Here is a 55,109-nt window from a genome sequence, read left to right as displayed (position 1 = left end):
CACGCAGCGCCTCGCAGGTGACGCGGTCGGTCTCCTCGACCACGATCAGGATGTCCATCAACTCGCGCGGGTAGTCCAGCCGCGACAGCCGGCCGATCAGCTTTTCGGCGATATCGGCCTCGGCGAACAGCGGCACCATGACCGAGATCACCGGCAGCGGCGCCGTCATCTCGGGCTGCGGCCGGGCGCCGCGCGCCGGCTTTTGCAGGCGGTCCTGCCGGTGCCGGCGCAGGATGGCGGCAAAGGAGAACAGCTTCAGCGTGGCCGAGGCGACCAGCGTCAGCACCGCCCAGGCCGTCAGCAGCGCGATCACCGCAGCAGGCGCCAGCACCAGCCCCAGCGCCGCCGCCGCCATCAGGCCCAGGGCGATGCGGCCCAGGCGGCGCTCGTTGCGGGTGCGGCAACTTTCCTGGGCGGGCACGCGGGTTTCGGCCTGGCGGATCAGCGCGGTGCGGCGCAGGGCCAGGATCGCCTCGCGCGCGTCGTTTTCCGAACACAGCAGCATGCGCACCGCGCCGAAGCCCCTGGGCAGGCGGTCCTGCAATGCTTCGAAGCCTTCGGGCCGGGCGGTGGCGATGAAGGTGACACCGCCGACCCGGCGCCAGGGCACCGCGCCCTCGGCCAGGCAAAGCTGGGCGCCCATCGCGTCGACCAGCCGCGGATCGGGCGGCAGCGCCTTGAGGTCCAGCACGCTGGCGCGCCATTGCCGGGACAGGGCGCGCAGCAGCGCCTCTTCCCGCACCCAGCCGTTCGCCAGGAGGATCTCGCCCAGCCGCGCGGATTGGCGCTGGCGCATGACCAGGGCCTTGAGCAGGTCGCGCGGCTCGACCGCGCCGTCCTCGATCAGTATCTGGCCCAGCGGGCGCAGGTCGCGGGTCGCGATTACCGTGCCGGTCGTGGCGGGCGCGGCGTCCTCGGCCGGGGCGCCGGCAAGGGGCCAGATGAGGGCGGTGCGGGCCATAGGCGATTCCCGGTCTGGGTCGTTCCGACCCCCTCTCTGGCATGCAGAGGGTTAAGAACCGGTTAACCGCGGTCTGGCCCGTCCTTAGCCGGCGTTTCGATCAGCCGCGCCGGCTGCGCATCGCCTCGGTGAAACGCTCGAACAGATAGGCGCTGTCTTGGGGACCGGGGCTGGCCTCGGGATGGTATTGCACCGAGAAGACCGGCTTGTCGGCCACGCGCAGCCCGCAGTTCGAGCCGTCGAACAGGCTGACATGGGTCTCGATCACGCCTGCGGGCAGGGTCTGGGCATCGACGGCGAAGCCGTGGTTCATCGAGGTGATCTCGACCTTGCCGGTTTCCACGTCCTTGACCGGGTGGTTCGCGCCGTGATGGCCGTGGTTCATCTTCACGGTATGGGCGCCAAGCGCCAGCGCCAGCATCTGGTGGCCCAGGCAGATACCAAAGATCGGCAGGTCGCGGTCCAGCAGTTCCCGGATCATCGGCACGGCATATTCGCCGGTTGCGGCCGGGTCGCCCGGACCGTTGGACAGGAACACGCCCTCGGGGTCATGCGCCAGCACCTCCTCGGCGGTGGCGGTGGCGGGCAGCACCGTCACCTCGGCGCCGCTTTGCGCCAGCGAGCGCAGGATATTGCGTTTCGCACCGTAATCGACGGCAACGACGCGGAAGGGCTTCTTTTCCTCGGACTGGCCGAAGCTGCCGGGCCAGGACCACAGCCCCTCGCTCCAGCGATAGCTTTGCCGGCAGCTGACCTCCTTGGCGAGGTCCAGGCCGACGATGCCCTTCCAGCCGCGCGCCTTGGCGACCATGGCGGCGATGTCGAAATTGCCCTCGGGGTCATGGGCCAGCACGACATGGGGCGAGCCCTGCTGGCGGATCGCGCGGGTCAGGCGGCGGGTATCGACGCCGCCGATACCGATGCGGCCGCGCCGGGTCATCCAGTCGATCAGGTCGGCGCTGGCGCGCCAGTTCGAGGGCTCGGTCGGATCCCATTTCACCACGATGCCCGAGGCAACGGGCTCGGGCGCCTCGTCGTCCTGTTCGGTCACGCCGGTATTGCCGATATGGGGGAAGGTGAAGGTCACGACCTGGCTGGCATAGGAGGGATCGGTCATGATCTCCTGATAGCCGGTCATCGCGGTATTGAAGACCAGTTCGGCCACCACTTCCCCGACCGCGCCGAAGCCCTGGCCGTGGAACACGGTGCCGTCGGCAAGCGCAAGACATGCGGTCGGTTTCTGGGGCATCGTCACTCTCCGGGTAAATCGGCGGGAACCTAGGTAAAGGGCGCAGGCGCGTCAAGGCGGGAACGGGCGGCATGCGGAACTTTGCGGCCGGGGCGGGGTTGAGCGCACGGCTTGACGGCGGGGGCGAAGCCGGGCACCACCCGGCGGAATACATTCAGCGAGGATCACATGGGACTGCGCGAACGCATTCTGGCCGATACGAAAGAGGCGATGAAAGCCAAGGACTCGGCGCGGCTCTCGACGCTGCGGCTGATCTCGGCCGCGATCAAGGACCGCGAGATCGCCGCCCGCGGCGAAGGCGGCGACGAGGCCGGGCTGGCCGAGGCCGACCTGACCGCCATCCTGTCCAAGATGGTCAAGCAGCGCCAGGAATCGGCCAAGGCCTATGAGGAGGGCGGCCGGCTGGAACTGGCCGAGCGCGAGCTGGAGGAGATCAAGGTGATCCAGTCCTACCTGCCGCGCCAGCTGGACGCCGAGGAAACCCGCGCCGCCATCGACAAGGCCATCGCCGAGCTGGGGGCCGAGTCGATCCGCGACATGGGCCGGGTCATGGCCGAGCTGCGCGCCCGCCATGCCGGCCAGATGGATTTCGGCGCCGTCGGGCCGATGGTCAAGGACCGGCTGATGAAGTGAGCTGATTCTCGGGCCTCACCGGGTCCGAGCATCGCCGCAGCTCCGCCGCGCATAGCTTTCGCGGCTCAAGGCTGATACAATTATTCTTCTGATGGGCAAAAGCTCGCGCGGCGCGCGGGTTTTTGTTTACAGTGGCCCCGACTCGCCGCCAAAGACGCGAGTCGAGGGCGCCCGAAGCGCGGCGCGGCCATCAGGAGGACGGGCGATGAAGGCATTGGTGCTGGAAGAAAAGGGCAAGCTGTCGCTGCGGGATTTCGACATCCCCGCCACGCTGGGGCCCAGGGACGTGCGGATCAGGACGCATACGGTCGGGATCTGCGGCTCGGACGTGCATTATTACACCCATGGCAAGATCGGGCATTTCGTGGTCCGCGACCCGATGGTGCTGGGGCATGAGGCTTCCGGCACGGTGATCGAGGCCGGGGCCGAGGTCACGAACCTGAAGCCCGGCGACCGCGTCTGCATGGAGCCGGGGATTCCCGACCCGACCTCGCGCGCCGCGAAGCTGGGGATCTACAACGTCGATCCCGCCGTGACCTTCTGGGCGACGCCGCCGGTGCATGGCTGCCTGACGCCCGAGGTGATCCATCCCGCCGCCTTCACCTACAAGCTGCCCGACAACGTGAGCTTTGCCGAGGGCGCGATGGTCGAGCCCTTTGCCATCGGCATGCAGGCCGCGCTGCGGGCGCGCATCCAGCCGGGCGACGTGGCGGTGGTGACGGGCGCCGGCCCTATCGGCATGATGGTGGCGCTGGCGGCGCTGGCCGGTGGCTGCGCGCGGGTGATCGTGGCCGATCTCGCCCAGCCCAAGCTGGACATCATCGGCGCCTATGACGGCATCGAGACCGTCAACATCCGCAACCGCCCGCTGGCCGAGGCGGTGGCCGAGGCGACCGAGGGCTGGGGCGCGGACCTGGTCTTCGAATGCTCGGGCGCCGCGCCGGCGATCCTGTCGATGCACCAGCTTGCGCGGCCGGGGGGCGCCATCGTGCTGGTCGGCATGCCGGTCGATCCGGTGCCGGTGGACATCGTCGGGCTGCAGGCCAAGGAACTGCGGGTCGAGACCGTATTCCGCTATGCCAATGTCTACGACCGCGCCATCGCGCTGATCGCCTCGGGCAAGGTGGACCTGAAGCCGCTGATCTCGGCCTCGATTCCCTTTGCGGACAGCATCGCCGGTTTCGACCGCGCCGTCGAGGCGCGCGAGACCGATGTGAAATTGCAGATCGTCATGCCGGAGTGAACGCCATGTATCTGGGGATCGACCTTGGCACCTCGGGCATCAAGGCGATGCTGGTGGACGAGACCTTCGCGACCGTCGGTGTCGCCCATGCGGGCCTGACCGTCAGCCGCCCGCATCCCGGCTGGTCCGAACAGGCGCCGGCCGACTGGATCGCCGGGGCCGAGGCCGCCATCGCCACGCTGCTGCGCGAGCATCCCGAGGCCATGGCGCGGCTGCAGGCCATCGGCCTGTCGGGGCACATGCACGGGGCGACGCTGCTGGACGCTTCGGACCGGGTGCTGCGGCCCTGCATCCTGTGGAACGACGGCCGTTCGGGGCCGCAATGCGCCGAGCTGACGGCGCGGGCGGATTTCCACGGCATCGCCGGCAACCTGGTGATGGCCGGGTTCACCGCGCCGAAGCTGCTGTGGGTGGCGCAGAACGAGCCCAAGAACTTCGAGCGGACCGCCAAGGTGCTGCTGCCCAAGGATTACCTGCGGCTGTGGCTGACCGGCGAGCATGTGGCCGAGATGTCGGATGCCGCGGGGACGCTGTGGCTGGACGTGGGCCGCCGCGACTGGTCGGATGTGCTGCTGGCCGCGACCGGGCTGACGCGCGCCCAGATGCCGCATCTGGTCGAGGGCAGCGACGTGTCCGGCCATCTGCGCGCCGATCTGGCGGACCGCTGGGGCATCCCGCGCGTGCCGGTGGCGGGCGGCGGCGGCGACAATGCCGCCACGGCCTGCGGCATGGGGGTGATGGTGCCGGGCACCGGCTTCCTGTCGCTGGGCACCTCGGGCGTGCTGTTTGCCGCGACCGAATCCTACGCGCCGAATACCGGAGACGCGGTACATACCTTCTGCCATGCCGTGCCGGACACCTGGCACCAGATGGGGGTGATCCTGTCTGCGACCGACAGCCTGACCTGGCTGTCCGAGATCACCGGCAAGGCGGTGCCCGACCTTGCCGCGCTGGTCGGCGAGGTGACGGCGCCCTCGCCGGTGCTGTTCCTGCCTTACCTGTCGGGCGAGCGCACGCCGCTGAACGATCCGGGCGCCACCGGCGCCTTTCTGGGCCTGCGCCGCGCCACCGGGCTGGCCGACCTGGCGCAGGCGGCGATGGAGGGCGTGGCCATGGCCTTTGCCGATTGCGTCCATGCGCTGCGCAAGGCCGGCACCCCGATCGAGGCCGCCTATGCGGTCGGCGGCGGTGCGCGCTCGCGCGCCTGGCTGCGGATCATGGCCTCGGCCACCGGGCTGACGCTGCTGGAGCCCGAGGATGGCGATTTCGGTGCCGCCTTCGGGGCGGCCAAGCTGGCGGCGGCCTGCGCCACCGGCGACAGGTCCGAGCGCGTCTTCGCCAAGCCGGCTGTTCGCGCCGAGGTTGTGCCAGATGCCGGATTGGCGGATGCCTATGCGAAAAAGTATGAGGCCCATCACGCGGCTTATCCGCGGCTGCGGGATCTGGCTGCGCCACACGCGCGATAGCGTTAACAGCGGGTTTTTCCGAAAAAGCAGGCCCATGACGCTGCGGTGCGGCATAAATTTTCTGCCGTGCAGAAAGATCTTGCCGCGCCGATTTCCTTGGGCCTCTTCAATTCCCGCGCGATTTTGGTCAAAAAAGTATCGGTATTTTTTTCGCCCTGATGTGGATCGCCGCCGGGCATGAAGCCTATGGTTCCTGAACGTCCGCGGCAGGTCCGGCAGGGCCCGCGACGTGCAGGGAGGAAGGCGAATGCAACCCGATCTGGAACTGGTCCACATCCGCAAGGGCGAATCCTTCGCCGCGTGGATGCACGGCTATCCGTTCCGCACGGTGCGCTGGCACTACCATCCCGAATACGAAATCCACCTGGTCGTCGCCACCTCGGGCACATTCTACATCGGCGACCATGTCGGCAGCTTCCAGCCCGGCCAGCTGATCATGACCGGGCCGAACCTGCCGCAGAACTGGATCAGCGACATCCCGCCCGGCGAGGCGGTGCCGCTGCGCTCGCTGGTGATCCAGTTCCCCGAAGCCTTCATCGAGGAGGCCAGCGCCGCCATGCCCGAGATGGAGGCGCTGCGCCCGCTGCTGGACCGCTCGCGCCGCGGCTTGCTGTTCGACGGCGCGACCAGCGCCCGCGTCCGCCCGCTGATGGAACGGCTGGTCGAGGCGCAGGGCCTGCGCCGCCTGGCGCTGTTCTGGGAGATCCTGGACCTGCTGGCCCATGCGCCGGAATACGAGGTGCTGGCCAGTCTCAGCTTCGAGCTGGACCTGACGCGCACCCATGACGGCGGCATCAACCGCGCGCTGGCCTATCTGCGCGAACACCTGACCGAGCAGGTCGAGGAGGGCGAGCTGGCCGAGATGGTCGGGCAAAGCCAAAGCGCCTTTTCCCGCGCCTTCAAGCGCCATACCGGCACGACGCTGGTGCGCTATCGCAACCAGCTGCGCGTCGACCTGGCCTGCCAGATGCTGCTGACTGATCCCGACATCAAGGTAGCCGAGATCTGCTATGAGGTCGGATTCTCGAACCTGTCGAACTTCAACCGGCATTTCCTGAAGCTCAAGGGAATGTCCCCCTCGCAGTTCCGCGCGACATTCGCGGCCCAGAAGGCGCTGGTCATGGCGGACTGACAAGAACCGACATTGCGAATTTCACCAATTCGGGCGGCGCGGCGCCGCCCGGAGACGCGCAGGCTTTGCCTGCTTTCATCCAGATGGGAGGGAACCCAGATGAAATCGAAACTGCTTACCGCCTCGGCCGCGCTGGCGCTCATGGCGGCCCCGACGCTCGCGCAGGACAAGCTGAAAATCGGCATGACCTTCCAGGAGCTGAACAACCCCTATTTCGTGTCCATGCAGGAGGCGCTGAACGAGGCCGCCGCCAGCCTGGGCGCGGATGTGGTCGTCACCGATGCCGGTCATGACGTGGCCAAGCAGATCTCGGATGTCGAGGACATGCTGCAGCAGAACATCGACATCCTGCTGCTGAACCCGACCGACAGCGCCGGGATCGAGGCCGCCGTCCACGCCGCCAAGGCCGCGGGCGTCACCGTGGTCGCGGTCGATGCGAACGCGAACGGCCCGGTCGATACCTTCGTCGGCTCGAAGAACCGCGATGCCGGCTACATGTCCTGCAAGTATCTGGGTGAGGCGCTGGAGGGCAAGGGCGAGGTCGCGATCCTCGACGGCATCCCGGTGGTGCCGATCCTGCAGCGCGTCGAGGGCTGCAAGGCCGCGCTGGAAGAGTTCCCGGATATCACCCTGGTCACCACTCAGAACGGCCGCCAGGACCGCTCGGTCGCCCTGGGCGTGGTCGAGAACATGATCCAGTCGCATCCGAACCTGGCCGGCATCTTCTCGGTCAATGACGGCGGCGCCATGGGGGCGCTGGCGGCGATCCAGGGCGCGGGCAAGGACATCAAGCTGACCTCGGTGGACGGCGCGCCCGAGGCGGTCCAGGCCATCGCCGCGGGCGGCCCCTTCATCGAGACCACCGCGCAATTCCCGCGCGACCAGGTCCGCGTCGGCCTGGCCATGGCGCTGGCGCAGAAATGGGGCGCCCGCGTGGTGCCGAAGGAAGTGCCGATCGACGTGATGATCGTCGACGCCGAGAACGCTGCCGAGTTCAGCTGGTAAGGGTTCCTCCCCGCTCCCGTCCCCGCATGTCGCGGGGGCGGGACATTTCCCAGCCATTCAGGAGGGCATCATGCTGGAACTGAAGGGAATCCGAAAAAGCTTCGGCAAGATCGAGGTGCTGCACGGCGTCGACATGCAGGTCCGCGCCGGCGAGGTCCATGCGCTTCTGGGCGAGAACGGCGCGGGCAAGTCCACGCTGATGAAGATCCTCTGCGGCATCGTCCAGCCCAGCGAGGGCACGATCCGCATCGAGGGGACCGAGCGCCATTTCGCCGATTACGACCAGGCCATCGCGGCGGGCGTCGGCATCGTGTTCCAGGAGTTCAGCCTGATCCCCTATCTCGACGCGGTCGAGAACATGTTCCTGGCGCGCGAGATGCGCGGACCGCTGGGCATGCTGGACCGCAAGGCGATGCGCGCCCGCGCCGCCCAGATCATGCGCCAGCTTGCGGTGGACGTGGCCCTGGACGTGCCGGTGCATCGCCTGTCGGTGGCCGAGCAGCAATTCGTCGAGATCGCCAAGGCGCTGTCGCTGAATGCCCGCATCCTGGTGCTGGACGAACCGACCGCGACCCTGACCCCCTCCGAGGTCGAGCACCTGTTCAAGGTCATGCGCGAGCTGCGCAAGCAGGGCGTGGCGATCATCTTCATCTCGCATCACCTCGAAGAGATCTTCGAGATCTGCGACCGCATCACAGTCCTGCGCGACGGCGAGTTCATCGGCTCTTGCGCGGTTTCCGAGGTCGATAACGACCGGCTGGTCGAGATGATGGTCGGCCGCCGGATCGAGAGCAACTTTCCGCCCAAGCCCGCCACCGCCCCCGCCGCCCCGCTGGCGGTCGAGGTCGAGGAGGTGCAGTTGAAGAAGGGCGGCCCCGTCTCGCGCTTTGCCCTGCGCAAGGGCGAGATCCTGGGCTTTGCCGGGCTTGTCGGCTCGGGCCGCACGGAAACCGTGCTGGCCATGCTGGGCGCATACCCGGCCCAACGCTGCAAGGTCAGGGTGGACGGGGTCGAGACGCGCTTTTCCGGCCCCGATCAGGGGCTGGCGCATGGCATCGGCCTTCTGCCCGAAAGCCGCAAGGAACAGGGGCTGATCACCAGCTTCTCGATCCTGCAGAACGTGTCGCTGAACAATTACGGCAAGTATCGCAAGAACCGCTGGTTCATCGACCTCAAGAAGGAACTGGCCGCGACCGAAACCGCCATGGCGCAGGTCCGCGTCAAGGCGCAGGGGCCGCATGCCCGCGTCGACACGCTGTCGGGCGGCAACCAGCAAAAGGTCGTCATCGCCCGCTGGCTGAACCACGACATGAATGTGCTGATCTTCGACGAGCCGACGCGCGGCATCGATGTCGGCGCCAAGGCGGAAATCTATGCGCTGATGCGCGCCTTCACCGAGAAGGGCGGCGCCATCATCATGATCTCGTCCGAACTGCCCGAGGTGATCGGCATGTCCGACCGGGTCTGCGTGTTCCGCTCGGGCGGGATCGTGGCCACGGTCGAGGGCGCCGAGATCGATTCCGAAACCATCATGACCCATGCCACGACCGGGAGAGTTGAACATGTCGCATGACGCAAACACCGGCGCGGCCGGGAAAACCGGCGGCTTCTCGTTTGGCCGCCTGCTGCATTCGCCCCTGGCGCTGCCGTTGATCGGGCTGATCGTCGTCTCGATCCTGATGGGGCTGGCCAGCGAAAATTTCTTCAGCCTGAACAACATCATGAATGTGCTGCGGCAGGTGTCGGTCGTCGGCATCCTCGCGGTCGGCATGACCTTCGTGATCCTGACCGGCGGCATCGACCTGTCGGTCGGCGCGGTCATGGCGCTGGTCGGCACGCTAAGCGCAGGGTTGATGGTCAACATGGGCCTGCCCGCGCCGGTGGCGCTGCTTGTCGGGCTGCTGATCGGGCTGGGCATCGGGCTGGCGAACGGCGTGCTGGTCGCCTGGGGCCGGATGCCGGCGATCATCGTGACGCTGGCCACCATGGGCATGGCGCGCGGCCTGGGCCTGATCTATTCCGGCGGCTATCCGATCAGCGGCATCCCCAGCTGGATTTCCTGGTTCGGGGTGGGGCGCATCGGCGTGGTGCCGGTGCCGGTCATCATCATGGTGGTGATCTATGCCCTGGCCTGGGTGCTCTTGCAGCGCACCGCCTTCGGCCGCCATGTCTATGCGCTGGGCGGCAACGAGACCGCGGCGCGGCTTTCCGGCGTCAAGACCCAGCGCGTCAAGCTGGTTGTCTACGGCATCTCGGGCCTGACCTCGGCGCTTGCCGCGGTGATCCTGACCGGGCGGCTGATGAGCGGCCAGCCCAATGCCGGCGTGGGCTTCGAGCTTGACGCCATCGCCGCCGTGGTTCTGGGCGGCACCGCCATATCGGGCGGGCGCGGGCTGATCCTGGGCACGCTGATCGGCGCGGTGCTGCTGGGCATCCTGAACAACGGCCTGAACCTGATGGGCATCAACCCCTATCTGCAGGACGTCATCAAGGGCGCGATCATCCTGCTGGCCATCTATATCGGGCGCGAATGGCGCTGAGCCCCGCCCAACCCATTAGAAAGACAGGAGAACGGAATGTCTGAATCGCTGGACGGCAAGGTCGCCGTCATCACCGGCGCGGCCTCGGGGATCGGGCTGGCCACCACCGAGCGGCTGCTCGCGCGCGGCGCCACCGTGGTCATGGTGGACTGGAACGAGGCGGCGCTGGCCGAGCTGGCCGGCAAGCTGGGCGACAAGGCGATCCCGCAGGTGACGAACCTGCTCGACCCCGAAAGCTGCAACGCCATGATCCCCGAGATCCTGGCCAAGGTCGATCATATCGACATCCTCTATTGCAACGCCGGCACCTATATCGGCGGCGAGCTGACCGAGACGACGCCCGAGGCCATCGACCGGATGCTGAACCTCAACGTCAACGCGGTGATGAAGAACGTCCGCGCCGTGGTGCCACACATGAGCGAGCGCAAGACCGGCGACATCGTCGTCACCTGCTCGATCGCCGGCCATTTCCCGACCTATTGGGAGCCGGTCTATTCCGGCTCGAAATGGGCGATCACCAGCTTTGTCCAGGGCATGCGCCGGCAGATGATCCCGCATGGCGTGCGGGTGATGCAGGTCTCGCCCGGCCCGGTCGTCTCGGCGCTTCTGGCCGACTGGCCCGAGGAGAACCTGCGCAAGGCCAGGGAATCCGGCAGCCTGATCGACGCGGAGGAGGTCGCGGATGCGGTCGAATACATGCTGACCCGCAAGCGCACCGTCACCATCCGCGACATGCTGGTGCTGCCGACCAATTTCGACCGCGTCTGACGCCCGGCACCCGGAACGGAGTAGCGCCATGGACCAGTATCTGATCGGCATCGACGTGGGCACCGGCTCGGCGCGGGCCGGGGTCTTCGACCGCGCAGGCCGCCTGCTTGCCACCGCCAAGCGCCCCATCGAGATGCATCGCGAGCGCGGCGTGATCGCCGAGCAGTCGAGCGAGCAGGTCTGGCGCGCGGTCTGCGACTCCGTCCGGGACAGCGTGGCCCGCGCCGGGATCGACCCGGCGCAGGTCGCGGGCATCGGCTTCGACGCCACCTGCTCGCTGGTCGTGCGCGGGGCGGGGGATGCGACGCTGCCGGTGGGCGATCCCGCCCATCCCGAGCGCGACATCATCGTCTGGATGGACCATCGCGCCGTCGAGCAGGCCGAGCGCATCAATGCGCAGGGCCATGACGTGCTGAACTATGTCGGTACCCGCATCTCGCCCGAGATGGAGACGCCGAAGCTCTTGTGGCTCAGCGAGAACCGGCCCGAGGTCTATGCCGCGGCGGCGCATTTCTTCGACCTGACCGATTTCCTGACCTGGAAGGCAACCGGCGCGCTGGAGCGGTCCGCCTGCACCGTCACCTGCAAATGGACCTATCTGGCGCATGAAGGGCGCTGGGACGCGGATTATTTCCGCCAGATCGGGCTGGGCGATCTGGCCGATGACGGTTTCGCCCGCATCGGCGCCCGCGTCGTCGATCCCGGCACGCCGCTGGGGCAGGGGCTGACCAAGGCCGCGGCCGGGGCCATGGGGCTGCGCCCCGGCATCGCCGTGGCGGCGGGGCTGATCGACGCCCATGCCGGCGGCGTCGGCACGGTCGCGGCCGGCGGCGATGCGACGAAATGCCTGGGCTATGTCTTCGGCACCTCCTCCTGCACCATGACCACGACGCGCGAGCCGGCCTTCGTGCCGGGCGTCTGGGGGCCCTATTACTCGGCCATGGTGCCCGGCATGTGGCTGAACGAGGGCGGCCAGTCTGCCGCCGGCGCCGCCATCGACCAACTGGTGCAGCTGCATCCCGCCACGGCCGAGGCGACGGCGCTGGCCGTGGCGGCGGGCAAGTCCCTGCCGCAATGGCTGGCCGACCGGGCGCTGGAACTGGCGGGCGAGGCCAGCGCCGCCGTGCGGCTGGCGGATGAGCTGCATGTGGTGCCCGAATTCCTGGGCAACCGCGCGCCCTTTGCCGATCCCCATGCCCGCGCCGTCATCATGGGGCAGGGGATGGAGACCGGGCCGGATTCGCTGGTCGCGCTTTACGTCGCCGGGATCTGCGGCCTCGGCTACGGGCTGCGGCAGATCATCGAGACCCAGGCCCAGAACGGCGCCCCGGTCGAGACGATCAGCGTCAGCGGTGGCGCCGGCGCGCATCCGCTGACCCGGCAGCTGCTGGCGGATGCCACCGGGCTGCCGGTCGAGGTGACGGAATGCCCCGAGCCGGTGCTGCTCGGCTCGGCCATGCTGGGCGCGGTGGCGGCGGGGCTGTTTCCCGACCTGCACAGCGCCATGCCCGCCATGTCGCGCATCGCCACGCGCTGCGCCCCCGATCCTGCCAGCCGCGCGCGGCAGGACGCGCGCCATGCCGCCTTCCTGGCGCTGCAATCCACGGCGCGGCAGATCCGCACCGCCATGGCGGCGCTGTCGCCGAACTGAACATGGCGGCGCTGCCGCCGAACCGAACATGCGAGGAACCATGCAATTCTCGGGCAAGACCGTCATCATCACCGGCGCGGGCAAAGGGATCGGCCGCGCCTGCGCGCGCCTGATGGCCGAGCGCGGCGCGAAGGTCGTGGCGCTGTCGCGCACGCAATCCGACCTCGACAGCCTCGCGGTCGAGATCGGCGCGCGCGGCATCCGTGTCGACCTGGCCGACCCGGCCGCCACCCGCGCCGCCATGGCCGAGGCGGGGGCCGCCGACTACCTGATCAACAGCGCCGGCATCAACGTGCTGGAAAGCGTGCTCGACATGACCGAGGCCGGCTATGAGGCGGTGCTGGGCATCAACCTGCGCGCGGCGCTGATCTGCTGCCAGGCATTCGCCCGCGCCCGCGTGGCGGCGGGCGGCGGCGGCGCCATCGTCAACATCACCTCGATCGCCGGCCATCGCGGCTTCCAGGATCACCTGTGCTATGCCGCCTCCAAGGCGGGTCTGGAGGGCGCGACCCGCGTGCTGGCCAAAGAGCTTGGCCCGCACGGCATCCGCGTCAACGCGGTCGCGCCCACCATCACCCTGACCGAACTGGCGGCCGAGGCCTGGTCGAACCCGGCGAAAAGCCAGCCGATGATGGTGCGCCACCCGCTCAATCGCTTCGCCGAGGCCGAGGAGGTCGCGCAAGGCATCGCGCTGCTGCTCTCGGACGACAGCCGCATGGTCACGGGCGCGGTGCTGCCGCTGGATGGCGGTTTCCTGGCCGTCTGACCGCTTCAGGCCGGGGCGTGGAACCGGCGCCGCACGTCGCGGCTTGTCTCTCGGCGCCAGAACCGGCGCGGGCCGGGGGGACAGCCATGCTCGAAGACCTTCACCGCATCTTCCTGGGCGATCAGCAGCTGGGCTTCGCCTGGGAGGTCTTTTTCCGCACCGTCATCATTTATTTCTACACGCTGGCCCTGATGCGCTGGCTGGGCGGGCGCACGGTGGCGCAGCTTTCCATCGTCGAGTTCCTGCTGGTCATCGCCATCGGCTCGGCGGTGGGCGATTCGCTGTTCTATCCCGACGTGCCCCTGCTGCCGGCGATGTTCGCGATCTTTCTGGTCGCGGCCTTCAACAAGCTGGTGGACGAGGCGATCCTGTCCTCGGACCGGCTGTCGCGGATCTTCGAGGGCCGGCCGCGCATCGTCGTCACCGAGGGCCGCGTCCACCACGACCGCCTGCGCCGGCAGGGCATCGGCATCGGCGAGCTTCACGCCAAGCTGCGCGAGAAGGGCGTGGCCGACCTTGCCGATGTCAAGTTCGCCATTCTCGAGGCGGACGGCACGCTTTCGGTGCTGAAGCGGGACCGGGACGGCGCGGCCGGGCTTTACCAGCCCCCTGCCATCCCGCAGCACGAAATGGCCTGGTCAGGCAAGGCATGACCGCGCCGCGCCGTACCCGCCGGCGCCAGTTGCGCACCGCGCAACCCTTCTGGGCCGAGACGCCGCATATCGCCGTCGCGCATCGGGCGGCGCCCTCGCAGCGGCGCTGGGACGTGGTGATCATCGGCACCGGCATTTCCGCGGCGCTGCTGGCCGAGCGGCTGACGCGGCGCAAGCGGCGGGTGCTGCTGGTGGATCGCCGCCAGCCGGTGCGGGGCTCGTCGCTCGCCTCGACGGCAATGATCCAGCACGAGATCGACGTGCCGCTCAGCCGGCTCATGCGCCAGATCGGCCCCGACAAGGCAGCGCGGGCCTGGCGACGCTCGGTCAAGGCGGTCGAGGAACTGCTGCGCCTGTCGCGTCGCCTGGGCCTCGATTGCCAGATGCAGCGCAAGCGGGCGCTCTATCTTGCCGGGGACGAGATGGGCTTTCGCGCGCTGCGGGCCGAGGCGGCGCTGCGCCGCGAGACCGGCATCGCCGCCGAGTTCATCCCCCGCCAGCGCCTGCTTGCGGAATACGGCATCGACCGCACCGGGGCCATCCTGTCCACCGATTCGGCCTCGGCCAATCCGGCGCAGCTGACGGCCGGGCTGCTGCGGCTGGCGCAGGAGCGCGGGGCCGAGATCGTCTCGCCCTTCGAGGTCACGGATTTCGCGGAACTGGCGGACGGGGTGGCGCTGGCCTCGGCCGGCGGGCGCGTGGTGGCGGCGGGGCATGCGGTGTTCTGCACCGGTTACGAATTCCTGCCGCAGCTTGCCTCGGCGCATCACCGGATCATCTCGACCTGGGCCATCGCCTCGGCCGAGGGGGTGCGCCGGCCGGACTGGCTGGCCGAGCTGCTGGTCTGGGAGGCGGCCGATCCCTACCTGTATTTCCGCGCCACGCCCACCGGCCGGATCATCGCCGGCGGCGAGGACGAGGCCGGCGCCCATGCCCATGAGGATGCCGGCAAGCTGCGCCGCAATGCCGCCGGGATCGCGCGCAAGCTGGCCGAGACCGCCGGCATCCGCATCGGCCGGCCCGCCTATGCCTGGGCGGCCGCCTTTGGCGACAGCGACGACGGGCTGCCCATCATCGACCTGGTGCCGGGCTGCCGGCGCTGCCATGCGGTGATGGGCTTTGGCGGCAACGGCATCACCTATTCCGCCATCGCCGCCGAACTGACCGCGCGGCGCATCGACGGGCGCAGCGATCCCGACGCCGACCTCTATCGCTTTCGCTGAGCGGGGCGGCATCCCTGGCCTGCGCAGCCGGAATTTGCCGGGCGAAAGGGCAATGACGCAAGGCCGCACCGGCTTCGTCGTCTGCGTCTTGGCCGGCGCTCTACAAGTGAGTTGCATTCCCTGACGGGCGCTGCTTACTGTTGGCGGGCGGAACGAAGAACCAATAGAAACAGGGAGCCCGCATCGTGACAGCAGACCCCGGCAACGACGCTTTCGTTGTCTTCGATCACGTCCAAAAAAGCTATGACGGGCAAACGCTTGTCGTCAAAGACCTGAACCTGACCATAGGCAAGGGCGAGTTCCTGACCATGCTTGGCCCGTCCGGTTCGGGCAAGACCACCTGCCTGATGATGCTGGCCGGATTCGAGACGGCCACGCATGGCGAGATCAGGCTGGACGGGCGCAACATCAACGACGTGCCGCCCCATCGGCGCGGCATCGGCATGGTGTTCCAGAACTACGCGCTTTTCCCGCATATGAGCGTGGGCGAGAACCTGTCCTTTCCGCTGGAAGTGCGCGGCATGGGCAAGGACGAGCGCGAAAGCCGCATCGCCCGCGCGCTCGACATGGTGCAGATGGGCCAGTTCAAGAACCGCCGCCCGGCCCAGCTGTCGGGCGGCCAGCAGCAGCGCATCGCGCTGGCCCGCGCGCTGGTCTTCGACCCCAAGCTGGTCCTGATGGACGAGCCGCTGGGCGCGCTCGACAAGCAGCTGCGCGAACACATGCAGTTCGAGATCAAGGCGCTGCACGACCGGCTGGGCATCACCGTGGTCTATGTCACCCACGACCAGGGCGAGGCGCTGACCATGTCCGACCGCATCGCCGTGTTCAACGACGGCCGCATCCAGCAGCTTGCGCCGCCGCCGGTGCTGTACGAGCAGCCCGAGAACAGCTTCGTCGCCGGCTTCATCGGCGAGAACAACGCCCTGCGCGGCACCATCGAGCAGCTCCAGGGCGACAAGGCGCTGGTCCGGCTGGGCAATGGCGAGCTGATCGACGCCACCGCCGTCAATATCCGCGAGACGGGCCAGGTCACCACGGTCTCGATCCGGCCCGAGCGGGTCGAGTTCAAGCCCGAGCTGATGCCGGCCGGCGCCCATACCATCGAGGCGCAGGTGCGCGACGTGATCTACATGGGCGACATCCTGCGGGCGCGGCTGCATGTCGCCGGCCAGGACGATTTCGTGATGAAATACCGCAATACGCTGGGCCAGGTGAAGCTGTCGCCCGGCCAGACGATACGGATCGGCTGGCATCCCGAGGATGCCCGCGCCCTCGATCCGGTGTGACCGTGCATTATCCAAGGAACCAGGGAGTTATGATGAAACGCACGCTGATACTGTCCTCTGCGCTGGTCGTCGTCGCGGCTGCGGCCCAGGCGCAGGACAAGCAGGTGAACCTGCTGTCCTGGGGCGGCGCTTATGGCATGAGCCATGTCGAGGCCTATGCCAAGCCCTTCGAGGCCCAGACCGGCATCAAGGTCGTGGTCTCGGATGCCGACAACCCGGCGACCCCGGTCAAGGCCCAGGTCGAGGCGGGCAATGTCTCGATCGACCTGGCTTCGGTCGAATATGCCGATGCCGTGCGGCTTTGCGACGAGGGGCTGCTGGAGGAAATCGACCCGGCGATCCTGACCCCCGCCGCCGACGGCACCGCCGCCGCCGATGACTTCATCGAGGGCGCGATCACCGAATGCTTCGTGGGCACGGATGTCTATTCGATGATCCTGGCCTATGACGACAGCAAGTTCCCCGATGCCAAGCCCGCCGGTGCGGCCGATTTCTTCGACACGGCCAAGTTCCCCGGCAAGCGCACCATGCGCAAGGGCGCCAAGTTCAACCTGGAATTCGCGCTGATGGCCGATGGCGTGGCGCCCGACCAGGTCTACGAGGTGCTGGGCACCCCCGAGGGCGTGGACCGGGCCTTCGCCAAGCTCGACACCATCAAGAACGACGTGATCTGGTGGGAAGCCGGCGCGCAGCCGCCGCAGCTGCTGGCCGATGGCGAGGTCTCGATGGCCTTTGCCTTCAATGGCCGGATCTTCAACGCCGCCCAGCAGGAGGGCAAGCCCTTCAAGATCGTCTGGGACGGCCAGATCTACGAGATGGAGGGCTGGGTCATGCCGAAGGGCGCCCCCAACCCCGAGGCCGCGAGGGAGTTCATCGCCTTCTCGACGGCGCCCGAGCAGCAGGCCCGCGCCGCCGAGTTCATCAGCTACGGTCCGCCGCGCACCTCTGCCGCCGCCCTGGTCGGCAATATCGAGGGCACCGACGTGCCGATGGGCCCGAACCTGCCCACCTATGCCGAGAACCTGGAAAACGCGCTGGCCTCGAACCTGGATTTCTGGGTCGATCACGACGCCGAGCTGCAGGAACGCTTCAACGCTTGGCTGGCAAACTGACGCATGCGGTCCGCGGCGGGCAGACCGCCGCGGCCATCCCCAAGCCCGAAACGGGCAGGAAGCGGCCAAAGAGCCGCAAACACCAACGGGAGTAGAACATGAAAACCACATTGATCCTGACCTCGGCGCTATGCAGCCTTGGCCTGGCGGCGCAGGCCCAGAACAAGGAGGTCAACGTCGTCTCCTGGGGCGGCGCCTATGAGCGTTCGCAGGTCGAGGCCTATAACATCCCCTTCGCCGAGCAGACCGGCATCAAGGTGAACATGCTGGCCGCCGACAACCCGGCCACGCCGCTGAAGGCGCAGGTCGAGGCGGGCAATATCACCGGCGACGTGTTCGACATCGAGGTCTCGGACGCGATCCGGCTTTGCGACGAGGGCGCGCTGGTCGAGATCGACCCCGCCATCTTGCCGCCCGCCCCCGACGGCACCCCGGCGACCGAGGATTTCATCCCCGGCGCGCTGCAGGAATGCGCGGTCGCGAACATCTTCTGGGGCACGGTCATCGCCTTCGACACCACGAAGTTCGACGGCGAGAAGCCCTCGACCGCGGCGGATTTCTTCGACACCGCCAAGTTCCCCGGCAAGCGCGGCCTGCCCAAGAACCCCAAGCGCACCCTGTATCTGGCGCTGATCGCCGACGGCGTGGCGCCCGACCAGATCTACGAGGTGCTGGCCACCCCCGAGGGCGTGGACCGCGCTTTTGCCAAGCTCGACACCATCAAGCGCGACGTGGTTTGGTGGGAGGCCGGCGCCCAGCCGGTGCAGCTGCTGGCCGATGGCGAGGTGGTGATGGCCACCGGCTATAACGGCCGCTTCTTCGACGCCATGGTCGGCGAGGGCAAGCCCTTCGAGATCATCTGGGATGGGCAATACATGGACATGGACATGTTCGCCATTCCCAAGGGTTCGCCCAATCCCGAGGCGGCGCTGGAATACCTGAAATTCGCCACCGCCACCGAACAGCTGGCCAACCAGGCGAAATACATCGCCTATGGCCCGGCGCGCAAAAGCTCGGCGGCGCTGGTCGGGCTGTTCCAGGACGGCAAGACCGAGATGGGGCCGCATATGCCCACCAGCGAGGAGCATATGAAGACCGCCGTCATGGACGACCCGGAGTTCTGGGCCGATCATTCCGCCGAACTGGCCGAGCGTTTCAACGGCTGGCTTGCCAACTGACCTGCGCAATGCCGCGGCCCGGACCGTCCGGGCCGCGGCCTCGACCCCGGATTGCCCGACAAAGGACCAAGATGGCCAAAGCCCTCGACCCCCATGCCGCCATCGTCACCGAGGCCGGCGGCCTTGACCAAGGCGGAACGCTGAAAACCGCGGACGGCCGCCCGTTGAAGGCAGCCTTGGCGCGCAGCTCGCGCCGGGCGCGGCGGCGCGCCTTCCTGCTGGTGCTTCCGCTTCTGCTGTTCGTCCTGATCACCTTCGTGGTGCCGATCGGGCAGATGCTGCAGCGTTCGGTCAAGAACGACGGCTTCTCGGCCAACATGCCGCAGCTCAGCGCCTGGTTCCACGACAACCCCCGCGGCACCGAGCCCGACGATGCGGCCTGGGCGGCGCTGGCCGCCGACCTGACCGCCGCCGCCCAGGCCCGCACCGTCGGCGTGGTCGGCACCCGCATCAACTACGACATGCCGGGCACGCGCTCGCTGTTCACCTCGGCCGGCCGCCAGGCGCGCGGCGGCATCGAGCCGCCCTATCGCGAGGCGATCCTCGAGATGGACGCGAAATGGGGCGACCCGCGGCTGTGGTCGGTGATGCGCGAGGCCTCCTCGCCCTATACCACCAACTTCTACCTCGCGGCGGTGGACCGCACCCGCGACGAGCAGGGCGAGGTGGTCGCCGCCCCGGCGCAGCAGCAGATCTACGGCAAGCTGTTCCTGCGCACCTTCTGGCTGTCGCTGGCCATTACCGCCACCACCTTCCTGCTGGGCTTTCCCGTCGCGCATCTGCTGGCCACCCTGCCGATGCGGCAGTCGAACCTGCTGATGATCCTGGTGCTGCTGCCGTTCTGGACCTCGCTTCTGGTCAGGACCACGGCCTGGATCGTGCTGTTGCAGCAGCAGGGCGTGGTCAACGACGTGCTGGTCTGGCTGGGGGTGATCGGCAACAACCAGCGGCTGCAGATGATCTTCAACCAGACCGGCACGATCATCGCCATGACCCATATCCTGCTGCCCTTCATGATCCTGCCGCTCTATTCGGTGATGCGCACCATCAATCCCAGCTATGTGCGCGCCGCGCGCAGCCTGGGCGCGACCAGCTGGACCGCCTTCCGCCGCATCTATTTCCCGCAGACCCTGCCGGGGCTGGGGGCGGGGGCGCTTCTGGTCTTCATCCTGGCGGTGGGCTATTACATCACCCCCGCGCTGGTCGGCGGCTCGTCGGGGCAGCTGATCTCGAACATGATCGCGATGCACATGACGCAGACGCTGAACTGGTCCATGGCGGCGGCGCTGGCGGCGCTGCTGCTGGGCGGGGTCTTGATCCTCTACTGGGTCTATGACCGGCTCGTCGGCATCGACAACCTGAAACTGGGATAACGGCCATGGCGCTTCCAACCTACGCATCGCCGCTGGAGAAGGTCTGGCACTACACCTATCTGGCGATCTGCGGCGCGATCTTCTTCTTCCTGATCGCGCCCATCGTGGTGATCATCCCGCTGAGCTTCAACGTCGAGCCCTATTTCACCTTCACCGACCGGATGCTGTCCTTCGACCCCGACGGCTATTCGCTGCGCTGGTACGACAGCCTGCTGACCTTCGGCATGGCGCGGCCGGACGCGCCGCGCGACCTCAGCTGGTGGGCGGATGCCTGGCGGAACGCGAAATGGGTGAACGCGGCGAAAAGCTCGATCATCATCGGCTTCTTCTCGACCATCCTCGCCACCGTGCTGGGCACGCTGGCGGCGCTGGGGCTGTCGCGGCCCGAGATGCCCTATCGCCGCGCGATCATGGCGATGCTGATCTCGCCCATGATCGTGCCGATCATCATCACCGCGACGGGGATGTTCTTCTTCTACTCGAACCCCTGCGAGCCCCTGACCTGGATTGGCCTGAACCCGGAATGCGGCCGGCTGGCCGGTACCTATCTGGGGGTGATCCTGGCCCATGCCACGCTGGGCATTCCCTTCGTGATCATCACGGTGACGGCGACGCTGATCGGCTTCGACCAGTCGCTGAACCGTGCGGCGGCCAGCCTGGGGGCGAACCCGCGCACCACCTTCTTCCGCATCACCATGCCGTTGATCCTGCCTGGCGTGATCTCGGGGGCGCTGTTCGCCTTCGTGACCTCCTTCGACGAGGTGGTGGCGGTGCTGTTCATCGCCGGGCCGGACCAGCAGACCATCCCGCGCCAGATGTGGAACGGCATCCGCGAGCAGATCTCGCCCGCCATCCTTGCCGTGGCGACGCTGCTGGTGATCTTTTCCATCGCGCTGCTCACAACCGTCGAGTTGCTGCGGCGAAGATCCGAACGGCTGCGCGGCCTGACGCCGAGGTGAGGGCGGACGCCGCCCTTGGGGGCGGCGTTTGCGCATCAGGGCAGGGCGGCAAGCCAGAACCAGACCGTCAGCATCGACAGCCCCGTCGCCACCAGCACCGCCGAGGCCGAGACGCGCTTGGCCACCCCGTAAAGCGCGGCGAAGAGATAGGCATTGACCCCCGGCGGCATGGCGGCCGTCACCACGGCCGAGCGCATTTCGGCCAGGTTCAGCGCGAAGATCCGGCCCAGGCCGAAGGTCACGGCCGGATGCAGCAGCAGCGAGATGCAGCAGCACATCGCGATGGCCCGCGCCTCGCCCTCGGGGCGGTAGCGATAGAGCACGCCGCCCAGCCCGAACAGCGCCGCCGGCAGCGCGGCGCTGGACATCATCCGGACAGCGGCCCAGAAGCCCTCGGGCATGACCAGCCCGGCCTGGGTCAGCAGATTCATGGCAAAGCCGCCGAGGATGCCGATGACCAGCGGCGTGTGCAGCACGCCCGACAGCGCCCGCAGCGCCACCCCGCCCACGGACAGGTTCTGGCCCCGCGCCCGGGCGAATTCCATCGCGGTGATGCCGAAGGTGTAAAGCAGCGGCGAATGCACCGAGATGATGGTAAAGTTGCCCAGCATCGCCTCGGGGCCATAGGCGCGTTCGGTGATCGGCACGCCCAGCAGCAGCGAGTTCGAGAACAGGCAGACGAAGCCGATGGCGATGGCGTCCTCGATCGGCCGCCTCAGCCAGTAAAAGGACAGGCCGGTTCCCAGCGCAAAGGACAAAAGCGCGCCGCTGTAAAAGGCCAAGAGCAACAGTGGGTTGTAATTCGCCCCCAGGTCCAGCCGGGCGATGGCGCCGAACAGCAGTACTGGCAATGCGAAGTTCTGCGCAAAGCGCATGACACCATCGACCGCCACCTCGGTCAGCCATCTGCGCCAGCAGACCAGGTAGCCGAAGCCAACCACCAGGAACACCGGCAGGATGACGTCGAAAAGCGCGGTCATATCAGCTCGATCCGCATGCCGTCATGGGCGGGCACGACGTTTTCGGGCGTCTCGCGCATGACGGCGTCGTAATCCAGGTCGACATGCATGTTGGTCAGAACGCCGCGCGCGCAGCCCGAGCGGGCGATCCATTCCAGCGTCAGCGCCAGATGGGCGTGGCTGGGATGCGGGATGCGTCGCAGCGCGTCGCAGATGAACACCTCGCAACCCGTGATCACCGGCCAGGCTTCCTCGGGAATCGCCAGCACGTCGGGCAGGTAGACCAGGCTCTGCTCGACCCCGCCGATGCGGAAGCCGAGCGCGTTCATGTCGCCGTGGTTGACCTCGAAAGGCGCCAGCTCGATGCTGCCCCCCGCGCCCTCGATGGCGAAGGGGCCGCGGATCGGCTGCAAATCGCAGATTGGTGGATAGGAGGAACCCGGCGGCGTTTCGAAGATATAGCCGAAGCGGGTCTTCAGCGCCGCCGCGGTCGGCTGGTCGGCCCAGACCGGCATCCGGCGGCGCATGTTGAAGACGATCTGCCGCAGGTCGTCGATGCCGTGGATATGGTCGGCATGGGCATGGGTATAGGCGACCGCATCCAGCTCGGCGACATCGGCATCCAGCAGCTGCGGCACCAGGTCGGGCCCGGTGTCGATCAGCAGCCGCGTCACCCCGTCATGGCCATGGCGCTCGACCAGAAGCGCGCAGCGGCGGCGGCGGTTGCGCGGATTGGCCGGATCGCATTCGCCCCAGCGATTGCCCAGCCGAGGCACGCCGCCCGAAGAGCCGCAGCCCAGGACGGTGGCGCGGATCATGCCGCGGCCTTGCGAAACAGCCGCTCGAAGTTCAGCGTGGTGAGGCTGGCGAATTCATGCTCGGTCATGCCCAGCAGCTCGGCGCCGACCTTGGCGGTATGGGCGACGAAGGCCGGCTCGTTGCGCTTGCCGCGATGCGGCGGCGGGGCGAGATAGGGCGCATCGGTCTCGACCAGGATGCGGTCGGCGGGCGCGGCGGCAAAGATCTCGCGGATCGAGGTGCTGCGCGGGAAGGCCGCGATGCCGGACATGGACAGGTAGAAGCCCAGGTCCAGCGCCGCCCGCGCCAGGTCCCGCCCGCTGGTATAGCAATGCATGACGCCGGTGAAGGCGCCGGCCCGATGTTCCTCGGTCAGGATGCGGGCCATGTCCTCGTCCGCGTCGCGCGAATGGACGATCAGCGGCAGGCCGGTGCGGCGCGCGGCCTCGATATGGATGCGGAGGCTTTCGGCCTGCACCGCGGCGCTGTCGGCGGTGTAGTGATAGTCGAGCCCGGTCTCGCCGATGCCGACGAAACGCGGATGGCGCGACAGGGCGACCAGCTCCTCGACCGTGGCCAGCGGCTCTTCGGCGGCATGCATCGGATGGGTGCCGGCGGCATAGAACACGCCGGGATGGGTTTCGGCGATGGCGCGCACGGCGGGTTCGTTGCGCAGCCGGGTGCAGATGGTCACCATGCGGGTCACGCCCGCCGCATGGGCGCGCGCGACCAGTTCGGTCTGTTCGCCCTCGAAATCGGGGAAGTCCAGGTGGCAATGGCTGTCCACCAGGATGGGAAGATCGGGTTCGGGCATGGTTGGTTTCCGTCAGACGGCGGGCTGGTTCGCAAGCCCGACCAGCATATCCAACACCAGCGCGGAAGGGTCAAGGTTGACCGCCCGCCCGGCGCGGGCCCGCGCTGACAGCTCGGCCTGGGCGGCCGCCCAAAGCCGTGCCACCGCCGGATCGGGGGCGATGCGGCTCAGCACCTCGGCCTCGCCCTCGGCCGCCTCGGGCAGGGGGGCGCCCAAGAGGCCGGTGCGCGCGGCGCGAGTCAGAAAACGGTCGAGAAGGGTTACGACCAGGTCGAAGGGATCGCCCTCGGCCCCCGCGCGTCCCGCCGCCAGTTCGGCCAGGGCGGCGGCGGCGCGGCGGTCCATGCGCGGATAATCGGCGAACAGCCCGGCGATGCGCTGGTAAAGCGCCAGCCCGTCCTGCCCGGCCAGCCGCAGCGCCTCGCCGATCGAGCCGCCGGACAGCGCCGCCAGCCGGGCCGCGTCATGGTCAAGGCCGAGGTCGTGCAGAACCCGGCCCATGTCCTCGGGGCTCAGCGGCTGCAGCCGCAACTCGCGGCAGCGCGAGCGGATGGTCGGCAAAAGCCGCGCCGGCTGATGCGCGACCAGCAGCAGCGTCGCTTCCTGCGGCGGTTCTTCCAGCAGCTTCAGCAGCGCATTGGCGGCGGCCTGGTTCATTTCGTCCGCGGCGTCGATGATGGCGATGCGCCGCCCGCCCTCGGCCGCGCTCATGTGGAAGAAGCCCTGCAGGCGGCGGACCTCGTCCACGGTGATCTCGGCGCGCAGGCGCAGGGTCTTTTCATCCACCGGGCGCCGGACCAGGTGCAGCCGCGGCTCGGACAGCGCGCGGATGCGGCGGACGGTGGGATCGTCCTGCGGCGTGGTCAGGTCGGGCGACGCGGCACCGCTCAGCAGCCATTTGGCGATGGTCCAGGCCAGCGTCGCCTTGCCGGTGCCGCGTGGCCCCGAGATCAGCCAGGCATGGTGCAGCCGATGCGCCTGGGCGGCGGCCAGGAAATCCGCGACCGCGGCGTCCTGGCCGATGATGCGCGCCGCCTCGCGGGGATGGGGCGCGCCCGGCACGCGGTCGGGTTCGGGCAGCGGCTCGTCGCTGATGCCGGGCCGGCTCATGTCAGGGCGGCCAGTACGCGGGCGGCGACCTCGTCCTCGCTGCCGCGGCCGTCGATCACCCGGATGCGTTCGGGCGCCTCGGCAGCCAGCGCCAGGAAGCCCGCGCGCAGCTTCTGCTGGAAGCCCAGGCCCAGCGTCTCGAACCGGTCCTCGGCCCCGCCGCGGGCCTGGCCGCGGGCCAGCGCCACCGCCGGGTCGATGTCGATGATGAAGGTGCGGTCGGGCTCGATGCCGATGGTCAGCCGGTGCAACTCTTCGACCAGCTGGCGCAGCTCGGCGCGGGCGAGGCCCTGGTAGACTCGGCTGGAATCGGCGAAACGGTCGGTCACGATCCAGGCGCCGCGGTCCAGCGCCGGTCGGATCAGCCGCTCAACATGGTCGCGGCGGGCGGCGGTGAACAGCAGCAGCTCGGTTTCGGGGGACCAGCGTTCGCCCGCGCCCTCGACCAGCAGGCGGCGGATCTCCTCGGCGCCCAGGCTGCCGCCGGGTTCGCGCGTCAGCAGCGTCTCGGTGCCGCGCGCGTTCAGCGCCTGTGCCAGCCGCCGCGCCTGGGTGGATTTTCCCGATCCGTCGATGCCCTCGAAACTGATGAACATGGGTGGCTGCGGCGTCAGTTGCGCATCGCCTGGACGGCCCTTTCGCCCAGGCGGAAGGCTGCGCTTTGCATGCGGCCCAGCACGCCGGTCCGGGCGACGTTGCTGGCTGCGAACAGCGGCAGGCGCGATTGTCCGGCGCCGGGAATGTCCACGATCAGTTCGCCCAGCCGGTCGCCTTGGGCGATGGGGGCTTCGATGGGGCCGTTGAAGACAGCTTCGGCCTTGACGCCCGCATGCGAGCCGGCGGGGATCAGCACCCGGACCCCGTCCTTGGTGGTCAGTCCGACGCGGCTCTTGTCGCCCAGCCAGACCGGGGCCTGGACCACGATCTCGTCCTTGGGGATGATGGTGCGCATGGTGAACTGGCGATAGGCCCAGTTCACGATCTGCTCGGATTCCTCGGCGCGGGCCTTTTCACTGGGCAGGCCGGTGATGACGAAGACGATGCGCCGGTCGCCCTGTACGGCCGAGCCGACAAGCCCGTAGCCCGCCTCCTGCGTGTGCCCGGTCTTCAGCCCGTCGGCCTTCCAGTCGCCGGTTCCAAGCCGCAGCAAGGGGTTGCGGTTGCCCGCATTCGAGGGCACCCGCCCCTTGTAGTTGTATTCGGTAAGGGCGAAGTTCTTGTAGAGTTCCGGGAACTCGGTGATCAGCCGGGTGGCGAGCAGGCCCAGGTCGTGCATCGACATCCGGTGCTGGGGATCCGGCCAGCCCGAGGCGTTGACGAAATGCGAGTTCGTCATGCCCAGCTGCCGGGCGCGCTCGTTCATCAGCCGGGCAAAGGCTTCTTCGGTCCCGGCCAGCCCCTCGGCCACGACGACGCAGGCATCATTGCCCGAATTGATGATGATGCCGTGGATCAGATCCTCGACCGTCGGCCGATCTGCCGGTTCGACGAACATCTTCGACCCACCCATCTGCCAGGCCTTGGTCGAGACGGGAAAGGTCGTGTCCATCGCCACCCGACCGTCGTGCAGTGCCTCGAACAGCATGTTCAGGGTCATCAGCTTGGACATGGAGGCCGGCGGCAACGGCTCGTCGGCGTTCTTTTCCATCAGCACGGTGCCGGTCGCCACGTCATAGACCCAGGCTGCACGGGCCGTGGTGTCGAAGGCCTGCGCCGGCAGCGCAAGCAGCATGGCCAGAGCGAAGATGCGGAACGTCAGTGCGCGCATGGATTATCCTTGACCTGTCGCCTTTGGCCCATGGTTATCCCAGCCGGCCGAGACCCGCAACGCCGCCCGGCGATCTGTGCCGCGCAAGTGAACGGTGGTCGCCGCCTAATAGCTGCGGATCAGCCCCACCAGCCGGCCCTGGATCCGGACCTTGTCCTCGGGCAGCATGCGGGTTTCGTAAGCCGGGTTTGCGGCTTCCAGCGCGATCATGCCCCCCTTGCGGCGATAACGTTTCAGCGTGGCTTCGAAACCCTCGATCAGCGCCACCACGATATCGCCGTTTTCGGCCGCGTCCTGTTCGCGGATCACCACCACGTCGCCGTCGTTGATCCCGGCCTCGATCATCGAATCGCCGCGCACCTCAAGCGCGTAATGACGATCCTGGCCCGAGAGCATCGAGCCGGGCACGGCGATGTGATGTGAGATTTCCGAGATCGCCTCGATCGGGACGCCGGCGGCGATGCGGCCCATCACCGGCAATTCGATGGCCGAGACGGAGACGTCCATGGCGCCGCGCGGCAGGGGAGCGGGACGGTCGGGAACCACCCCTTCGATCACGCGGGGCTGGAAGCCCGGACCCTTGCTGAGGCTGTCGGGCAGGCGGACGATTTCCAGCGCGCGGGCGCGATGCGGCAGGCGGCGGATGAACCCGCGTTCTTCAAGGGCGGTCACGAGGCGATGTATTCCCGATTTCGAGCGCAGGTCCAGCGCGAGCTTCATTTCGTCGAAGGACGGCGGCACCCCGTCGCGAGCCATCCGCGCCTGAATGAATTCAAGAAGCTGGATCTGTTTCTTCGTCAGCATGCTCTGCCCCCGATCTGCTGCGGCCGCCATCATGTTCATCGAATGTTCTAGCGCGCCCCGTCCCATGCGTCAATCGTTATGGCGATTCGGGTAAATTTCCGGTTAACCGGGCTAGAGCGGCAGGTAGCCCATGCGCTCGCCGGCCCGGCGTGCCGGGTCGTGTGCGGGACGGATCAGCAGCGCGTCGGCCTCGGCCAGAAGCCAGAGCCGGGCGGAATCCTGGTCGCCGAAGGGCTCGATCCGGGGCAGTGTCTCGCCGGGGGCGAGGCGGGCGCGCAGATAGTGCTGCCGGTCGCCCTCGGGCGGCAGGTCGCGGGCGAGCGTCGCCTGCAAGGGCTCGGGCCCCGCCGGCAGGCCCTGCATGGCCCGGATCAGCGGCTGCATGAAGAGTTTCGCGCAAACCACGGCAGAAACGGGGTTTCCGGGCAGGCCCAGCATGGCGGCGAGGCCGATCCGCCCGGCCATCAGCGGCTTGCCCGGCCGCATGGCCAGCTTGTAGAAGGCCCGCTCCATGCCGAGATCGGCCGCCACCTTGCCGATCAGGTCGTGATCGCCCACCGAGGCGCCGCCGATGGTTACGATCAGGTCGCACCCTTGGGCCTGGGCAAAGCGGTCGCGCAGGCTTTGTTCGGTGTCGCGGGCGAGCGGCAGGATGACGGGATCGGCCCCGGCTTCGCGCGCCAATGCCGCGATGGCGAGGTCGTTCGAGCTGATGATCTGGCCCGGCGCAGGCTCGGAGCCGGGGGGAACCAGTTCGTCGCCGCCGGCCAGGACGGCGACGCGCGGGCGGCGCGCGACCGTCACCTGCGGCACGTTCATTGCCGCGATGAGTGCCAGATCGGCGGGGCGCAAGGGGCGCCGCGGCAGAAACTCGGAGCCTTGTGCGAAATCATTGCCCTTGGCGCGGATATTACGACCGTGGCCGGGCTCGGCCACCGTGATGTGGTCGCCTTCGCGCACCACCAGCTCCTGCATGACCACGCGGTCGTAGCCTCCGGGAACCGGCGCGCCGGTGAAGATGCGGATGGCGCTGCCGGGGTGCGTTTCGCCGGCATAGGGCTGGCCGGCGGCGGCGGTGCCGATTACCGGCAAGGGGCCGGGCAGGTCGGCCGAGCGCAGCGCATAGCCGTCCATGGCCGAGGCGTCGAAGGGCGGCTGCGTCAGCCGGGCCACGGCGGGCGCCAGCAGCGCGCGGCCAAGCGCCTCGGCCAGCGCCACCTGCTCTGGCTCGGGGGCGGGTGCAAGGGCCAGGACGCGGGCGCGGGCTTCTTCGACGCTGATCATGGGTTCCCCCTTCAGGGTGCGGCGCGGAACGGGCCGGATTTGCCGCCGGTCTTGGACAGCAGGCGGATGCCTTCGATCCGCATGTCCTTCTGCGCGGCCTTGAGCATGTCATAGACGGTCAGGCAGGCGGTCGAGACGGCGGTCAGCGCCTCCATCTCGACCCCGGTCTTGCCGGCGGTGCGAACGGTGGCGGTGACGCGGATGCCGGGCAGGGCGGGGTCGGCCGCCAGATCGACCGAGACCTTGGTGATCGGCAGCGGGTGGCACAGCGGGATCAGCTCGGCGGTGCGCTTGGCGCCCATGATGCCGGCCAGCCGCGCCACGCCCATCACGTCGCCCTTGGCCGCGCCGCCCTGCGCCAGCACCAGCGTTTCGGGGGCCATGATCACCATGCCCTCGGCCACCGCCTCGCGCGCGGTCTCGGGCTTGTCCGAGACATCGACCATATGCGCCTGGCCCTGGGCGTCGAAATGCGTCAGGCTCATGCGGCAAGACCCAGGATCTGGCGGGTGGCGCCGGTCACGTCCGGCTGGCGCATCAGGCTTTCGCCGATCAGGAAGCGCCTGACCCCGGCCCCGGCCATGCGGTTCAGGTCGGCAGGCGTGAACAGCCCGCTCTCGCAGACCAGGTCGCGATCCGCGGGCACATGCGGCGCCAGGTCCAGCGTCACCTCCAGGCTGACCTCGAAGGTCTTCAGGTTGCGGTTGTTCACCCCGATCAGCGGCGACTTCAGGCGTAGCGCGCGGTCGAGTTCGGCGCGGTCATGCACCTCGACCAGCGCGTCCATGCCCCAGTGGAAGGCCGCATCCTCAAGCTCGGCGGCCAAGGTGTCGTCGACCGAGGCCATGATGATCAGGATGCAATCGGCACCCCAGGCGCGGGCCTCGGCCACCTGATAGGTGTCGTAGAGGAAGTCCTTGCGCAGCGCCGGCAGGGCGCAGGCATCGCGCGCGGCGGTGAGGAATTCGGGCGCGCCCTGGAAGCTGGGGGCGTCGGTCAGCACCGAAAGGCAGGCCGCCCCCCCGGCCTCATAGGCGCGGGCCAGCGAGGGCGGGTCGAAATCCGGTCGGATCAACCCCTTGGAGGGGCTGGCCTTCTTGATCTCGGCGATCAGCGCATGGCCTTGCCCGGCCTTGTCGGCCAGCGCGCGGGCAAAGCCGCGGGGGGGCGAGGCTTCGCGGGCCGCGGCCTCGATGCCCGACAGCGGCCGGGCGGCCTTGGCGGCGGCGATTTCTTCCAGCTTGTAGGCCTTGATGCGGTCGAGAATATCCATGACGTCGGTTTACCCCGCGGCGGCGGTTTCGGAAAGGGCCCAGTCGATCACCGGCTCGCCCCGCGACCGCAGCCAGTCGTTGACCCGGCCGAAGGGGCGCGAGCCGAAGAAGCCGCGCCGCGCCGATAGCGGTGAGGGATGGGCGCTTTCGATCACCAGATCCTGCGGACGCGGCAGCCCGGCCAGCGCCTTTTGCGCGTGGCCGCCCCAGAGGATGAAGGTCAGCGGGCGCTCGGCCTGCGCGCGGGCGACGGCCTGCCGCGCCAGCTTCTCCCAGCCCCATTTCGCATGGGCGCCGGCTTGGCCGGGCAGCACGGACAGCGCGGTGTTCAGAAGCAGCACCCCCTGCCGCGCCCAATGGCTCAGGTCGCCGTTCGGGGGGGCGGCGCCGATATCCTCGCGCATCTCGGCATAGATGTTTCGCAGCGAACGCGGCAGCGCGGTTTCCGGCGTGACCGAAAAGGCCAGCCCGTTGGCATGGCCCGGCGTGGGATAGGGGTCTTGCCCCAGGATCACCACCCGGACCTGCTCCGGCGGCGTCAGCTCCAGCGCGGCGAAGACGCGGGCGGGGCCGGGCAGCCAGTCGCGGTCCCGCAACCGGGCCGCGATGGCCGGCCAGTCCTGGCGAAAGAACGGCAGGCCGGCCCAGGCGCCGGGAACGGGGATGGGCTCAGCCATGGGGCTCGGCCGGCGCGCCGACCTGGGCGGCCAGCGCGGCCAGCTTGGCCCTGGCCTTGCCGCTGTCGATGGAATCGCGGGCGATCTCGGCCCCTTCGCGCAGCGATGCGGCCTTGCCGGCGATCAACAGCGCGGCGGCGGCATTCAGCAGCACGGCATCGCGATAGGCGCCCGGCGCGCCGTCCAGCAGCGCCCGCAGCGCCGCGGCGTTCTGCGCCGGATCGCCGCCCAGGATCGCCTCGAACGGATGCACCGGCAGGCCGGCATCCTCGGGCGAGACCTGGAACTCGGTGATCTCGCCGTCCTTGAGCTGCGCCACCCAGGTCGGCTCGGCGATCGAGATCTCGTCGGTGCCGTCGCCGCCATGCACCAGCCAGGCGCATTCCGAGCCCAGTTCGCGCAGCGTCTCGGCCATCGGCCGGTTCCAGACCTTGTCGAAAGTGCCCGTCAGCTGCCGCTTGACCGAGCCGGGATTGGTCATCGGCCCCAGCAGGTTGAAGATGGTGCGGGTGCCCAGTTCAGCCCGCGCCGGACCGACATGGCGCATGGCGGGGTGATGCACCGGCGCCATCATGAAGCAGATGCCGGTTGCGGCCAGCGCGGCCTCGGCGATCTCGGGGGTGCCCATCACGTTCAGCCCCAGATGGGTGATGGCATCGGCCGAGCCGGATTTCGAGGACAGGTTGCGGTTGCCATGCTTGGCGACCGGCACGCCGGCGCCCGCGACCACGAAGGCGGTGGCGGTCGAGATGTTCAGCGTGCCCTTGCCGTCGCCGCCGGTGCCGACGATGTCCATGGCGCCCTCGGGGGCCTTGATGCGGTTCATCCGCGCGCGCATGGCGCGGGTGGCGGCAGCCATTTCCTCGACCGTCTCGCCGCGCACGCGCATGGCCATCAGCAGGCCGCCGATCTGGGCGGGGGTGGCGGCGCCCTCGAACAGGGCGGAAAAGGCTGCCTCGGCCTCGGTCCCGGTCAGCGGCCGGCTGGCGGCCAGGCCGATCAGCGGGCGGATATCGGTCGGCGCGCTCATGCGGCGCGGTCCAGGTTCGAGCAGCGGCGCAGGAAGTTGCGGATCATGTCGTGGCCATATTCCGAGGCGATGCTTTCGGGATGGAACTGCACGCCCTCGACCGGCAGGGTCCGGTGCATCAGCCCCATGATGGTGCCGTCGGCGGCGGTGGCGGTGACGCGCAGGCAATCGGGCAGGCTTTCCGGTTCCACGGTCAGCGAATGGTAGCGCGTCGCGGTCAGCGGCGAGGGCAGGCCGGCGAACACGCCGGTTCCGTCATGGGTGATGGCGTCGGTCTTGCCATGCACGATGCGGCTGGCGCGCACCACCTTGCCGCCGAAGGCCTCGCCGATGGCCTGGTGGCCCAGGCAGACCCCGAACAGCGGCACGCCCTTTTCCGCCGCCGCGCGGATCAGCGGCACGATGATCCCGGCATGGGCCGGATCGCAGGGGCCGGGCGAGATCACGATGCCCTGCGCGCCCATCCCCAGCGCCTCGTCGACGGACAGGGCGTCGTTGCGGCGCACGACGACCTCGGCCCCGGCCTCGCCCATGTAATGCACGAGGTTCCAGGTGAAGCTGTCGTAATTGTCGATGAGCAGGATCATGGTCTGGGCCTTCCGGCTGGGGCGCCTTGCATTGGGGGGTGAACCCCGGAAATTCTGCGGCTATAGATGGGCTAAAGCCTTGCCGCGGGTCAAGAGCGCAGGGCAAGAAAAACCGCGTTGGGGCGCATGTGGCGCGGCATGTGGGGCAGGGGCTGGGCAAGGGCATGGCAAGAGGGTTCGCGACGGGTCTGGTTCATGGCGCGCTGGTCTGCGGCGCGGCGCTGGTCGGGCTGTCGCTGGCGCTGCCGCAGCCGCCGCGCCCCGAGGCACCCGCCGCCGGCCAGGGCCCGGCGGCCGAGACGCTGTCCGTCCCGGCGGGTTCCGGGTTCTCGAACACCAGCGATATGCAGCCGCAGGCCCCCGCGCCGCTTGCCGCCGGGGCGCCGCGCCCCGCCGCGGCCCCGCTGGCGCCGCGCCCGGCCGACGAGCCTGCGCCGGCGCCCGCCGATCCGGCCGGGCTGCGCCCGCTTGCACCCGCCGAAAGCCCCGTCGCGCCCGAGATCGCCTTGCCCGAGGCCGATCCGGTCGACCTGCCCGATCCGGCAGCCGAGGCGCCGGTCCCCGTGCCGCCGCCCGGCCAGGTGGTGGTGCCGGCGCTGGACCGCGCCCCTGAACGCGCCCCTGAACGTACCATGCCGGCCCCCGCGCCCGGGCCGGACGCGGCATCCGCCGACGCGCTGTCCCAACCGGCCGCAGAGGCCCCCGCCGCGCCCGCCGTTTCCGCAGGGTCGGAACCGGCCGCAACTGCGCCCCCACCGCTGCCCGCCGCCCCGCCGCCCGAGCCAGCGCCAGAGGCGCGGCGCCAAGCGGCGCCCGAGGCCCCTGCCGTTTCCGCCGGGACGCAGCCGGCCGGAAGCGCGCATCCGTCGCCGGCCGTCGCCCCAGGGCCCGAGGCATCGGCCGGTCCCGAAGCGGCGCCCGGAACCGGGGCGGCGATGTCCGGTGCCGCGGTGCCGGACCCGCGGGCGTCGTCGCGATCGCCGGAAGCCTCCGGGTCCGGCCAGGAGGAGGGCCCGGCCCGGTCCGCACCCGGCGCCGGACCCGACCTGTCCACCCCGCCCGATTTCGGCGCCTTGCGCCTGACCGACTGAGGCCCGTCCCATGCTGCCGCTGAACCCCGCCCTTGCCGCGACCTTTCGCCCGCCCGTCATGGAGGCGCGGCGCTGGCTTGCCGGCCTGACCTTTCCGCCCGAGCGGCCGTTGATCAATCTCAGCCAGGCCGCGCCGGTCGAGCCGCCGCCCGAGCCCCTGCGCCGTGCCATGGCCGAGGCGGCGCTGGAGCGGGCCGATGCGCATCTCTATGGCCCGGTGCTGGGCCGTCCCGAGTTGCGCGAAGCGGTGGCCCGCGACTGGTCGCGCGCCTATGCCGGCACCATCCGCCCCGAAGAGGTGGCGATCACCCAAGGCTGCAACCAGGCTTTCTGCGCCGCGATCCAGAGCCTCGCCGGGCCGGGGGATGAGGTGATCCTGCCTGCGCCCTGGTATTTCAACCACAAGATGTGGCTCGACATGCAGGGCATCCGCACTGCCCCCCTGCGCTGCGGCGCGGAGATGGTGCCGGACGCGGCCGAGGCGGCCAGGCTGGTCACCGAGCGCAGCCGGGCCATCGTGCTGGTCAGCCCCAACAACCCCTCGGGGGCGGAATACCCGGCCGAGACCCTGCGCGCCTTTGCCGAGCTGGCGCGGTCGCGCAGCCTGGCGCTGGTTCTGGACGAGACCTATCGCGACTTCGACGCCCGCGAGGGCGCGCCGCACGACCTGTTCGCCGATCCCGACTGGGGCGAGGTGCTGATCCATCTCTACAGCTTCTCGAAAGCCTACCGGCTGACCGGGCATCGCGTTGGCGCGGTCATCGCCAGCCCCGCCCGCATGGCCGAGATCGAAAAATTCCTCGACACCGTCGCGATCTGTGCCGGTCAGATCGGCCAGATCGGCGCGGCCTGGGGCATGGCGAACCTGCGCGATTGGCTGGCGGGCGAGCGGGCCGAGATCCTTGCCCGCCGGGCCGCCATGGCCGAGGGCATGGCGCAGCTTCCCGGCTGGCGCGTCAAGGGCTGCGGCGCCTATTTCACCTGGGCCGAACATCCGTTCGACATGCCTGCGCCGGACCTTGCGCAGCGCCTGCTGCGCGAGGCGGGGGTGCTGCTGCTGCCCGGCACCATGTTCATGCCCGAGGGCGACGCGCAGGGCGCGCGCCATGTCCGGATCGCCTTTGCCAATGCCGACCGGGACGGCATCGCGGCGCTGATGCAGCGGCTCGAGGCGTTCCGGCCCTGACCGGCCGACCGGATTGTGACCGGCGGGCAAGGCGGCGCGGCGTCGCGGCTCTTGCCGCCGGGCCCTTGGCACCCTAAAGACTTGCGCTGACTGGCAAGAACAACGGCGGGGCACGGCGACAAGATGCGAGGCAAGGGCAAATCGACGATCGTCTGGTTGCTGATGGGCATGCTGGTCCTGGGGCTGGGCGGCTTCGGCGTCACCAATTTCTCGGGCGGCACGGCCGATATCGGCGCGGTGGGCGATGTCGAGATCTCGGCCCAGGACTATGCCCGCACCCTGCGCGCCGAGATGCAGGATTTCTCTGCCCGCACCGGCCGGCAGATCAGTGCCGCCGAGGCCAAGGCCATCGGCGTGGACCAGGCGGCGCTGGCGCGGCTTTACACCGCCGCGGCGCTGGAGGCCGAGGCGAACCGGCTGGGCGTCTCGGTCGGCGACCAGGCGGTGGCCGAGCAGATCACCGGCATCGCCGCCTTCCGCGGCCTGAACGGCCAGTTCGACCGCGCCATCTATGCCGACGCGCTGCGCCGCGAGGGCATGCGCGAGGCCGAGTTCGAACATGACCTGCGCATGGACATGGCCCGGCTGATCCTGCAGGACGCGGCGCTGGCCGGTGTCAGCGCGCCCGAGCCGGTGGTGGCGCAGACCCAGGGCTGGCTGCTGGAGACGCGCGACATCCATTGGCGCGAACTGACCGCCGAGGATCTGCCCGCGCCGGTTTCCACCCCCGACGAGGCGACGCTGCAAGCCTGGCACAAGGCCAATGCCGACCGCTTCACCGCGCCCGAGATCCGCCAGATCACCTATGTCTGGCTGACCCCCGAGATGCTGGAGGGCGAGGTCGAGGTCGACGAGGCGGCGCTGCGCGAGCTTTACCAGGACCGGATCGAGGAGTTCCAGCAGCCCGAGCGCCGCATGGTCGAGCGGCTGGTCTTCCCCACCATGGCCGCCGCCGAGGAGGCCAAGGCCCGCATCGAGCGCGGCGAGATCACCTTCGAGCAGCTGGCCGCCGAGCGCGGGCTGACGCTGGCCGATATCGACTTGGGCGAGGTGAGCCAGGCCGAGCTGGGTGCTGCGGGCGAGGCGGTGTTTGCGCTGGAGGAGCCCGGCGTCGCCGGCCCGGCCGGTTCCGACCTGGGGCCGGCGCTGTTTTCGATGAATGCGATCCTGGAACCGCTGGACATTCCCTTCGAGGAGGCGCGCGACGACCTGCGGCTCGAGGCCGCGGTGGACCGCGCGCGGCGCCAGATCGAGGAGCGTTCGGACGAGTTCGCCGACCTGCTGGCCGGGGGCGCGGCGCTGGAGGACATGGTCGAGGACACGCCGATGAAGCTCGGCCGCATCGATTGGAGTCCCGGCGCCGAGGCCCACCCGAACGGCATCGACGCCTATCCCGAGTTCCGCCAGCGCGCGGCGCAGCTGAGCGAGAAGGATTTCCCCGAACTGTTCGAGACCGGGGACGGCGGCGTCTTCGCCCTGCGGCTGGACAAGATCGAGCCGCCGGCGCTGATCCCCTTCGAGGAGGTGCGCGAGCGCGTGGCCGAGGATTGGGCGCGCAACGAGACGCATCGCCTGCTGCTCGCCCTGGCCGAGGAGCGCCGCGTCGAGGCCGAGGCGGCCGCCGAGACCGGCATCGAGCCGGCCCCGGCGGCGGCGACCGCGCCGGTCGCCCAGGCCCTCGGCGCCGCCGCGACCGCGCCGGGGACCGAGGCCCCCGCTCCGGCTGACCAGAAGCCCGCCCCCGATCCCGGCACGCCGGCGACCGGCCTTGCCCGCGGCGGTTTCATTAACGGTGTGCCGCAGGACGTGGTGACCCAGGCCTTCGAGATCGCCGAGGAGGGCGCGACCGAGGTGGTCGATGCCGAGAACCGGGTGTTCCTGGTCACGCTGGACAAGATCCACCCGGCCGAGACCAGGGGCGACGAGGCCGCGCAGATCCGCGAGGGCATCTCGGCCCGGCTGGCGGATTCGCTGCGCCAGGACGTCTTCGACTATTACACCCGCGCGCTGCAGTCCCAGGCCGGCATGACGCTGAACCAGACCGCGGTGGATGCGGTGAACGCGCAGGTCCAATGATGGAGATCACCCCGGATTTCGCGTCATTCGAGCGGGGCTGGGCCGAGGGGCGCAACCAGCTTCTGACCATCCGGCTGGCGGCCGACCTGGACACGCCGGTCAGCCTGATGCTGAAGCTGGCCGAGGCCGCGCCCAATTCCTTCATGCTGGAAAGCGTCACCGGCGGCGAGCTGCGCGGCCGCTATTCCTTCGTCGGCATGAAGCCCGACCTGATCTGGGAATGCCGCGACGGCAAGGCCCGCATCAACCGCAACGCCCGCTATTCGGACGAGTTCGCGGGTGACGACCGGCCGGCGCTGGACAGCCTGCGTGCCCTGATCGCGGAAAGCCGCATCGACATGCCGGACGGCGTGCCGGCGGGTGCGGCGGGGCTTTTCGGCTATCTGGGCTATGACATGATCCGCCTGGTCGAGCGCCTGCCCGACGTGAACCCCGATCCGCTGGGCCTGCCGGATGCGATGATGATGCGCCCCTCGGTCGTTGCGGTTCTGGACGGGGTCAAGGGCGAAGTCCTGCTCTGCGCCCCGGCCTGGCACGATGGGGAAACCCCCGCCCGCGCCGCCTATGCCCAGGCTGCCGAGCGGGTGATGGAGGCGCTGCGCGCGCTGGACCGCCAGCCCAGCGAGCCGCGCGCCCTGGGCCACGATCTGAAAATCGGCGAATTGCGCAGCAATTTCAGCAAGGAAGCCTATCTGGCGGCGGTCGAGAAGGCCAAGGAATACATCCGCGCCGGCGACATCTTCCAGGTGGTGCCCTCGCAACGCTGGGCGATGGATTTCCCGCTGCCGCCCTTTGCGCTTTACCGCGCGTTGCGGCGCACCAACCCATCGCCCTTCATGTTCTTCCTGAATTTCGGCGGCTTCCAGATCGTCGGCGCCTCGCCCGAGATCCTGGTGCGGCTGCGCGAAGGCGAGGTGACGATCCGCCCCATCGCCGGCACCCGCCCGCGCGGCGCCACTCCCGAGGAGGATCGCGCGCTGGAGGCCGATCTGCTGGCCGACCAGAAGGAACTGGCCGAGCATCTGATGCTGCTGGACCTCGGCCGCAACGACGTGGGCCGGGTGGCGCGCATCGGCACGGTGACCCCCACCGAACGGTTCATCGTCGAGCGTTATTCCCACGTCATGCATATCGTCTCGAACGTGGTGGGCGAGCTCAACGAAGGCGAGGACGCGCTGTCGGCGCTGCTGGCGGGGATGCCGGCGGGCACGGTCTCGGGCGCGCCCAAGGTCCGGGCGATGGAGATCATCGACGAGCTGGAGCCGGAAAAGCGCGGCGTCTATGCCGGCGGCGTCGGCTATTTCGCCGCCAATGGCGAGATGGACATGTGCATCGCCCTGCGCACCGGGGTGATCAAGGACGGCACGCTTTACATCCAGGCCGGCGGCGGCGTGGTCTATGACAGTGACCCCGAGGCCGAGTTCATGGAGACGGTGAACAAGAGCCGCGCCCTGCGCCGCGCGGCCGAGGAAGCGGCGCGTTTCGTGCGCGGAAACGGATAGGAGAGGGCCGGGCCGGCCCCGGCGATTATGCGTAGCGCGCCCTGGGCCGGCCCGGCGATCCCCGGCCCGGCAAGGCGGCTAGCGGATTGGCGGGGGGCGGTGGTTCCGGCCGGGCAAGTTGCCAGCATCGCTGCGCCCGAATGCGGCAGCAGAAGTCAGTCCCGCCAAAAGGGAATGTCTCTGCGACAGTAATTTCCCACCGCCATCCCCAGCGGCAGCGAGCCGTCGCGCGGTCCCGAACCGAATTCGGACAACCCGGCCCCTTCGGCCTTGCGTGCGGGATCGAGCGTGAAGACGATCCCTTGGCCCGCCTTGCGCGGCTTGGGCGTGGCGCGCCAGATCCGGGCCTTGCCAGGCTGGCCCAGGGCGCGCTGCGCAAAATCGCCCGCGGCGCACCAATAATCGGTGTCCTCGCGCCGAGCCTGGTAGGCGACCGCGATCTCGGTCGGGCCGGCCTGGGTGACGGTCATGCCGTTGCGGGCCATGAAGGCGGCCGCCGGCATCGGCAGCAACAGCGCAACAATGAGGATCGGACGCATCACCGTTTTCCCTCGCAGGACAGGGGCCGCTTCCGGCCCGCCATCCGATGATGCGCCACGACGATCTGCGGGGCAATCCTGAAGCGCCGCGCGCCCGCGACATGCCGCGCGGGATCAATCCTCGCCGCGATAGGGCTGGACGTATTGCAGCGCCATGTCCCAGGGGAAGAATATCCAGGTGTCCTGGCTGACTTCGGTCACATAGGTCTCGACCATGGGCCGGCCCTTGGGCTTGGCATAGACGGTGGCGAAATGCGCCTTGGGATACATGGTGCGCACATGTTCCAGCGTGCGCCCCGAATCGACCAGGTCGTCGACCACCAGGATGCCGTCGCCGTCCTGCATCACCGCCGGGTCCGGAGCCTTCAGCACCGTGACCTCGCCGCGCTCCTGCCCGCCCTTGCCGCGATAGGACTTGACGGAAATCGTGTCGATCACCCGCACGTCAAGTTCGCGCGCGACGATCATCGCCGGTACCAGCCCGCCGCGGGTGATGGCCAGGATCGCGCGCCAGGGGCGATCCTCGAGCCGCCAGGCCAGGGCACGGGCGTCGCGGTGCAGCTGGTCCCAGCTGATATGGAATCCGCGTTCATGGGGCAGGCGATCGTTCATGCTGGCTCCTTAGTGGTTGACGATCAGAAGCAGGCCCAGCAGCGCGATGGCGATGCCGGCGGCCCGGTCGATCCAGAACTTTGCCGCAAAATAGCGCGCGCGCATGAGGGCTGTCGACATCAGAACGGCGACCAGCGCATACCAGAACAGCTCGGTCCCCAGGCAGATGCCATAGATCAGCGCCTGCCGCGCGATCCCCATCGGCTCGGGAAAGACCGACAGGATCAACGCGGCATAGAACAGCGCCGGCTTGGGATTGGAGAGGTTCAGCGCGATCCCGCCCCAGAACCCCTTGCTGGCGCCGCCGGCCGCCGGCGGCAGGGGCAGGGTCGAGGCGCGCCACAGCGTCCAGGCGAACCACAGCAGGTAGAAGCCGCCAAAGACCTTGAGCGCGACGAACAGCGCCGGGTGCAGCCGGAACAGCACCGCCAGCCCGGCCAGCGCGAACAGGCACCACAGCGAGGCGCCCGTGGCCAGTCCAAGCGCATAGGGCAGGGCGCGGGCGCGACCATGCAGGAAGGCGGTCTGCACCGTGGCGATGATCGCCGGCCCCGGCGTCAGGATCGCCAGCGTCAGCGCCGAGACAAGCGCGATGACCTGTTCGGCGCTCATCGCGGAGGATCAGTCCTTTTTCGTCGTGGCGATGTCGGGGGCGTCCACGGCCTTCATGCCGACGATGTGATAGCCGGAATCGACGTGATGGGTTTCGCCCGTCACGCCCGAGCCCAGGTCGGACAAGAGATAGACCGCCGACTTGCCGACATCGTCGATGGTGACGTTGCGGCGCAGCGGCGAGTTCAGCTCGTTCCATTTCAGGATATAGCGGAAATCACCGATGCCGCTGGCCGCCAGCGTCTTGATCGGCCCGGCCGAGATGGCGTTGACGCGGATGCCGTCCTTGCCGAAATCCTCGGCCAGGTAGCGCACCGACGCCTCCAGCGCGGCCTTGGCGACGCCCATGACGTTGTAATGCGGCATCACCCGCTCGGCGCCGTAATAGGTCAGGGTCAGCATCGAGCCGCCGTTCGGCATCATCGCGGCGGCGCGGCGCGCCACGGCGGTAAAGGAATAGACCGAGATGTCCATGGTCATCAGGAAATTGTCGCGCGTGGTGTCGGCATAGCGGCCGCGCAGCTGCTCCTTGTCGGAAAAGCCGATGGCATGGACGATGAAGTCCAGGCTGTCCCAGCGTTCCGCAATGGTCGCGAACAGCCCGTCGACCGAGGCCTCGTCGGCCACGTCGCATTCGGCCAGCAGGTCCGAGCCGATCTGCGCGGCCAGCGGCTCGACCCGGCGCTTGAGCGCCTCGCCCTGATAGGAAAAGGCCAGCTCGGCACCCTGTTCGGCCAGCGCCCTGGCGATGCCCCAGGCGATGGACTTGTCGTTCGCCAGGCCCATGATGAGGCCGCGGCGACCCTTCATCAGCCCATTCCCGCCGTCACTTGACATGATGCTGCCCCTCGCGCTTCTTCGGTTTGCAGCAGGATTAGGCGAACTGCATGGAGGCATCAAGTGTCGGTAAGCAGGCAGACATGAGCGACCGCAGCGGAATTTTCGCCGGCGACGACCCCTTTGCCATCGCCCGCAGCTGGCTGGCCGAGGCCGAAAGGACCGAGCCGAACGACCCCAGCGCCATGGCGCTGGCCACCGTCGATGCCGCGGGCATGCCCGACGTGCGCATGGTGCTTTTGAAGGGGATCGAGGGGGCGGGGGCCGAGGGCTCCTTCGTCTTCTATACCAATTACGAAAGCGCCAAGGGCAGCCAGATCGAGGCGACCGGGGTCGCGGCCTTCGTCATGCACTGGAAGTCGCTGCGCCGGCAACTGCGCGTACGCGGCCATGTCACCCGTGTCGAATCCGACCTGGCCGATGCCTATTACGCCTCGCGTCCCTTGCAGTCGCGGATCGGCGCCTGGGCCTCGCGCCAAAGCCGGCCGCTGGCCAGCCGCGGTGCGCTGATGGGTGATGTGGCGCGGCTTGGGATCAATCTTGGGTTGAATCCCCCGCGCCCGCCGCATTGGGGCGGCTATCGAATCCGCCCGGTCCAGATCGAATTCTGGGCCGATGGCGCCTTCCGCCTGCATGACCGTTTTCGCTGGACAAAACGAGGTTTTCCCGACGAAAGCGGCGACGGACAGGACAATAGTCAAGAAATAATTCAAAGTTTATGGCAAGTCTGCCGTCTTAGCCCTTGATGCGGGTTCGCGATTTATCCATGGTATGGAAAACCTGACCAATCCGGCTCCACCTTCGTTCAGCCTAGACCGAAGGGCGCGGGACCGGAGTTTCGGGTTGTTTCTGGTTTTCTAACGGGTGACAGGACGACATGGAAGAAGACGACGAGCAACAGCGCAAGATCGCGGGCGTCGTGAAATGGTTCGATGGCAGCAAGGGCTTCGGTTTCCTGACCGATCCCGAGGGTGGCGCCGACATTCTTCTGCACGCCAACGTACTGAGGAATTTCGGCCAGAGCTCGGTTGCCGAGGGCTCTCATGTGGTTGCCATCATCCAGAAGACGCCGCGCGGCATGCAGGCGGTCGAGGTGCTGGAGATCACGCCGCCTGCCAGCGAGCCGATGCCCGCCATCGCCGATCTGTGTTCGGCCACGCCGGAAGAGATCGCGCAGCTGCCGCTGCTGCCGGCGCGGGTGAAATGGTTCGACAAGGCCAAGGGCTTCGGCTTTGCCAATATCTTCGCCGAAAAAGCCGACGTGTTCCTGCATGTCGAGGTGTTGCGCCATTCCGGCTTTGCCGATCTGGCCGTGGGCGAGGCGATCGCGCTGCGCGTGGTCGATGGCCGGCGGGGGATGATGGCCGCGCAAATCCTGTCCTGGGAGAAAGCCGCGATCGAGGCGCGGCAGACACAGCCGGGGGGAGCGGCCGCGCTCGCTAAATTGCGGCTGGTCGCGGGCGCGGTATGAAGTTGAGGGCCGTTACGGTTGTTCTTGCTTTTCTTGTCATAAATCAATCCTCGGCCCTTGCGGCCCCGTGTCATCCCGACCGGGCGTTGTTCCAGGGTCGGGGCAAGCCGGTCGAGGTGGCGGTCGAGATCGCGGACAGCGACGAGGAACGCGCGCGGGGCCTGATGTTCCGCCGCGACCTGCCGGCGGGGCAGGGCATGCTGTTCATCTACGAATCGCCGCAGCCGGTCAGCTTCTGGATGCGCAACACGCTGATTGCGCTGGACATGATTTTCATCGACGCACGGGGCGAGGTGCGCCACGTTCATCCGATGGCCAAGCCGCTGGACGAGACGGCGATCGCGGGCGCGGCGCCCGGCGATCCCGCGCCCGAGCGGCTGATGGTGCTGGAGGTGCCGGGCGGCGACGCGGCGCGGCTGGGCATCCATCCCGGCATGGTGCTGTCGCATCCGCGCCTGCCGCAGCAGGATGCGCTGGCGCCCTGCGACTGAAGGTGCTGCGGCCTCTCAGTTTTCCCTTTCCCCCAGCGCGGTCAGCCGCTAGACAGCGCGACAGGTCCGGGGCGTAGCGCAGCCTGGTAGCGCGACGGTTTTGGGTACCGTAGGCCGGAGGTTCGAATCCTCTCGCCCCGACCACCACTCAGTCACCACTCAGTTCCTTCCGACCCTCACCGGTTTGCAGCGCGGTTTGCGGCCTTGTTCCGGATGCCGCCCGCGCCGCTTTCCCGCAGGGATCCGGCGGCGAGCCCGGCGGTTTCCTGCCGAAAAAGCCAGCGTGACTTTGCTGCATCAGCGCCGCTTCATGAAGCTGGGGGCGCCCCCGGTTGTTTTCGGGGTGTCACATTCGTCTGATCGAAGGTGTTTTGATGAGTATGCGAGGTTCTCATGAACGCTTGGTGGAGCGCGTCCGTCTGCATCAACCGGACCCTTGGGGGACAGCAATCAGAGCCGCTTTGCTCGCGCGTCTATCGTCAGCCGCCGTCGCCCTGGCGCAGCGCCTTCATGGCGCTGATGGACCGCGTCTTTGCCGAGACGGCCCATTGCGAGAATATCCATAGCCGCTGGCGCGACCGCAGCGACGCCTAGCGTTTCGCGGCCAGGCTCCGCTCCAGCTGCTCCAGCGCGGCGATGGTGGCGTCATAGCTGTTGCCGGCCTTGGGAAAGCGTGCCTTGCGGCCGCGATAGAAGGCCAGCCATTTCGGCAGCTCCTCCAGGGGATAGGTCGCCGACCAGATCTTGCCGGTCAGGGTGAAGGTGGATTCGTCATGCGTCACTTTCATGCCCGCCCTTTTGCGGTCCTGCGCCGGCGGCATCAAGATGCCGAGCGCGTCGGCGGCCGGGCTGGCAAAATAATGCACCGGAAGGTTCGGGAAATGCCTGCCGCCCCTTGTTCTTTTCCCGTCCCGACCCTAGAAGGCCCCCCTGAAAACTGGTGATGCTGGGGGCAAGGGAATGCCGCTTCTGGTGATGAAATTCGGCGGCACCTCGGTTGCCGACCTGGACCGCATCAAGAACGCCGCGCTGAAGGTTCAGCGCGAGGTCGAGCGCGGCTATGACGTGATCGTCATCGTCAGCGCCATGTCGGGCAAGACCAACGAACTGGTCGGCTGGGTCGAGGCGACCTCGCCGCTGTTCGATGCGCGCGAATACGACGCCGTGGTCGCCTCGGGCGAGAACGTCACCGCCGGGCTGATGGCGCTGACCCTGCAGGAACTGGGCGTGCCCGCGCGCAGCTGGCAGGGCTGGCAGGTGCCGATCAACACCACCTCGCAGCACTCCTCGGCGCGCTTCGTCTCCATCCCTCGCGACAATATCGACCAGAAATTCGCCGAGGGCATGCGGGTCGCCGTGGTCGCGGGTTTCCAGGGGCTCGGCTCGGACAACCGCATCACCACGCTGGGCCGCGGCGGCTCGGATACCACGGCGGTCGCCTTTGCCGCCGCCTTCGGGGCCGAGCGTTGCGACATCTATACCGATGTGGACGGGGTCTATACCACCGATCCGCGCATCACCTCGAAAGCGCGCAAGCTCAAGAAGATCGCCTTCGAGGAGATGCTGGAACTGGCCAGCCTGGGGGCCAAGGTTCTGCAAACCCGCTCGGTCGAGCTGGCGATGCGCTACAAGGTCCGCCTGCGGGTACTGTCCTCGTTCGAGGAAACCGACGAGAACAGCGGCACCCTGGTCTGCGATGAGGATGAAATCATGGAATCGAAAGTCGTCAACGGCGTCGCCTATTCCCGCGAAGAGGCCAAGATCACCTTGGTCACGGTCGAGGACCGCCCCGGCATCTCGGCCGCGATCTTTGCGCCCCTGGCCGAGGCCGGCGTGAACGTGGACATGATTGTCCAGAACATCTCGGAAAAGGATTACGAGGATCACCCCGGTTCGGTGACCGACATGACTTTCTCCTGCCCGGTGAATCAGGTCGCCCGCGCCCGCAAGGCCATGGAGGATGCCAAGGCCGCCGGCCATATCGCCTATGACGACCTGGTCGTGGATACCGAGGTCGCCAAGGTCTCGGTCGTGGGCATCGGCATGCGCAGCCATGCCGGCGTCGCCGCGCGCATGTTCAAGGCGCTGGCCGATGAAAACATCAACATCAAGGTGATCTCCACCAGCGAGATCAAGATTTCGGTGCTTATCGACCGCAAGTATATGGAACTGGCGGTTCAGGCGCTGCATGATGCCTTCGAACTGGAAAAGCCCTGAATCCGGGCCGATAGGCTGAAGCGGGAGGATTATGCCCGAACGCAAGGACAGCGACTCGCGCAAGCTGCTGCGGCGGCTGCGCGAAACCTTGGCCGCCCCTGGGGGCGGCCAGGACCGTCTCGATCAGATCACCCATCACATCGCCGATTCGATGGGAACCGAGGTCTGTTCGATCTATCTTTTCCGCGATCCCGCCACGCTGGAGCTGTGCGCCACCGAGGGGCTGAAGCCCGAATCGGTGCATAAGACCCGGCTGCGCCTGGGCGAGGGGCTGGTCGGCCGCGTCGCCCGCTCGGGCCGGCACGTGAACACCGCCAATGCCCCGGCCGAGCCCGGTTTCCGCTACATGCCCGAGACCGGCGAAGAGGTCTATTCCAGCTTCCTGGGCGTGCCGATCCAGCGCGTCGGCGAAAAGCTGGGCGTGCTGGTGGTGCAGTCCCGCGATGCCCGCCAGTTCAACGAGGACGAGGTCTATGGGCTGGAGGTGGTCGCCATGGTCCTGGCCGAGATGGCCGAGCTGGGCGCCTTCCTGGGCTCGCAGGCGGACAGCCTGCCGCTCCAGCACCGCTTTCCGGTCATGTTCCGCGGCTCGACCGCGCAGGAGGGCGCGGCCGAGGGCCGGGTCTGGCTGCACGAGCCCCGCGTGGTGGTCACCAATCCGGTCGCCGACGATCCGCTGAAGGAAAAGGCCCGGCTGACCGAGGCCGTGGCCATGCTGCGCACCACGGTCGATTCCATGCTGGCCGCCACCGACATGGGTTCGGGCGATTCGGCCGAGGTCATGGAGACCTATCGCATGTTCGCCCATTCCCGCAGCTGGCTGCGCCGGATGGAAGAGGCGATCGACCTGGGCCTTTCGGCCGAGGCCGCGGTCGAGAAAGAACAAAGCCAGGCCCGCGCCCGGCTGGAAAGCGCCGCCGATCCCTATCTGCGCGACCGGCTGCACGATCTGGACGACCTGTCGAACCGGCTCTTGCGCATCCTGACCGGGCAGGGGCGCGACACCGGCGCCGAGATGCCCGACGACCCGATCCTGGTCGCACGCAACATCGGCCCGGCCGAGTTGCTGGATTATGGCCGGCGCCTCAGGGGCGTGGTGCTGGAGGAGGGCTCGGTCGGCAGCCATGCCGCCATCGTCGCCCGCGCGCTGGCCATCCCGCTGGTGATCCATGCCGAGCGCGTCACCTCCGAGGCGCTGAACGGCGACCTGATCCTGGTGGATGGCGACATGGGCACCGTGCATCTGCGCCCCGAGGAATCGGTCGCCAAGGCCTTTCGCGACAAGATGGCGATGCAGGCCGAGGCGCAAAAGCGTTATGCCGGGTTGCGCGACCTGCCCGCCACCGCGAAATGCGGCACGACGATCCAGCTTTACATGAATGCCGGGCTGATGGCCGACCTGCCCAGCCTGGAAAGCTCGGGCGCCGAGGGGGTGGGGCTGTTCCGCACCGAGTTGCAGTTCCTGACCCGCACCCGCGTGCCGCGCCGGGGCGAGCTGGCGGCGCTTTACGCGCATGTGCTGGACAATGCCCATGGCAAACCGGTGATGTTCCGCACGCTGGACATCGGCTCGGACAAGGTGCTGCCCTACATGAAGCCGCAGGACGAGCCGAACCCGGCCATGGGCTGGCGGGCGATCCGGGTGGGGCTGGACAAGCGCGGCGTCTTGCGGATGCAGTTGCAGGCGCTGATCCGCGCCGCGGTGGGGCGGCCGCTCTATGTCATGTTCCCCTTCATCACCGAGATGCACGAGTTCGAAGAGGCGCATAAGCTGCTGATGGAGCAACTGGCGCGCGAACAGCGGCTGGGCCATGCCATGCCCTCGGACATTCGCGTCGGCGCCATGCTCGAGACGCCCTCGTTGGCCTTCGCGCCGAAGAAGTTCTTCGAGATGTGCGATTTCATCTCGGTGGGCGGCAATGACCTGAAGCAGTTCTTCTTTGCCGCCGACCGCGAGAACGAGCGCGTGCGGCGGCGCTATGACACGCTGAACACCTCCTTCATCTCGCTGCTCGACCAGATCGTGCGGCGCTGCGACGAGGCGCGGGTGCCGGTGTCGTTCTGCGGCGAGGATGCCGGCCGTCCGATCGAGGCGGTAACGCTGGCGGCGCTGGGGTTCCGGCGGCTGTCGATGCGCCCGGCCTCGATCGGGCCGGTGAAGCACCTGATCCGGCGCGTGGACCTGAGCGAACTGAAGCGGCTGATCGACGACGCGCGCACTCTGGGCGAGACGAATCTGCGCCGCTGCATCACCGACTGGCTGGCGCGGCAGTAGCGGCCCGGCGTGCCGTGCCCTTTGCGCGCCGTATCGCGCGCCGCAGGGCCGGGCCTGCCGTCGATCATGATGTCCCGCGTCGGCGCGCAGGCCGGCCGCCGGGCAGTAGCGCACTTGCAGGCGTCTGTGGCCGCCGCGGTGAATGGGCATCGTTCCGCACCTGTTTTGACCGCAGGCACCAGCCGGCTTTGTGCCGGCTCCGGCGGCCGAAGCGCGGGACGCCGGGCTGCCGCCACGCACCTTGCCTGCGCAGGCCAGGCGTCGAAAGGTAGCGGTCAGACCGGACGGTTACGATCATGGGTTATGAAATCCATGAGGTCGCGGCTGCGGCGATGTTTGACTTTATGCGGCAGATAGAGTTGCAGAGCACTCATCCTGCCCGTCCCCGAGGCTACTTTAAGCGGAGCTGCGAATCTTGGTCTCGCATGGCCGTAGAGGAAGGGATACCCAGTTCAGCCGACGGCCTTGGTCAGCGCACACCATAAACAAAAAGGTTTACGGTGTGCGCGAAGCCGCGCACATATTTTCATCTAACATATTGATTTTTTGGCGATAGAATTTCTGACATTTCGGAAAAATGGCAGGTTTCGAGCTCAAAAGCTCAAACCTTTTGCCACCCGTCATCGCGCCGGGGGCAGCGCCCCCATCCCGCCCGCATGCGTCCCCGGTTGACCGGCAGGCTGGCGCGGCATATCTGCCCCCTCATGGCACGCGCTCCGCTTCTGCAACTCACCGATATTTCCCTGACCTTCGGCGGCAATCCCGTCTTTGAAGGGCTGAGCCTGACCGTTCAGCAGGGCGACCGGCTGGCGCTGGTCGGCCGCAACGGCTCGGGCAAGTCCACGCTGATGAAGGTCATGGCCGGGCTGGTCGAGCCCGATGCCGGCCAGGTCATCACCTCCGCCGGCACCCGCGTGGGCTATATGGAGCAGGACCCGGACCTGTCGGCTTTCGCCACCCTGGGCGATTTCGCGCGCGCCGGTCTGGGCGATGCCGAGGGCTACCGCGTCGAGATGGCGGCCGAGGGGCTGAAATTCGACCCCGACCGCCCCACAGCCACCGCCTCGGGCGGCGAGCGGCGGCGGGCGGCGCTGGCGCGGCTGCTGGCCGAGGCGCCGGAACTGATGCTGCTCGACGAGCCGACCAACCATCTCGACATCGAGGCGATCGGCTGGCTCGAGGAGCAGCTTTCCGCGACCAGGGCGGCTTTCGTGCTGATCTCGCACGACCGTGCCTTCCTGCGGGCGCTGACCCGGGCGACGCTGTGGATCGACCGCGGCGAGGTCCGCCGCCAGGACAAGGGCTTCGAACATTTCGAGGATTGGCGCGAAACCGTCTGGACCGCCGAGGACGAGGCGCGCCACAAGCTCGACCGCAAGATCAAGGCCGAAGCCCGCTGGGCGGTCGAGGGCATATCCGCCCGGCGCAAGCGCAACCAGGGCCGCGTCCGTGCGCTGGCCGCGCTGCGCGAGGAGCGCGCCGGCCAGATCCGCCGCCAGGGCACGGCGGCGATGGAACTGGACGCGGGGCCGCAATCGGGCAAGCGGGTGATCGACGCCAAGGGCATTTCCAAGTCCTTCGGCGATCGGGTGATCCTGAAGCCCTTCGACCTGCGGGTGCTGCGCGGCGACCGGGTGGCCTTTGTCGGCCCGAACGGCGCCGGCAAGACCACGCTGATCAAGATGCTGACCGGCGAGATCGCCCCCGATACCGGCACGGTCAGGCACGGCACCAACCTGGAAATCGCGGTCTTCGACCAGGCGCGCTCGGCCATCGACGAGACGGTGACACTGTGGGACGCGCTGGCGGGCGATCCCTCCATGCGGGTCTCGGGGCGCTCGGACCAGGTGATGGTGCGCGGCAACCCGCGCCATGTCGTGGCCTATCTCAAGGATTTCCTGTTCGACGAGGCGCAGGCGCGGGCGCCGGTCGGCAGCCTGTCGGGCGGGGAAAAGGCGCGGCTTTTGCTGGCGCGGATCATGGCCCGGCCCTCGAACCTCTTGGTGCTGGACGAGCCGACCAACGATCTGGACGTCGAGACGCTGGACCTCTTGCAGGACATCCTGGGCGATTACGACGGCACGGTGCTGCTGGTCAGCCACGACCGCGACTTCATCGACCGCGTGGCCACGACCACCGTGGCGATGGAGGGCGACGGTCGGGCCACGATCTATCCCGGCGGCTGGTCCGACTACCGCGCGCAACGCCAACAGGCGGCCCCCGTGCCCGAGCCGACCCGGCCGGCCCCCGCCAGGCCCGCGCCGGCCGCGCCCGCGCCCCAGCCCAAGGCCACGGCACCGCGCACGGGGCTCAATTTCTCGGAACGCAAGCGGCTGGAGGCGCTGCCGGCCGTCATCGAGCGGCTGGAGGCCGAGATCGGCAAGCTGACCGAGTTCCTGGCCCAGCCCGACCTGTTCCAGACCGCCCCGGTCAAGTTCGCCAAGGCCAGCGAGGGCCTGGCCGAGCGCCAGCAGGCGCTGGCCGCCGCCGAAGAGGAATGGCTGCAACTGGCCGAGCGCGACCAGGGCTGAGGCGGCCCTGTCATCCGCCCGGCGCAGACAGCCCTTGCATTCCTGCCCATTGCACCCCATGTTCAGCGGGCTAGGTTATTTCTTCTGCATCCTGTCTCCTTTCCGGCTTCAGACTATGCTTCGATCTGACTGAGCCGGGCCGTCGCATGTCGCGGACGGTATAAATGAAGGAGACATCACGATGGCCACTGGCACCGTGAAATGGTTCAACGCCACCAAAGGCTTCGGCTTCATCGCTCCCGCGGAAGGCGGCAAGGATGTGTTCGTGCATATCTCGGCCCTCGAGCGGGCGAATATCCGTCAACTCGATGACGGCCAGGCCGTGACTTTCGAAATCGAGACCGGCCGCGACGGCCGCCAATCGGCGCGCGACCTGGCCCTGGCCTGATCCTGCACGATGGCAAGACAGATGGTCCGACCGATCCTGGTCGGACCAACATCCCGGAGGCTCGCATGGCACCCAAGGACAGACTGAAGGGGCTTTTCCGCGAGCCGACGCCGCTGACAGCGATGGATCGGACGACCTCGGAAGCCAAGCTGATCATCAGCGAGCAGACCGAACGCCGCCAGGAACTGACCGCAAGCCTGCGCGCGGCGAGGCTGGCCAAGGAAGCGTCCGAGGGCGGCACCCCCGCCAAGAAACGCAAGAAAAAATAGGCGCCTGGCGCCCAGGGCGTTGCGCAGTTCCATCTGCCCGCCCGACGATATTCCCCCTATAGCGGCTGGTTCTGTCGGACCTCTCTCGGCGCAGCCGGGCGGGGCGGCGGAGACTGCCCAATAATTTCAAGAAAACGAGGCAAGAAATGGCAAGAACACCGAACAGGCGCGCCAATCGCCGGAAGACCGCGCAACGACAGCAGGACCGCCGCCGGTTGGCGATCATGTTCCTGAACAAGCAAACCGAGGCCGCAGCCGTTGCCGCGCGCGACTGCAAGGAGGCCTCCGCCTCCTGAACGAGGCGCGGCTGGCCGCTCTTCCCCGGACATCCGGGCGGAAAGGCAGCCGGTCAGCGTTCGAGGATCAGCCGGTTGCCCTCGATGCTGACGCGGGCAAAGCGCGACAGGTAGGACATGCCCATCAGCGATTGCTCGAGTTCGGCGCGCAGCACCACCGCGGGGACGCGGCTGTCGCGGATATCGCCGATCGCGACTGAATCAAGCAGCACGGCCGCGGTCTGGACGATGCCGTTCGCGGTGCGGGCCTGGCCGGCATAGGCCAGCGTCTCGGGGTCGATGCCGACGCGCGCGGCGTCCCGTGGTCCCAGGGCGATGCTGGTGGCGCCGGTGTCGATGACGAAGCGCACCGGGGTGCCGTTCACCTGCGCGGTCAGGTGGTAATGGCCGTCATTGCCGACCGGCACCTCGATCCGGCCGCCTTCGAGCATCCGGGCCTGGGGCGAGATCGTGCCGCGGATGTCGTCCCAAAGCCCGGCCAGCGCCACCACGCCCAGGAAGATCAGCCCCCAGGCCGCCGCCTGCCGCAGGGCCTGGCCCGGCCGGGCGCGCAGCTCGACCAGCAGAAAGCCGCCGACGGCGATCAGCAGCAGCACCAGATAGGCAAGGCGGCCGAATTCTTCGCCCATCAGACCAGCCCCGATCCCTTGAGCCCGTCGATCACGAACTGGATCGACAGCGCCGCCAGCAGCATGCCGAAAAGCCGCGTGACCACCATGGTCCCGGTGCGGCCCAGCACATGCGCGATGGGCCCGGCCATGGCGAAAAGCGCGGCGGCGATGCCCAGCACCGCCAGCATGACCAGATGGATCATCAGCGTATGGGCGGGGCCGGGGTTCTGCCCGACCAGCAGGATCATCGAGGCCAGCGCCCCAGGACCGGCCAGCAGCGGCGTGGCCAGCGGAAAGACCGAGGGGTCGTCGTCATCGTCCCTGGCCTGGCCCTCGCGCCGCTCGGTGCGGCGTTCGAAAAGCATGTCGAGCGCGGTCAGGAACAACAGCAGCCCGCCGGCGATGCGGAAGGCGGACAGCGAGATGCCGATACCGGCCAGGATCGCCTCGCCCGCCAGGCCGAAAAGCGTCATCAGCGCCGCCGCGATGCCGAGCGCGCGCCAGCCGATTCGCCGCCGCCGCTGCGGTGTCATGCCGCGGGTCAGGGCGATGAACAGCGGCGCAAGCCCCACCGGGTCGATCACGACGAACAGCGTGACGAAGGCGCTGATGATCTGGGTTATCTCCATATCGTTACCTTATTCTCCGGATTGCATGCGATGGAAAGCATGGCGGATTTTCCGCCGCGCTGCCATGGTTGGAAGGAGAGGGCGCGTTTGGGCTTTGCATTGCAATGGTCGAGGACTACATATGACCCGTCAACGCCGGCACGGCCGGCAAGGAGTGGAAACGACATGCTGAACAACATCGGCCTTCCGGGGCTTTTGCTCATCGCGGTGGTGGTGCTGGTGCTTTTCGGGCGCGGCAAGGTTTCGTCCCTGATGGGCGAGGTGGGCAAGGGCATCACCGCATTCAAGAAGGGCGTCAAGGACGGTGCCGAGGAATATGACCGCGCCGCCGAGGACGCCAAGAAACCCATCGGCCAGAGCCCGGCCGAGGACGCAGCCCGTGCCCAGGCCCAGACCAACGAGGCCATGCGCGACGTCACGCCGCACGGCACCGACCGTTCGTAACCGTCGCGGGACATCGCAATGCTGGATATCGGCTGGAGCGAACTGCTGCTGATCGGCATCGTCGCGCTGATCGTGATCGGGCCGAAGGATCTGCCGCATCTGTTTCATTCGCTGGGACGGATCACGGCCCGCGCCCGCTCCATGGCGCGCGAGTTTTCCAGCGCGATGGAGGATGCCGCCAAGAGCACCGGCCTGGACGAGGCCGGCAACGCCTTGCGCGACGTCAAGTCTCTGACCTCGAAGAAGGCGCTGGGTCTGGATGCCCTGGAGCGCGCCGCCGACCGGTTCGAGAAATGGGAGCCCAAGGCCCCCTCGGCCAGCACGCGGGCCGTGCCGGATCCGGGCGCGGCCGGGCTTGCGGCTGGTCCCGCGGCTGGCCCCGCGGCTGGAGACGGCCCGAGCCCGGCCAGCGCCCCTTCCGACAGCCCTGCCGCGGCCGGGTCGGGGCAGGGGGCCGCGCCGGCGGCGCCGGTCACGGCCGCCGACCCTGAACCCGGCCAGCGCCGCCTGCATGCGGTGCGCCGCTCCGATACGAAAGATCGCTGAGTGTCCGCGAAATCCGACAAGAACCCCGATAGCATCGACGACAGCTCGGCGCCGCTGATCGAACACCTGGCCGAGTTGCGGACCCGGCTGATCTGGTCGGTCCTGGCCTTCGTCGTGGCGATGGTGCTGTGCTATACGGTCTGGAACCCGATCTACAACTTCCTGACGCGGCCGATCTGCCATGCGCTTGAGACGCGCGGGCAGGAATGCGGGCTGATCCTGCTGAAGCTTCAGGAAGGCTTCTTCGTCGCCATCCAGATCTCTTTCCTGGGCGGCTTCGTGCTGGCCTTCCCGGTTATCGCCTACCAGCTTTGGCGCTTTGTCGCGCCGGGCCTCTATCGCAGCGAAAAGGCGGCCTTCCTGCCGTTCCTGGTCGCGTCGCCGGTGATGTTCATGATCGGCGCGGCCTTCGCTTATTACATCATCCTGCCCATGGCCTATGATTTCTTCCTGGGCTTCCAGCAGGGGCCGCTGGCCCTGCCCGACGACCCGGCGGCGGCCGAGCAGAACCCGCATCTGGCCGGGATCGTCTTCCAGGGCTCGGTCAGCGAATACCTGGCGCTGACCACCAAGTTCATCCTGGCCTTCGGCCTGTCCTTCCAGCTGCCGGTGGCGCTGACGCTGATGGGCAAGGCCGGGCTGGTGTCCTCCGAGGGGCTGGGCAGCGTGCGCCGCTATGCCATCGTGGTGATCCTGGTGCTGGCCGCCATCGTCACCCCGCCCGATGTCATCAGTCAGGTCGTGCTGTTCACGGTGATCTATGGGCTTTACGAGGTCTCGATCTTCTTGGTGCGGCGGATGGAAAAGAAGCGCGAACTGGAAGAACGGGAAGCCGATGCCTGACGAAGCCTTGCTGCGCATCGCCGCGGCGCTGGAACGCATGTCGCCGCCGCCCGCGCCCGAGCCGAGTTTCACCGAGGCGACCGCCTATGTCTGGCAGCCCGATCCCGACCGGCTGGAGCCGGTGGCCGAGGTCAACCGCGTCGATCTGGTGCAGCTGATCGGCATCGACCGGGCGCGCGACACGCTGCTGGCGAATACGCTGCAATTCGCCCGCGGCCATGCGGCGAACAACGCGCTGCTCTGGGGTTCGCGCGGCATGGGCAAAAGCTCGCTGGTCAAGGCCGTGCATGCCGAGGCCGTGCGCCAGGGCCTGCCGCTGGTGCTGGTCGAGATCGCGCGCGAGGATCTGGGCTCGGTCGGGCGGCTCTTGGCGATCCTGGGCCGGGCGCGCGAGCGCCGCTTCGTGCTGTTTTCCGACGACCTGTCCTTTAGCCATGACGATACGCAATACAAGTCGCTCAAGGCGGTGCTGGACGGCGGCATCTCGGGGCGGCCGGCCAATGTGATCCTTTATGCCACCTCGAACCGGCGCCACCTGATGCCGCGCGACATGATCGACAACGAGCGGTCGACCGCCATCCATCCCGGCGAGGCGGTCGAGGAGAAGGTCTCGCTCTCGGATCGGTTCGGGCTGTGGCTGGGCTTCCACCCCTGTTCGCAGGACGAATACCTGGCCATGGTGCGCGGCTATTGCGGCGCCTATGGCTTGCAGATCCCCGAGGATCGGCTGCGCGCCGAGGCGATCGAGTGGCAGGCGACGCGCGGCTCGCGCTCGGGCCGGGTGGCCTGGCAGTTCTTTACCGACCTGGCGGGGCGCAGCGGGATTTCCGTCTGATGCTTTCCATCGAGGGCGGCGGCGCTGGCGCCGTCGCTTTTTGGGTATTTGGGGAACGAAGAAGCCGGGCGTCGGGCCGGGCTGGCGAGCGGGCCAAAAACTTTGAAAAACCTGCTTTCGGCCCCTTGACGCCCCCAGCTGCTCACCGTAAATCGCACGCACCCGTGGCGGAGTAGCTCAGCTGGTTAGAGCAGAGGAATCATAATCCTTGTGTCGGGGGTTCAAATCCCTCCTCCGCTACCATTTCACCCTTGCAGATGAACCGCTCCGCGGCTGCCGGCGCCGCCGGTTTGGCCCATGCGCCGATGCCTGTCCGCAGCGGTCGGTTCGTTGCCGTCGCCCTGGTGCGTGGCGGGAGAGGGGCGCGTCGCGACCGCTGGCGGCCTTTTTTGCGATGATCGACGGGCGGTTGCGGCAGGAAAGCCGCAGGCCGGGCCGGCCGGCTTTTCCTTGACAGCAGCGGGCGCGCGCACCTTACTATCCGTCAGCCTTAACGCGGGGC

At 68.3% G+C, this 55,109-nt stretch carries 57 protein-coding genes and 2 tRNA genes (1 of these 59 cut by a window edge); 37 read left to right on the top strand and 22 right to left on the bottom strand.

The window, feature by feature from the left end:
• On the bottom strand, positions 1–961 hold the 5' end (the start) of the coding sequence (locus ACNKFW_RS08450; protein WP_024843090.1) for a glycosyltransferase. It extends 1,106 nt beyond the left edge of the window; only the first 961 of its 2,067 coding nucleotides appear in the window; its start codon is at positions 959–961; its stop codon lies beyond the left edge, outside the window.
• Between the two features lie 100 nt (positions 962–1,061).
• Positions 1,062–2,210, bottom strand: a complete 1,149-nt coding sequence (carA, locus tag ACNKFW_RS08445; protein ID WP_024843089.1) for a glutamine-hydrolyzing carbamoyl-phosphate synthase small subunit — start codon at positions 2,208–2,210, stop codon at positions 1,062–1,064.
• Between the two features lie 168 nt (positions 2,211–2,378).
• Here carA and ACNKFW_RS08440 point away from each other — a divergent pair, with 168 nt between their 5' ends.
• From ACNKFW_RS08440 to ACNKFW_RS08360, 17 genes are all read left to right on the top strand, one after another.
• Positions 2,379–2,843: a GatB/YqeY domain-containing protein gene (locus tag ACNKFW_RS08440; protein WP_024843088.1), complete on the top strand. Its 465-nt coding sequence runs from the start codon at positions 2,379–2,381 to the stop codon at positions 2,841–2,843.
• 205 nt (positions 2,844–3,048) lie between these two features.
• Complete coding sequence (locus ACNKFW_RS08435) at positions 3,049–4,086, top strand: NAD(P)-dependent alcohol dehydrogenase (RefSeq protein ID WP_147428150.1); 1,038 nt, start codon at positions 3,049–3,051, stop codon at positions 4,084–4,086.
• A 5-nt stretch (positions 4,087–4,091) separates the two neighbouring features.
• Positions 4,092–5,552 (top strand): xylulokinase, encoded by a 1,461-nt coding sequence (xylB, locus tag ACNKFW_RS08430; RefSeq protein ID WP_147428149.1) that lies wholly within the window; start codon positions 4,092–4,094, stop codon positions 5,550–5,552.
• A gap of 247 nt (positions 5,553–5,799) precedes the next feature.
• Positions 5,800–6,684 (top strand): helix-turn-helix domain-containing protein, encoded by an 885-nt coding sequence (locus tag ACNKFW_RS08425; RefSeq protein ID WP_147428148.1) that lies wholly within the window; start codon positions 5,800–5,802, stop codon positions 6,682–6,684.
• 99 nt (positions 6,685–6,783) lie between these two features.
• Positions 6,784–7,689: an ABC transporter substrate-binding protein gene (locus tag ACNKFW_RS08420; RefSeq protein WP_024843084.1), complete on the top strand. Its 906-nt coding sequence runs from the start codon at positions 6,784–6,786 to the stop codon at positions 7,687–7,689.
• A 70-nt stretch (positions 7,690–7,759) separates the two neighbouring features.
• Entirely contained in the window at positions 7,760–9,262 is a 1,503-nt protein-coding gene (locus ACNKFW_RS08415; RefSeq protein ID WP_147428147.1) for a sugar ABC transporter ATP-binding protein, read from the top strand.
• On the top strand, positions 9,252–10,229 hold the full coding sequence (locus ACNKFW_RS08410) for an ABC transporter permease (RefSeq protein WP_024843082.1): 978 nt from the start codon (positions 9,252–9,254) through the stop codon (positions 10,227–10,229). The genes ACNKFW_RS08415 and ACNKFW_RS08410 overlap by 11 nt, the downstream gene beginning before the upstream one ends.
• A 36-nt stretch (positions 10,230–10,265) precedes the next feature.
• The gene (locus tag ACNKFW_RS08405; protein ID WP_024843081.1) at positions 10,266–10,997 is read left to right on the top strand and encodes an SDR family oxidoreductase; all 732 of its coding nucleotides are present in this window, start codon (positions 10,266–10,268) and stop codon (positions 10,995–10,997) included.
• 28 nt (positions 10,998–11,025) lie between these two features.
• A complete protein-coding gene (locus tag ACNKFW_RS08400; RefSeq protein ID WP_147428145.1) occupies positions 11,026–12,648 on the top strand; it encodes an FGGY-family carbohydrate kinase in 1,623 nt (540 codons plus the stop codon).
• 40 nt (positions 12,649–12,688) lie between these two features.
• Entirely contained in the window at positions 12,689–13,414 is a 726-nt protein-coding gene (locus ACNKFW_RS08395) for an SDR family oxidoreductase (RefSeq protein WP_147428336.1), read from the top strand.
• An 86-nt stretch (positions 13,415–13,500) separates the two neighbouring features.
• Positions 13,501–14,067, top strand: a complete 567-nt coding sequence (locus ACNKFW_RS08390; protein ID WP_147428144.1) for a DUF421 domain-containing protein — start codon at positions 13,501–13,503, stop codon at positions 14,065–14,067.
• Entirely contained in the window at positions 14,064–15,290 is a 1,227-nt protein-coding gene (locus ACNKFW_RS08385) for an NAD(P)/FAD-dependent oxidoreductase (RefSeq protein WP_147428143.1), read from the top strand. Before ACNKFW_RS08390 ends, ACNKFW_RS08385 begins: the two co-directional genes overlap by 4 nt.
• Positions 15,291–15,475: 185 nt before the next feature.
• The gene (locus ACNKFW_RS08380) at positions 15,476–16,579 is read left to right on the top strand and encodes an ABC transporter ATP-binding protein (RefSeq protein ID WP_028709917.1); all 1,104 of its coding nucleotides are present in this window, start codon (positions 15,476–15,478) and stop codon (positions 16,577–16,579) included.
• A gap of 32 nt (positions 16,580–16,611) precedes the next feature.
• Positions 16,612–17,691 (top strand): ABC transporter substrate-binding protein, encoded by a 1,080-nt coding sequence (locus ACNKFW_RS08375; RefSeq protein WP_024843075.1) that lies wholly within the window; start codon positions 16,612–16,614, stop codon positions 17,689–17,691.
• A gap of 98 nt (positions 17,692–17,789) precedes the next feature.
• The gene (locus ACNKFW_RS08370) at positions 17,790–18,869 is read left to right on the top strand and encodes an ABC transporter substrate-binding protein (protein WP_024843074.1); all 1,080 of its coding nucleotides are present in this window, start codon (positions 17,790–17,792) and stop codon (positions 18,867–18,869) included.
• 71 nt (positions 18,870–18,940) lie between these two features.
• The gene (locus ACNKFW_RS08365) at positions 18,941–20,242 is read left to right on the top strand and encodes an ABC transporter permease (RefSeq protein WP_036764673.1); all 1,302 of its coding nucleotides are present in this window, start codon (positions 18,941–18,943) and stop codon (positions 20,240–20,242) included.
• A 5-nt stretch (positions 20,243–20,247) separates the two neighbouring features.
• The gene (locus ACNKFW_RS08360) at positions 20,248–21,201 is read left to right on the top strand and encodes an ABC transporter permease (RefSeq protein ID WP_024844960.1); all 954 of its coding nucleotides are present in this window, start codon (positions 20,248–20,250) and stop codon (positions 21,199–21,201) included.
• A gap of 35 nt (positions 21,202–21,236) precedes the next feature.
• On the opposite strand, the gene ACNKFW_RS08355 is transcribed toward ACNKFW_RS08360, so the two are convergent.
• The 13 genes from ACNKFW_RS08355 to ACNKFW_RS08295 form a co-directional block, all read right to left on the bottom strand.
• A complete protein-coding gene (locus tag ACNKFW_RS08355) occupies positions 21,237–22,181 on the bottom strand; it encodes an AEC family transporter (RefSeq protein ID WP_147428142.1) in 945 nt (314 codons plus the stop codon).
• Complete coding sequence (locus tag ACNKFW_RS08350; RefSeq protein WP_024844962.1) at positions 22,178–22,978, bottom strand: MBL fold metallo-hydrolase; 801 nt, start codon at positions 22,976–22,978, stop codon at positions 22,178–22,180. The genes ACNKFW_RS08355 and ACNKFW_RS08350 overlap by 4 nt, the downstream gene beginning before the upstream one ends.
• Positions 22,975–23,772: a TatD family hydrolase gene (locus tag ACNKFW_RS08345; protein WP_147428141.1), complete on the bottom strand. Its 798-nt coding sequence runs from the start codon at positions 23,770–23,772 to the stop codon at positions 22,975–22,977. The genes ACNKFW_RS08350 and ACNKFW_RS08345 overlap by 4 nt, the downstream gene beginning before the upstream one ends.
• Positions 23,773–23,784: 12 nt before the next feature.
• Positions 23,785–24,867 (bottom strand): DNA polymerase III subunit delta', encoded by a 1,083-nt coding sequence (locus ACNKFW_RS08340; RefSeq protein ID WP_167521810.1) that lies wholly within the window; start codon positions 24,865–24,867, stop codon positions 23,785–23,787.
• A gap of 11 nt (positions 24,868–24,878) precedes the next feature.
• Positions 24,879–25,478, bottom strand: coding sequence for a dTMP kinase (gene tmk, locus ACNKFW_RS08335; RefSeq protein WP_024844965.1), 600 nt, complete (start codon positions 25,476–25,478; stop codon positions 24,879–24,881).
• A gap of 14 nt (positions 25,479–25,492) precedes the next feature.
• Complete coding sequence (locus ACNKFW_RS08330; protein ID WP_147428139.1) at positions 25,493–26,650, bottom strand: D-alanyl-D-alanine carboxypeptidase family protein; 1,158 nt, start codon at positions 26,648–26,650, stop codon at positions 25,493–25,495.
• Positions 26,651–26,755: 105 nt separating this feature from the next.
• Positions 26,756–27,454 carry a transcriptional repressor LexA gene (gene lexA, locus ACNKFW_RS08325; protein ID WP_024844967.1) on the bottom strand — a complete coding sequence of 233 codons (699 nt, stop codon included), beginning with the start codon at positions 27,452–27,454 and terminating at the stop codon, positions 26,756–26,758.
• A gap of 111 nt (positions 27,455–27,565) precedes the next feature.
• Complete coding sequence (gene glp, locus ACNKFW_RS08320; protein ID WP_418024122.1) at positions 27,566–28,738, bottom strand: gephyrin-like molybdotransferase Glp; 1,173 nt, start codon at positions 28,736–28,738, stop codon at positions 27,566–27,568.
• Positions 28,739–28,749: 11 nt separating this feature from the next.
• A complete protein-coding gene (moaC, locus tag ACNKFW_RS08315; protein WP_024844969.1) occupies positions 28,750–29,223 on the bottom strand; it encodes a cyclic pyranopterin monophosphate synthase MoaC in 474 nt (157 codons plus the stop codon).
• Positions 29,220–30,011, bottom strand: a complete 792-nt coding sequence (trpC, locus tag ACNKFW_RS08310) for an indole-3-glycerol phosphate synthase TrpC (protein WP_147428137.1) — start codon at positions 30,009–30,011, stop codon at positions 29,220–29,222. Before trpC ends, moaC begins: the two co-directional genes overlap by 4 nt.
• 9 nt (positions 30,012–30,020) lie before the next feature.
• Positions 30,021–30,689, bottom strand: a complete 669-nt coding sequence (locus ACNKFW_RS08305; RefSeq protein WP_147428136.1) for a uracil-DNA glycosylase — start codon at positions 30,687–30,689, stop codon at positions 30,021–30,023.
• The gene (trpD, locus tag ACNKFW_RS08300) at positions 30,682–31,719 is read right to left on the bottom strand and encodes an anthranilate phosphoribosyltransferase (RefSeq protein ID WP_024844972.1); all 1,038 of its coding nucleotides are present in this window, start codon (positions 31,717–31,719) and stop codon (positions 30,682–30,684) included. The genes ACNKFW_RS08305 and trpD overlap by 8 nt, the downstream gene beginning before the upstream one ends.
• Positions 31,716–32,306, bottom strand: coding sequence for an anthranilate synthase component II (locus tag ACNKFW_RS08295; protein WP_024844973.1), 591 nt, complete (start codon positions 32,304–32,306; stop codon positions 31,716–31,718). Before ACNKFW_RS08295 ends, trpD begins: the two co-directional genes overlap by 4 nt.
• 164 nt (positions 32,307–32,470) lie before the next feature.
• On the opposite strand from ACNKFW_RS08295, the gene ACNKFW_RS08290 reads away from it, so the two are divergent.
• The 4 genes from ACNKFW_RS08290 (at position 32,471) to trpE (ending at position 38,161) form a co-directional block, all read left to right on the top strand.
• Complete coding sequence (locus ACNKFW_RS08290; RefSeq protein ID WP_244314575.1) at positions 32,471–33,397, top strand: hypothetical protein; 927 nt, start codon at positions 32,471–32,473, stop codon at positions 33,395–33,397.
• A 10-nt stretch (positions 33,398–33,407) separates the two neighbouring features.
• Entirely contained in the window at positions 33,408–34,583 is a 1,176-nt protein-coding gene (locus tag ACNKFW_RS08285; RefSeq protein WP_147428135.1) for an aminotransferase, read from the top strand.
• Positions 34,584–34,706: 123 nt separating this feature from the next.
• Positions 34,707–36,659, top strand: a complete 1,953-nt coding sequence (locus ACNKFW_RS08280; protein WP_147428134.1) for a peptidylprolyl isomerase — start codon at positions 34,707–34,709, stop codon at positions 36,657–36,659.
• Positions 36,659–38,161: an anthranilate synthase component I gene (trpE, locus tag ACNKFW_RS08275; protein WP_147428335.1), complete on the top strand. Its 1,503-nt coding sequence runs from the start codon at positions 36,659–36,661 to the stop codon at positions 38,159–38,161. The genes ACNKFW_RS08280 and trpE overlap by 1 nt, the downstream gene beginning before the upstream one ends.
• Before the next feature lie 155 nt (positions 38,162–38,316).
• On the opposite strand, the gene ACNKFW_RS08270 is transcribed toward trpE, so the two are convergent.
• The 4 genes from ACNKFW_RS08270 to fabI form a co-directional block, all read right to left on the bottom strand.
• Positions 38,317–38,700: a hypothetical protein gene (locus ACNKFW_RS08270; protein WP_024844978.1), complete on the bottom strand. Its 384-nt coding sequence runs from the start codon at positions 38,698–38,700 to the stop codon at positions 38,317–38,319.
• Positions 38,701–38,814: 114 nt separating this feature from the next.
• Positions 38,815–39,312 carry a xanthine phosphoribosyltransferase gene (gene gpt / locus ACNKFW_RS08265; protein ID WP_024844979.1) on the bottom strand — a complete coding sequence of 166 codons (498 nt, stop codon included), beginning with the start codon at positions 39,310–39,312 and terminating at the stop codon, positions 38,815–38,817.
• 9 nt (positions 39,313–39,321) lie between these two features.
• Positions 39,322–39,924 (bottom strand): LysE family translocator, encoded by a 603-nt coding sequence (locus ACNKFW_RS08260; RefSeq protein ID WP_024844980.1) that lies wholly within the window; start codon positions 39,922–39,924, stop codon positions 39,322–39,324.
• Between the two features lie 9 nt (positions 39,925–39,933).
• Positions 39,934–40,761 (bottom strand): enoyl-ACP reductase FabI, encoded by an 828-nt coding sequence (fabI, locus tag ACNKFW_RS08255; RefSeq protein WP_147428133.1) that lies wholly within the window; start codon positions 40,759–40,761, stop codon positions 39,934–39,936.
• A gap of 83 nt (positions 40,762–40,844) precedes the next feature.
• Here fabI and pdxH point away from each other — a divergent pair, with 83 nt between their 5' ends.
• From pdxH to ACNKFW_RS08230, 5 genes are all read left to right on the top strand, one after another.
• The gene (gene pdxH, locus ACNKFW_RS08250) at positions 40,845–41,507 is read left to right on the top strand and encodes a pyridoxamine 5'-phosphate oxidase (RefSeq protein ID WP_147428132.1); all 663 of its coding nucleotides are present in this window, start codon (positions 40,845–40,847) and stop codon (positions 41,505–41,507) included.
• Positions 41,508–41,638: 131 nt separating this feature from the next.
• Complete coding sequence (locus ACNKFW_RS08245; protein ID WP_024844983.1) at positions 41,639–42,232, top strand: cold-shock protein; 594 nt, start codon at positions 41,639–41,641, stop codon at positions 42,230–42,232.
• 86 nt (positions 42,233–42,318) lie between these two features.
• Positions 42,319–42,723 (top strand): DUF192 domain-containing protein, encoded by a 405-nt coding sequence (locus ACNKFW_RS08240; protein ID WP_231486832.1) that lies wholly within the window; start codon positions 42,319–42,321, stop codon positions 42,721–42,723.
• A gap of 67 nt (positions 42,724–42,790) precedes the next feature.
• A tRNA-Pro gene (locus ACNKFW_RS08235) sits at positions 42,791–42,867 on the top strand.
• Between the two features lie 249 nt (positions 42,868–43,116).
• A complete protein-coding gene (locus ACNKFW_RS08230) occupies positions 43,117–43,317 on the top strand; it encodes a hypothetical protein (RefSeq protein ID WP_143091260.1) in 201 nt (66 codons plus the stop codon).
• On the opposite strand, the gene ACNKFW_RS08225 is transcribed toward ACNKFW_RS08230, so the two are convergent.
• The gene (locus tag ACNKFW_RS08225) at positions 43,314–43,511 is read right to left on the bottom strand and encodes a hypothetical protein (RefSeq protein WP_024844985.1); all 198 of its coding nucleotides are present in this window, start codon (positions 43,509–43,511) and stop codon (positions 43,314–43,316) included. The two genes, ACNKFW_RS08230 and ACNKFW_RS08225, sit on opposite strands and share 4 nt — an antisense overlap.
• 172 nt (positions 43,512–43,683) lie before the next feature.
• Here ACNKFW_RS08225 and ACNKFW_RS08220 point away from each other — a divergent pair, with 172 nt between their 5' ends.
• The 6 genes from ACNKFW_RS08220 (at position 43,684) to ACNKFW_RS08195 (ending at position 50,699) form a co-directional block, all read left to right on the top strand.
• Positions 43,684–44,940: an aspartate kinase gene (locus ACNKFW_RS08220; RefSeq protein ID WP_024844986.1), complete on the top strand. Its 1,257-nt coding sequence runs from the start codon at positions 43,684–43,686 to the stop codon at positions 44,938–44,940.
• A gap of 31 nt (positions 44,941–44,971) precedes the next feature.
• The gene (gene ptsP, locus ACNKFW_RS08215) at positions 44,972–47,215 is read left to right on the top strand and encodes a phosphoenolpyruvate--protein phosphotransferase (protein WP_024844987.1); all 2,244 of its coding nucleotides are present in this window, start codon (positions 44,972–44,974) and stop codon (positions 47,213–47,215) included.
• Positions 47,216–47,919: 704 nt separating this feature from the next.
• The gene (locus tag ACNKFW_RS08210) at positions 47,920–49,746 is read left to right on the top strand and encodes an ABC-F family ATP-binding cassette domain-containing protein (RefSeq protein WP_418024121.1); all 1,827 of its coding nucleotides are present in this window, start codon (positions 47,920–47,922) and stop codon (positions 49,744–49,746) included.
• Positions 49,747–49,927: 181 nt separating this feature from the next.
• Positions 49,928–50,134 carry a cold-shock protein gene (locus ACNKFW_RS08205; protein WP_024844989.1) on the top strand — a complete coding sequence of 69 codons (207 nt, stop codon included), beginning with the start codon at positions 49,928–49,930 and terminating at the stop codon, positions 50,132–50,134.
• Between the two features lie 65 nt (positions 50,135–50,199).
• Positions 50,200–50,403, top strand: coding sequence for a hypothetical protein (locus ACNKFW_RS08200; protein WP_024844990.1), 204 nt, complete (start codon positions 50,200–50,202; stop codon positions 50,401–50,403).
• Between the two features lie 146 nt (positions 50,404–50,549).
• Positions 50,550–50,699 (top strand): hypothetical protein, encoded by a 150-nt coding sequence (locus ACNKFW_RS08195; protein ID WP_418024120.1) that lies wholly within the window; start codon positions 50,550–50,552, stop codon positions 50,697–50,699.
• Positions 50,700–50,752: 53 nt separating this feature from the next.
• Here ACNKFW_RS08195 and ACNKFW_RS08190 read toward each other — a convergent pair whose 3' ends face one another.
• On the bottom strand, positions 50,753–51,328 hold the full coding sequence (locus tag ACNKFW_RS08190; RefSeq protein WP_418024119.1) for a retropepsin-like aspartic protease family protein: 576 nt from the start codon (positions 51,326–51,328) through the stop codon (positions 50,753–50,755).
• Complete coding sequence (locus tag ACNKFW_RS08185; protein ID WP_024844992.1) at positions 51,328–51,939, bottom strand: MarC family protein; 612 nt, start codon at positions 51,937–51,939, stop codon at positions 51,328–51,330. The genes ACNKFW_RS08190 and ACNKFW_RS08185 overlap by 1 nt, the downstream gene beginning before the upstream one ends.
• A 165-nt stretch (positions 51,940–52,104) precedes the next feature.
• Between ACNKFW_RS08185 and ACNKFW_RS08180 the strand changes: the two genes are divergently transcribed.
• From ACNKFW_RS08180 to ACNKFW_RS08160, 5 genes are all read left to right on the top strand, one after another.
• A complete protein-coding gene (locus ACNKFW_RS08180) occupies positions 52,105–52,383 on the top strand; it encodes a twin-arginine translocase TatA/TatE family subunit (protein WP_024844993.1) in 279 nt (92 codons plus the stop codon).
• Between the two features lie 18 nt (positions 52,384–52,401).
• Entirely contained in the window at positions 52,402–52,929 is a 528-nt protein-coding gene (tatB, locus tag ACNKFW_RS08175) for a Sec-independent protein translocase protein TatB (protein ID WP_147428129.1), read from the top strand.
• On the top strand, positions 52,930–53,772 hold the full coding sequence (gene tatC, locus ACNKFW_RS08170; RefSeq protein WP_024844995.1) for a twin-arginine translocase subunit TatC: 843 nt from the start codon (positions 52,930–52,932) through the stop codon (positions 53,770–53,772).
• Entirely contained in the window at positions 53,765–54,607 is an 843-nt protein-coding gene (locus tag ACNKFW_RS08165) for an ATP-binding protein (protein ID WP_147428128.1), read from the top strand. The genes tatC and ACNKFW_RS08165 overlap by 8 nt, the downstream gene beginning before the upstream one ends.
• Before the next feature lie 166 nt (positions 54,608–54,773).
• Positions 54,774–54,850 (top strand) — tRNA-Met (locus ACNKFW_RS08160).
• The last annotated feature ends 259 nt before the right edge of the window (positions 54,851–55,109 follow it).

The sequence above is a fragment of the Paracoccus sp. TD-10 genome (assembly GCF_048270675.1).
Taxonomy (GTDB): domain Bacteria; phylum Pseudomonadota; class Alphaproteobacteria; order Rhodobacterales; family Rhodobacteraceae; genus Paracoccus; species Paracoccus pantotrophus.
Note: the sequence above shows the minus strand (reverse complement) of the source record. Positions and strands in the feature narration are given on the sequence as shown.

Coding starts and splice junctions, on each gene's coding strand:
- carA (WP_024843089.1), bottom strand. CDS start 2,210: ATGCCCCAGAAACCGACCGCATGTCTTGCGCTTGCCGACGGCACCGTG.
- ACNKFW_RS08440 (WP_024843088.1), top strand. CDS start 2,379: ATGGGACTGCGCGAACGCATTCTGGCCGATACGAAAGAGGCGATGAAA.
- ACNKFW_RS08435 (WP_147428150.1), top strand. CDS start 3,049: ATGAAGGCATTGGTGCTGGAAGAAAAGGGCAAGCTGTCGCTGCGGGAT.
- xylB (WP_147428149.1), top strand. CDS start 4,092: ATGTATCTGGGGATCGACCTTGGCACCTCGGGCATCAAGGCGATGCTG.
- ACNKFW_RS08425 (WP_147428148.1), top strand. CDS start 5,800: ATGCAACCCGATCTGGAACTGGTCCACATCCGCAAGGGCGAATCCTTC.
- ACNKFW_RS08420 (WP_024843084.1), top strand. CDS start 6,784: ATGAAATCGAAACTGCTTACCGCCTCGGCCGCGCTGGCGCTCATGGCG.
- ACNKFW_RS08415 (WP_147428147.1), top strand. CDS start 7,760: ATGCTGGAACTGAAGGGAATCCGAAAAAGCTTCGGCAAGATCGAGGTG.
- ACNKFW_RS08410 (WP_024843082.1), top strand. CDS start 9,252: ATGTCGCATGACGCAAACACCGGCGCGGCCGGGAAAACCGGCGGCTTC.
- ACNKFW_RS08405 (WP_024843081.1), top strand. CDS start 10,266: ATGTCTGAATCGCTGGACGGCAAGGTCGCCGTCATCACCGGCGCGGCC.
- ACNKFW_RS08400 (WP_147428145.1), top strand. CDS start 11,026: ATGGACCAGTATCTGATCGGCATCGACGTGGGCACCGGCTCGGCGCGG.
- ACNKFW_RS08395 (WP_147428336.1), top strand. CDS start 12,689: ATGCAATTCTCGGGCAAGACCGTCATCATCACCGGCGCGGGCAAAGGG.
- ACNKFW_RS08390 (WP_147428144.1), top strand. CDS start 13,501: ATGCTCGAAGACCTTCACCGCATCTTCCTGGGCGATCAGCAGCTGGGC.
- ACNKFW_RS08385 (WP_147428143.1), top strand. CDS start 14,064: ATGACCGCGCCGCGCCGTACCCGCCGGCGCCAGTTGCGCACCGCGCAA.
- ACNKFW_RS08375 (WP_024843075.1), top strand. CDS start 16,612: ATGAAACGCACGCTGATACTGTCCTCTGCGCTGGTCGTCGTCGCGGCT.
- ACNKFW_RS08370 (WP_024843074.1), top strand. CDS start 17,790: ATGAAAACCACATTGATCCTGACCTCGGCGCTATGCAGCCTTGGCCTG.
- ACNKFW_RS08365 (WP_036764673.1), top strand. CDS start 18,941: ATGGCCAAAGCCCTCGACCCCCATGCCGCCATCGTCACCGAGGCCGGC.
- ACNKFW_RS08360 (WP_024844960.1), top strand. CDS start 20,248: ATGGCGCTTCCAACCTACGCATCGCCGCTGGAGAAGGTCTGGCACTAC.
- ACNKFW_RS08355 (WP_147428142.1), bottom strand. CDS start 22,181: ATGACCGCGCTTTTCGACGTCATCCTGCCGGTGTTCCTGGTGGTTGGC.
- ACNKFW_RS08350 (WP_024844962.1), bottom strand. CDS start 22,978: ATGATCCGCGCCACCGTCCTGGGCTGCGGCTCTTCGGGCGGCGTGCCT.
- ACNKFW_RS08345 (WP_147428141.1), bottom strand. CDS start 23,772: ATGCCCGAACCCGATCTTCCCATCCTGGTGGACAGCCATTGCCACCTG.
- tmk (WP_024844965.1), bottom strand. CDS start 25,478: ATGTTCATCAGTTTCGAGGGCATCGACGGATCGGGAAAATCCACCCAG.
- ACNKFW_RS08330 (WP_147428139.1), bottom strand. CDS start 26,650: ATGCGCGCACTGACGTTCCGCATCTTCGCTCTGGCCATGCTGCTTGCG.
- lexA (WP_024844967.1), bottom strand. CDS start 27,454: ATGCTGACGAAGAAACAGATCCAGCTTCTTGAATTCATTCAGGCGCGG.
- glp (WP_418024122.1), bottom strand. CDS start 28,738: ATGATCAGCGTCGAAGAAGCCCGCGCCCGCGTCCTGGCCCTTGCACCC.
- moaC (WP_024844969.1), bottom strand. CDS start 29,223: ATGAGCCTGACGCATTTCGACGCCCAGGGCCAGGCGCATATGGTCGAT.
- trpC (WP_147428137.1), bottom strand. CDS start 30,011: ATGGATATTCTCGACCGCATCAAGGCCTACAAGCTGGAAGAAATCGCC.
- ACNKFW_RS08305 (WP_147428136.1), bottom strand. CDS start 30,689: ATGGCTGAGCCCATCCCCGTTCCCGGCGCCTGGGCCGGCCTGCCGTTC.
- trpD (WP_024844972.1), bottom strand. CDS start 31,719: ATGAGCGCGCCGACCGATATCCGCCCGCTGATCGGCCTGGCCGCCAGC.
- ACNKFW_RS08295 (WP_024844973.1), bottom strand. CDS start 32,306: ATGATCCTGCTCATCGACAATTACGACAGCTTCACCTGGAACCTCGTG.
- ACNKFW_RS08290 (WP_244314575.1), top strand. CDS start 32,471: ATGGCAAGAGGGTTCGCGACGGGTCTGGTTCATGGCGCGCTGGTCTGC.
- ACNKFW_RS08285 (WP_147428135.1), top strand. CDS start 33,408: ATGCTGCCGCTGAACCCCGCCCTTGCCGCGACCTTTCGCCCGCCCGTC.
- ACNKFW_RS08280 (WP_147428134.1), top strand. CDS start 34,707: ATGCGAGGCAAGGGCAAATCGACGATCGTCTGGTTGCTGATGGGCATG.
- trpE (WP_147428335.1), top strand. CDS start 36,659: ATGGAGATCACCCCGGATTTCGCGTCATTCGAGCGGGGCTGGGCCGAG.
- ACNKFW_RS08270 (WP_024844978.1), bottom strand. CDS start 38,700: ATGCGTCCGATCCTCATTGTTGCGCTGTTGCTGCCGATGCCGGCGGCC.
- gpt (WP_024844979.1), bottom strand. CDS start 39,312: ATGAACGATCGCCTGCCCCATGAACGCGGATTCCATATCAGCTGGGAC.
- ACNKFW_RS08260 (WP_024844980.1), bottom strand. CDS start 39,924: ATGAGCGCCGAACAGGTCATCGCGCTTGTCTCGGCGCTGACGCTGGCG.
- fabI (WP_147428133.1), bottom strand. CDS start 40,761: ATGTCAAGTGACGGCGGGAATGGGCTGATGAAGGGTCGCCGCGGCCTC.
- pdxH (WP_147428132.1), top strand. CDS start 40,845: ATGAGCGACCGCAGCGGAATTTTCGCCGGCGACGACCCCTTTGCCATC.
- ACNKFW_RS08245 (WP_024844983.1), top strand. CDS start 41,639: ATGGAAGAAGACGACGAGCAACAGCGCAAGATCGCGGGCGTCGTGAAA.
- ACNKFW_RS08230 (WP_143091260.1), top strand. CDS start 43,117: ATGAACGCTTGGTGGAGCGCGTCCGTCTGCATCAACCGGACCCTTGGG.
- ACNKFW_RS08225 (WP_024844985.1), bottom strand. CDS start 43,511: ATGAAAGTGACGCATGACGAATCCACCTTCACCCTGACCGGCAAGATC.
- ACNKFW_RS08220 (WP_024844986.1), top strand. CDS start 43,684: ATGCCGCTTCTGGTGATGAAATTCGGCGGCACCTCGGTTGCCGACCTG.
- ptsP (WP_024844987.1), top strand. CDS start 44,972: ATGCCCGAACGCAAGGACAGCGACTCGCGCAAGCTGCTGCGGCGGCTG.
- ACNKFW_RS08210 (WP_418024121.1), top strand. CDS start 47,920: ATGGCACGCGCTCCGCTTCTGCAACTCACCGATATTTCCCTGACCTTC.
- ACNKFW_RS08205 (WP_024844989.1), top strand. CDS start 49,928: ATGGCCACTGGCACCGTGAAATGGTTCAACGCCACCAAAGGCTTCGGC.
- ACNKFW_RS08200 (WP_024844990.1), top strand. CDS start 50,200: ATGGCACCCAAGGACAGACTGAAGGGGCTTTTCCGCGAGCCGACGCCG.
- ACNKFW_RS08195 (WP_418024120.1), top strand. CDS start 50,550: ATGGCAAGAACACCGAACAGGCGCGCCAATCGCCGGAAGACCGCGCAA.
- ACNKFW_RS08190 (WP_418024119.1), bottom strand. CDS start 51,328: ATGGGCGAAGAATTCGGCCGCCTTGCCTATCTGGTGCTGCTGCTGATC.
- ACNKFW_RS08185 (WP_024844992.1), bottom strand. CDS start 51,939: ATGGAGATAACCCAGATCATCAGCGCCTTCGTCACGCTGTTCGTCGTG.
- ACNKFW_RS08180 (WP_024844993.1), top strand. CDS start 52,105: ATGCTGAACAACATCGGCCTTCCGGGGCTTTTGCTCATCGCGGTGGTG.
- tatB (WP_147428129.1), top strand. CDS start 52,402: ATGCTGGATATCGGCTGGAGCGAACTGCTGCTGATCGGCATCGTCGCG.
- ACNKFW_RS08165 (WP_147428128.1), top strand. CDS start 53,765: ATGCCTGACGAAGCCTTGCTGCGCATCGCCGCGGCGCTGGAACGCATG.